The sequence below is a fragment of the Sphingobium wenxiniae genome, assembly GCF_007830065.1.
GTDB classification, from domain to species: Bacteria; Pseudomonadota; Alphaproteobacteria; order Sphingomonadales; family Sphingomonadaceae; genus Sphingobium; species Sphingobium wenxiniae.
Genome location: NZ_VLKK01000008.1, coordinates 56229 through 110392 on the forward strand (window position 1 = coordinate 56229; position 54164 = coordinate 110392).

The 54164-nt window shown below is 64.8% G+C and carries 60 protein-coding genes and 1 tRNA gene (2 of these 61 cut by a window edge); 25 read left to right on the top strand and 36 right to left on the bottom strand.

Features of this window, described 5'->3' with window-relative positions; genetic code table 11:
• A protein-coding gene (glpX, locus tag IQ35_RS11980) for a class II fructose-bisphosphatase (RefSeq protein WP_145073780.1) crosses the window boundary here: on the bottom strand, positions 1 to 938 show its 5' portion. It extends 46 nt beyond the left edge of the window; 938 of the gene's 984 nt are visible here — the first part of the coding sequence; it begins with the start codon at positions 936 to 938; its stop codon lies beyond the left edge, outside the window.
• A gap of 155 nt (positions 939 to 1093) precedes the next feature.
• Between glpX and IQ35_RS11985 the strand changes: the two genes are divergently transcribed.
• Positions 1094 to 1405 carry a hypothetical protein gene (locus tag IQ35_RS11985; protein ID WP_021244877.1) on the top strand — a complete coding sequence of 104 codons (312 nt, stop codon included), beginning with the start codon at positions 1094 to 1096 and terminating at the stop codon, positions 1403 to 1405.
• 12 nt (positions 1406 to 1417) lie between these two features.
• Here IQ35_RS11985 and IQ35_RS11990 read toward each other — a convergent pair whose 3' ends face one another.
• Together IQ35_RS11990 and IQ35_RS11995 are read right to left on the bottom strand one after the other, a co-directional pair.
• Complete coding sequence (locus IQ35_RS11990) at positions 1418 to 2722, bottom strand: homoserine dehydrogenase (RefSeq protein ID WP_145073784.1); 1305 nt, start codon at positions 2720 to 2722, stop codon at positions 1418 to 1420.
• Positions 2723 to 2807: 85 nt separating this feature from the next.
• Positions 2808 to 3695 (bottom strand): hypothetical protein, encoded by an 888-nt coding sequence (locus tag IQ35_RS11995; RefSeq protein ID WP_021244879.1) that lies wholly within the window; start codon positions 3693 to 3695, stop codon positions 2808 to 2810.
• Between the two features lie 252 nt (positions 3696 to 3947).
• Between IQ35_RS11995 and IQ35_RS12000 the strand changes: the two genes are divergently transcribed.
• The 5 genes from IQ35_RS12000 to IQ35_RS12020 all read left to right on the top strand — a co-directional run bounded on the left by IQ35_RS12000 (position 3948) and on the right by IQ35_RS12020 (position 7311).
• Positions 3948 to 4601, top strand: coding sequence for an energy transducer TonB (locus IQ35_RS12000; protein WP_021244880.1), 654 nt, complete (start codon positions 3948 to 3950; stop codon positions 4599 to 4601).
• A 74-nt stretch (positions 4602 to 4675) separates the two neighbouring features.
• Positions 4676 to 5434: a MotA/TolQ/ExbB proton channel family protein gene (locus IQ35_RS12005; RefSeq protein ID WP_021244881.1), complete on the top strand. Its 759-nt coding sequence runs from the start codon at positions 4676 to 4678 to the stop codon at positions 5432 to 5434.
• 110 nt (positions 5435 to 5544) lie between these two features.
• The gene (locus IQ35_RS12010) at positions 5545 to 6033 is read left to right on the top strand and encodes an ExbD/TolR family protein (protein WP_031291040.1); all 489 of its coding nucleotides are present in this window, start codon (positions 5545 to 5547) and stop codon (positions 6031 to 6033) included.
• 19 nt (positions 6034 to 6052) lie between these two features.
• The gene (locus IQ35_RS12015) at positions 6053 to 6475 is read left to right on the top strand and encodes an ExbD/TolR family protein (RefSeq protein WP_031291042.1); all 423 of its coding nucleotides are present in this window, start codon (positions 6053 to 6055) and stop codon (positions 6473 to 6475) included.
• A gap of 488 nt (positions 6476 to 6963) precedes the next feature.
• Positions 6964 to 7311 carry a PilZ domain-containing protein gene (locus tag IQ35_RS12020; protein ID WP_021244884.1) on the top strand — a complete coding sequence of 116 codons (348 nt, stop codon included), beginning with the start codon at positions 6964 to 6966 and terminating at the stop codon, positions 7309 to 7311.
• Between the two features lie 43 nt (positions 7312 to 7354).
• Here IQ35_RS12020 and IQ35_RS12025 read toward each other — a convergent pair whose 3' ends face one another.
• Positions 7355 to 9142: an ABC transporter transmembrane domain-containing protein gene (locus IQ35_RS12025; RefSeq protein WP_021244885.1), complete on the bottom strand. Its 1788-nt coding sequence runs from the start codon at positions 9140 to 9142 to the stop codon at positions 7355 to 7357.
• 154 nt (positions 9143 to 9296) lie between these two features.
• On the opposite strand from IQ35_RS12025, the gene dgcA reads away from it, so the two are divergent.
• Positions 9297 to 10274: an N-acetyl-D-Glu racemase DgcA gene (gene dgcA, locus IQ35_RS12030; protein WP_145073787.1), complete on the top strand. Its 978-nt coding sequence runs from the start codon at positions 9297 to 9299 to the stop codon at positions 10272 to 10274.
• Here the strand turns inward: dgcA and IQ35_RS12035 are convergent.
• The 3 genes from IQ35_RS12035 to IQ35_RS12045 all read right to left on the bottom strand — a co-directional run bounded on the left by IQ35_RS12035 (position 10268) and on the right by IQ35_RS12045 (position 12981).
• Entirely contained in the window at positions 10268 to 10666 is a 399-nt protein-coding gene (locus IQ35_RS12035; RefSeq protein WP_021244887.1) for a hypothetical protein, read from the bottom strand. The genes dgcA and IQ35_RS12035 overlap by 7 nt on opposite strands.
• A gap of 113 nt (positions 10667 to 10779) precedes the next feature.
• Positions 10780 to 11943: a mechanosensitive ion channel family protein gene (locus IQ35_RS12040; RefSeq protein ID WP_145073790.1), complete on the bottom strand. Its 1164-nt coding sequence runs from the start codon at positions 11941 to 11943 to the stop codon at positions 10780 to 10782.
• Positions 11944 to 11973: 30 nt separating this feature from the next.
• Entirely contained in the window at positions 11974 to 12981 is a 1008-nt protein-coding gene (locus tag IQ35_RS12045) for a DNA topoisomerase IB (RefSeq protein ID WP_021244889.1), read from the bottom strand.
• 122 nt (positions 12982 to 13103) lie between these two features.
• On the opposite strand from IQ35_RS12045, the gene IQ35_RS12050 reads away from it, so the two are divergent.
• Positions 13104 to 13658: a type 1 glutamine amidotransferase domain-containing protein gene (locus tag IQ35_RS12050; RefSeq protein ID WP_021244890.1), complete on the top strand. Its 555-nt coding sequence runs from the start codon at positions 13104 to 13106 to the stop codon at positions 13656 to 13658.
• Here IQ35_RS12050 and IQ35_RS12055 read toward each other — a convergent pair.
• The 3 genes from IQ35_RS12055 to IQ35_RS21750 are packed head-to-tail and all read right to left on the bottom strand — an operon-like array spanning position 13618 to position 15813.
• Positions 13618 to 14337: a hypothetical protein gene (locus tag IQ35_RS12055; protein WP_021244891.1), complete on the bottom strand. Its 720-nt coding sequence runs from the start codon at positions 14335 to 14337 to the stop codon at positions 13618 to 13620. The genes IQ35_RS12050 and IQ35_RS12055 overlap by 41 nt on opposite strands.
• Complete coding sequence (locus IQ35_RS12060; protein ID WP_145073794.1) at positions 14334 to 15698, bottom strand: putative O-glycosylation ligase, exosortase A system-associated; 1365 nt, start codon at positions 15696 to 15698, stop codon at positions 14334 to 14336. Before IQ35_RS12060 ends, IQ35_RS12055 begins: the two co-directional genes overlap by 4 nt.
• Positions 15691 to 15813 carry a hypothetical protein gene (locus IQ35_RS21750; protein WP_021244893.1) on the bottom strand — a complete coding sequence of 41 codons (123 nt, stop codon included), beginning with the start codon at positions 15811 to 15813 and terminating at the stop codon, positions 15691 to 15693. The genes IQ35_RS12060 and IQ35_RS21750 overlap by 8 nt, the downstream gene beginning before the upstream one ends.
• 89 nt (positions 15814 to 15902) lie before the next feature.
• Between IQ35_RS21750 and IQ35_RS12065 the strand changes: the two genes are divergently transcribed.
• Together IQ35_RS12065 and IQ35_RS12070 are read left to right on the top strand one after the other, a co-directional pair.
• Entirely contained in the window at positions 15903 to 17138 is a 1236-nt protein-coding gene (locus IQ35_RS12065; protein ID WP_145073798.1) for a TIGR04063 family PEP-CTERM/XrtA system glycosyltransferase, read from the top strand.
• A gap of 47 nt (positions 17139 to 17185) precedes the next feature.
• On the top strand, positions 17186 to 18097 hold the full coding sequence (locus IQ35_RS12070; protein ID WP_311768310.1) for a hypothetical protein: 912 nt from the start codon (positions 17186 to 17188) through the stop codon (positions 18095 to 18097).
• A gap of 20 nt (positions 18098 to 18117) precedes the next feature.
• On the opposite strand, the gene IQ35_RS12075 is transcribed toward IQ35_RS12070, so the two are convergent.
• Positions 18118 to 18411 (bottom strand): hypothetical protein, encoded by a 294-nt coding sequence (locus IQ35_RS12075; protein ID WP_236614754.1) that lies wholly within the window; start codon positions 18409 to 18411, stop codon positions 18118 to 18120.
• A 74-nt stretch (positions 18412 to 18485) separates the two neighbouring features.
• The gene (locus IQ35_RS21495; RefSeq protein ID WP_021244897.1) at positions 18486 to 18671 is read right to left on the bottom strand and encodes a hypothetical protein; all 186 of its coding nucleotides are present in this window, start codon (positions 18669 to 18671) and stop codon (positions 18486 to 18488) included.
• A gap of 116 nt (positions 18672 to 18787) precedes the next feature.
• Between IQ35_RS21495 and IQ35_RS12085 the strand changes: the two genes are divergently transcribed.
• Both IQ35_RS12085 and IQ35_RS12090 read left to right on the top strand, forming a co-directional pair.
• Positions 18788 to 19462, top strand: a complete 675-nt coding sequence (locus tag IQ35_RS12085; RefSeq protein ID WP_145073801.1) for a S24 family peptidase — start codon at positions 18788 to 18790, stop codon at positions 19460 to 19462.
• 43 nt (positions 19463 to 19505) lie between these two features.
• Complete coding sequence (locus IQ35_RS12090; protein WP_145073804.1) at positions 19506 to 20423, top strand: XdhC family protein; 918 nt, start codon at positions 19506 to 19508, stop codon at positions 20421 to 20423.
• Here the strand turns inward: IQ35_RS12090 and IQ35_RS12095 are convergent, their stop codons facing one another.
• Entirely contained in the window at positions 20424 to 20609 is a 186-nt protein-coding gene (locus tag IQ35_RS12095; protein ID WP_021244900.1) for a YbdD/YjiX family protein, read from the bottom strand.
• Positions 20606 to 22654 (bottom strand): carbon starvation CstA family protein, encoded by a 2049-nt coding sequence (locus IQ35_RS12100; RefSeq protein ID WP_145073807.1) that lies wholly within the window; start codon positions 22652 to 22654, stop codon positions 20606 to 20608. Before IQ35_RS12100 ends, IQ35_RS12095 begins: the two co-directional genes overlap by 4 nt.
• Positions 22655 to 22808: 154 nt before the next feature.
• Between IQ35_RS12100 and IQ35_RS12105 the strand changes: the two genes are divergently transcribed.
• Positions 22809 to 23096 carry a DUF3175 domain-containing protein gene (locus IQ35_RS12105; RefSeq protein WP_031291044.1) on the top strand — a complete coding sequence of 96 codons (288 nt, stop codon included), beginning with the start codon at positions 22809 to 22811 and terminating at the stop codon, positions 23094 to 23096.
• 83 nt (positions 23097 to 23179) lie between these two features.
• Here IQ35_RS12105 and IQ35_RS12110 read toward each other — a convergent pair whose 3' ends face one another.
• The 9 genes from IQ35_RS12110 to IQ35_RS12150 form a co-directional block, all read right to left on the bottom strand.
• Positions 23180 to 23482 carry an alkylphosphonate utilization protein gene (locus IQ35_RS12110; protein WP_021244903.1) on the bottom strand — a complete coding sequence of 101 codons (303 nt, stop codon included), beginning with the start codon at positions 23480 to 23482 and terminating at the stop codon, positions 23180 to 23182.
• 12 nt (positions 23483 to 23494) lie between these two features.
• Complete coding sequence (gene yihA, locus IQ35_RS12115; RefSeq protein ID WP_021244904.1) at positions 23495 to 24142, bottom strand: ribosome biogenesis GTP-binding protein YihA/YsxC; 648 nt, start codon at positions 24140 to 24142, stop codon at positions 23495 to 23497.
• Between the two features lie 10 nt (positions 24143 to 24152).
• Positions 24153 to 25856 carry a membrane protein insertase YidC gene (gene yidC / locus IQ35_RS12120; protein WP_145073810.1) on the bottom strand — a complete coding sequence of 568 codons (1704 nt, stop codon included), beginning with the start codon at positions 25854 to 25856 and terminating at the stop codon, positions 24153 to 24155.
• A gap of 34 nt (positions 25857 to 25890) precedes the next feature.
• Entirely contained in the window at positions 25891 to 26103 is a 213-nt protein-coding gene (yidD, locus tag IQ35_RS12125; protein WP_081659713.1) for a membrane protein insertion efficiency factor YidD, read from the bottom strand.
• The gene (rnpA, locus tag IQ35_RS12130) at positions 26100 to 26507 is read right to left on the bottom strand and encodes a ribonuclease P protein component (protein ID WP_145073953.1); all 408 of its coding nucleotides are present in this window, start codon (positions 26505 to 26507) and stop codon (positions 26100 to 26102) included. The genes yidD and rnpA overlap by 4 nt, the downstream gene beginning before the upstream one ends.
• Positions 26508 to 26551: 44 nt before the next feature.
• The gene (gene rpmH, locus IQ35_RS12135) at positions 26552 to 26686 is read right to left on the bottom strand and encodes a 50S ribosomal protein L34 (RefSeq protein ID WP_021317369.1); all 135 of its coding nucleotides are present in this window, start codon (positions 26684 to 26686) and stop codon (positions 26552 to 26554) included.
• Positions 26687 to 26980: 294 nt separating this feature from the next.
• Positions 26981 to 27742: a DsbA family protein gene (locus IQ35_RS12140; RefSeq protein ID WP_021244907.1), complete on the bottom strand. Its 762-nt coding sequence runs from the start codon at positions 27740 to 27742 to the stop codon at positions 26981 to 26983.
• On the bottom strand, positions 27739 to 29091 hold the full coding sequence (locus tag IQ35_RS12145) for a M48 family metalloprotease (protein WP_031291049.1): 1353 nt from the start codon (positions 29089 to 29091) through the stop codon (positions 27739 to 27741). Before IQ35_RS12145 ends, IQ35_RS12140 begins: the two co-directional genes overlap by 4 nt.
• 152 nt (positions 29092 to 29243) lie before the next feature.
• Complete coding sequence (locus tag IQ35_RS12150; RefSeq protein ID WP_221442054.1) at positions 29244 to 31952, bottom strand: Rne/Rng family ribonuclease; 2709 nt, start codon at positions 31950 to 31952, stop codon at positions 29244 to 29246.
• Between the two features lie 94 nt (positions 31953 to 32046).
• Between IQ35_RS12150 and IQ35_RS12155 the strand changes: the two genes are divergently transcribed.
• From IQ35_RS12155 to IQ35_RS12175, 5 genes are all read left to right on the top strand, one after another.
• Positions 32047 to 32343 (top strand): hypothetical protein, encoded by a 297-nt coding sequence (locus tag IQ35_RS12155; protein ID WP_145073813.1) that lies wholly within the window; start codon positions 32047 to 32049, stop codon positions 32341 to 32343.
• 133 nt (positions 32344 to 32476) lie between these two features.
• Complete coding sequence (locus IQ35_RS12160) at positions 32477 to 33757, top strand: N-acetylmuramoyl-L-alanine amidase (protein WP_145073816.1); 1281 nt, start codon at positions 32477 to 32479, stop codon at positions 33755 to 33757.
• 67 nt (positions 33758 to 33824) lie between these two features.
• Positions 33825 to 36365, top strand: a complete 2541-nt coding sequence (locus IQ35_RS12165; RefSeq protein ID WP_021244911.1) for a penicillin-binding protein 1A — start codon at positions 33825 to 33827, stop codon at positions 36363 to 36365.
• A 67-nt stretch (positions 36366 to 36432) separates the two neighbouring features.
• Positions 36433 to 37560 carry a peptide chain release factor 2 gene (gene prfB / locus IQ35_RS12170; protein WP_021244912.1) on the top strand — a complete coding sequence of 376 codons (1128 nt, stop codon included), beginning with the start codon at positions 36433 to 36435 and terminating at the stop codon, positions 37558 to 37560.
• Positions 37560 to 38285, top strand: a complete 726-nt coding sequence (locus IQ35_RS12175; RefSeq protein WP_145073819.1) for a class I SAM-dependent methyltransferase — start codon at positions 37560 to 37562, stop codon at positions 38283 to 38285. Before prfB ends, IQ35_RS12175 begins: the two co-directional genes overlap by 1 nt.
• A 131-nt stretch (positions 38286 to 38416) precedes the next feature.
• Here IQ35_RS12175 and IQ35_RS21225 read toward each other — a convergent pair whose 3' ends face one another.
• Genes IQ35_RS21225 through IQ35_RS12185 form a run of 3 tightly spaced genes read right to left on the bottom strand, consistent with a single transcriptional unit; the run spans position 38417 to position 40564 of the window.
• Positions 38417 to 38572 carry a hypothetical protein gene (locus IQ35_RS21225; RefSeq protein WP_021244914.1) on the bottom strand — a complete coding sequence of 52 codons (156 nt, stop codon included), beginning with the start codon at positions 38570 to 38572 and terminating at the stop codon, positions 38417 to 38419.
• A 20-nt stretch (positions 38573 to 38592) separates the two neighbouring features.
• Positions 38593 to 39303, bottom strand: a complete 711-nt coding sequence (locus IQ35_RS12180; RefSeq protein WP_145073822.1) for a hypothetical protein — start codon at positions 39301 to 39303, stop codon at positions 38593 to 38595.
• 49 nt (positions 39304 to 39352) lie between these two features.
• Positions 39353 to 40564, bottom strand: a complete 1212-nt coding sequence (locus IQ35_RS12185) for a toxic anion resistance protein (RefSeq protein WP_145073825.1) — start codon at positions 40562 to 40564, stop codon at positions 39353 to 39355.
• Between the two features lie 197 nt (positions 40565 to 40761).
• Between IQ35_RS12185 and typA the strand changes: the two genes are divergently transcribed.
• Positions 40762 to 42579, top strand: a complete 1818-nt coding sequence (typA, locus tag IQ35_RS12190) for a translational GTPase TypA (RefSeq protein WP_021244917.1) — start codon at positions 40762 to 40764, stop codon at positions 42577 to 42579.
• Between the two features lie 432 nt (positions 42580 to 43011).
• Positions 43012 to 44067: a DUF1176 domain-containing protein gene (locus tag IQ35_RS12195; RefSeq protein ID WP_059140314.1), complete on the top strand. Its 1056-nt coding sequence runs from the start codon at positions 43012 to 43014 to the stop codon at positions 44065 to 44067.
• A 141-nt stretch (positions 44068 to 44208) separates the two neighbouring features.
• Here the strand turns inward: IQ35_RS12195 and IQ35_RS12200 are convergent, their stop codons facing one another.
• Genes IQ35_RS12200 through gluQRS form a run of 3 tightly spaced genes read right to left on the bottom strand, consistent with a single transcriptional unit; the run spans position 44209 to position 45940 of the window.
• A complete protein-coding gene (locus IQ35_RS12200) occupies positions 44209 to 44778 on the bottom strand; it encodes a cob(I)yrinic acid a,c-diamide adenosyltransferase (protein ID WP_021244114.1) in 570 nt (189 codons plus the stop codon).
• 4 nt (positions 44779 to 44782) lie between these two features.
• Entirely contained in the window at positions 44783 to 45016 is a 234-nt protein-coding gene (locus tag IQ35_RS12205) for a twin transmembrane helix small protein (protein ID WP_021244115.1), read from the bottom strand.
• 9 nt (positions 45017 to 45025) lie between these two features.
• The gene (gluQRS, locus tag IQ35_RS12210; protein WP_145073828.1) at positions 45026 to 45940 is read right to left on the bottom strand and encodes a tRNA glutamyl-Q(34) synthetase GluQRS; all 915 of its coding nucleotides are present in this window, start codon (positions 45938 to 45940) and stop codon (positions 45026 to 45028) included.
• Positions 45941 to 46048: 108 nt separating this feature from the next.
• Between gluQRS and IQ35_RS12215 the strand changes: the two genes are divergently transcribed.
• Positions 46049 to 46615, top strand: a complete 567-nt coding sequence (locus IQ35_RS12215; RefSeq protein ID WP_021244117.1) for an HNH endonuclease — start codon at positions 46049 to 46051, stop codon at positions 46613 to 46615.
• Between the two features lie 5 nt (positions 46616 to 46620).
• Here IQ35_RS12215 and IQ35_RS12220 read toward each other — a convergent pair whose 3' ends face one another.
• Positions 46621 to 47358, bottom strand: coding sequence for a Crp/Fnr family transcriptional regulator (locus IQ35_RS12220; protein ID WP_021244118.1), 738 nt, complete (start codon positions 47356 to 47358; stop codon positions 46621 to 46623).
• A gap of 208 nt (positions 47359 to 47566) precedes the next feature.
• On the opposite strand from IQ35_RS12220, the gene murA reads away from it, so the two are divergent.
• Both murA and IQ35_RS12230 read left to right on the top strand, forming a co-directional pair.
• On the top strand, positions 47567 to 48850 hold the full coding sequence (gene murA, locus IQ35_RS12225) for a UDP-N-acetylglucosamine 1-carboxyvinyltransferase (protein ID WP_021244119.1): 1284 nt from the start codon (positions 47567 to 47569) through the stop codon (positions 48848 to 48850).
• Positions 48843 to 50366, top strand: a complete 1524-nt coding sequence (locus IQ35_RS12230) for a PAS domain-containing protein (RefSeq protein WP_145073830.1) — start codon at positions 48843 to 48845, stop codon at positions 50364 to 50366. Before murA ends, IQ35_RS12230 begins: the two co-directional genes overlap by 8 nt.
• Here IQ35_RS12230 and IQ35_RS12235 read toward each other — a convergent pair.
• The 3 genes from IQ35_RS12235 to IQ35_RS12245 all read right to left on the bottom strand — a co-directional run bounded on the left by IQ35_RS12235 (position 50311) and on the right by IQ35_RS12245 (position 51665).
• On the bottom strand, positions 50311 to 50748 hold the full coding sequence (locus tag IQ35_RS12235) for a response regulator (protein ID WP_145073833.1): 438 nt from the start codon (positions 50746 to 50748) through the stop codon (positions 50311 to 50313). The genes IQ35_RS12230 and IQ35_RS12235 overlap by 56 nt on opposite strands.
• Before the next feature lie 68 nt (positions 50749 to 50816).
• The gene (locus tag IQ35_RS12240; RefSeq protein WP_021244122.1) at positions 50817 to 51044 is read right to left on the bottom strand and encodes a DUF2188 domain-containing protein; all 228 of its coding nucleotides are present in this window, start codon (positions 51042 to 51044) and stop codon (positions 50817 to 50819) included.
• A 3-nt stretch (positions 51045 to 51047) separates the two neighbouring features.
• Entirely contained in the window at positions 51048 to 51665 is a 618-nt protein-coding gene (locus IQ35_RS12245) for a DNA-3-methyladenine glycosylase family protein (RefSeq protein WP_145073836.1), read from the bottom strand.
• 77 nt (positions 51666 to 51742) lie between these two features.
• Between IQ35_RS12245 and IQ35_RS12250 the strand changes: the two genes are divergently transcribed.
• Positions 51743 to 52060, top strand: a complete 318-nt coding sequence (locus IQ35_RS12250; protein WP_021244124.1) for a 2Fe-2S iron-sulfur cluster-binding protein — start codon at positions 51743 to 51745, stop codon at positions 52058 to 52060.
• Between the two features lie 132 nt (positions 52061 to 52192).
• Here IQ35_RS12250 and IQ35_RS12255 read toward each other — a convergent pair whose 3' ends face one another.
• Both IQ35_RS12255 and IQ35_RS12260 read right to left on the bottom strand, forming a co-directional pair.
• Positions 52193 to 52951 carry a hypothetical protein gene (locus tag IQ35_RS12255; protein WP_021244125.1) on the bottom strand — a complete coding sequence of 253 codons (759 nt, stop codon included), beginning with the start codon at positions 52949 to 52951 and terminating at the stop codon, positions 52193 to 52195.
• Between the two features lie 27 nt (positions 52952 to 52978).
• The gene (locus tag IQ35_RS12260) at positions 52979 to 53722 is read right to left on the bottom strand and encodes a TrmH family RNA methyltransferase (protein ID WP_145073839.1); all 744 of its coding nucleotides are present in this window, start codon (positions 53720 to 53722) and stop codon (positions 52979 to 52981) included.
• 99 nt (positions 53723 to 53821) lie between these two features.
• Here IQ35_RS12260 and IQ35_RS12265 point away from each other — a divergent pair.
• Positions 53822 to 53908 (top strand) — tRNA-Tyr (locus IQ35_RS12265).
• 185 nt (positions 53909 to 54093) lie between these two features.
• On the opposite strand, the gene IQ35_RS12270 is transcribed toward IQ35_RS12265, so the two are convergent.
• Positions 54094 to 54164, bottom strand: partial view of a pyridoxal phosphate-dependent aminotransferase gene (locus IQ35_RS12270; RefSeq protein WP_021244127.1) — the 3' portion only. The gene runs 1132 nt beyond the window's last position; the window shows 71 of its 1203 coding nt (coding positions 1133-1203); its start codon lies off the right edge, out of view; the stop codon is at positions 54094 to 54096.

Consider the following 54164-nt stretch of genomic DNA (forward strand, 5'->3'; position numbering starts at 1 on the left):
ACGGTGCCCGTGCTGGCGCGCATCACGACGCTTTCCGTGGTGAGATGGCCGCCCGGAAGCCGCTTGACCCCGTCCAGCAGCGATCCGTCCGTCACGCCCGTCGCCGCGAAGATGCAGTCGCCCTTCGCAAGCTCCTTGAGGTCGTAGACCTTGTCGAGATCGGTGATGCCCCATTTGCGCGCGCGTGCGCGCTCGTCATCGTTGCGGAACAACAGCTTGCCCTTGAACTGCCCGCCGACGCAGCGCAGGGCGGCGCAGGCCAGAACGCCTTCGGGCGCGCCGCCCGAACCCATATACATGTCGATGGTCGTTTCCGGATCGGTCGTGGCGATCACGCCCGCCACATCGCCATCGGGGATCAGCATGATGCCGCAGCCGATCGCCCGCAGTTCCGCGATCAGCTTTTCATGGCGCGGACGGTCCAGCACGCACACGATGATGTCGCCCGGCTCCACGCCCTTGGCCTTCGCCACGGCCTCGACATTGTCCTTCACCGGCCTGTTGAGGTCGATGATGCCGTCCGGATAACCCGGCCCTACGGCCAGCTTTTCCATATAGACGTCGGGCGCGTTCAGCAGGCCGCCTTCTTCCGAGATCGCCAGCACCGCCAGCGCATTGGGGCCGGCCTTGGCCGTGATGGTCGTGCCTTCCAGCGGATCGAGCGCGATGTCGATCTTTGGACCCGTGCCGATGGCATTGCCGACCTTTTCACCGATATAGAGCATGGGCGCTTCGTCCCGCTCGCCTTCGCCGATGACGACGGTGCCGTCCATGTAGAGATCGTTGAACGCCATGCGCATGGCTTCGACGGCGGCGGCGTCGGCGGCCTTTTCATCGCCGCGCCCGATCAGCTTTGAGGCCGCGATGGCGGCGGCTTCGGTCACGCGCACCATTTCCAGCACCAGAACGCGATCGAGAATCGAGCTAGCCTGCACCATGTCCATTCCTCTTTTGAGCGGTATTTGGACAGGGCGATAGGGGGTCGGCTTTACCTTGTCGAGCCATGTGTCGAATATGCGCCTCCTTTTGGCGGCATGATGCAACAGATGGCCGTTTCCGTGCGTTGCCATCTCCGAAAAAAAGGGGCCGCTACATGATAGTTGCGTTGATCGTCGCCAGTCTTGCCGCCGGATCTCCCGCATCGGCATCCGTCCATTCCATGGGCCGCGCCAGTCCCTGCCAGGCGGTGCCCGCGCTGTGCCTGAAGTCCGGCCGGGAAGAGTCCTTTCGCATAACGGAGGAAACGGCGCCCGGCGTGGACAACAAGATGCGCGCTTATGGATTCGACGCCCGGCCATGCCGGATCATCGGCAATCTGGATTGCCCCAAACGCGCCAACCGCACGCTGTTCCGGCTGGGGGAGCCGGTCGAGGATACCCTGCTGCGTTCGTTCCGGGCGCGCTGACCGGATCGGCCTTCAATCAAGGATGTGCATGACCATCGGCGTCCCGAGCAGGCTGTCCGATCCGGCAAGGCGATCGAGCGTCTCGCATATGCAGCGCTCTTCACCGGCATGCGTGACGATCGCCATCAGCACGCCGTCCTGCTGGTTGGCGCCGCGCTGGATCATGCTTTCGATGGACACACCCGCGTCGCGCGTCGCGGCGGCGATTTCCGCGAGGACGCCGGGCCGGTCCTGCACCTTGAAGCGCAGATAGCTGCGCCCGATGCGCCGCCCGGCGTCGGCCGGCTTTTGCAGACTGAGCGCGGCCACCGGCATGGCGAAGGCGTCGCCATATTCGTCGCGCGCGACGTCGATCAGGTCGGCAACGACCGCCGAAGCCGTCGGGCCTTCGCCCGCCCCGCGTCCCTGGAAGAACAGGCGGCCGACGAAATTTCCTTCCGCCACCACGGCATTGAGCGATCCGTCGACATGGGCAAGGGGATGATCGGTCGGAACCAGCATGGGATGAACGCGCTGGAACAGCCCGTCAGGCCCGTTTTCGGCCACGCCGACCAGGCGGATGCGATAGCCCAGCGCGGCCGCTTCGGCGATATCGGCGGCGATCACGTCGCGGATGCCTGTGACGGCGACATTGCCGAAATCGAGTTCGGTGCCGAACGCCAAGCTGGCGAGAATGGTGAGCTTGTGGGCCGCGTCCACGCCGTCGATGTCGAAGCCGGGATCGGCCTCTGCATATCCCAGTTCCTGCGCCTCCTTCAGCACATCGTCGAATCCGCGCCCTTCCTTCTCCATGGTCGTGAGGATGTAGTTGCAGGTTCCGTTGAGGATGCCATAGACCCGGCTGATCTCATTGGCCGCGGCGCCTTCGCGCAGACCCTTGATGACGGGGATGCCTCCGGCGACGGCGGCTTCATATTTGAGCGCGATGCCCGTCTTTTCCGCAAGCGCGGCCAGATCGAGGCCATGATGCGCCAGCATCGCCTTGTTCGCCGTGACGAAGGGCTTGCCCGCCGCAAGGCATTGCCGCGCCAGCGTCAGCGCCGGTCCGTCGGCGCCGCCGATCAGTTCGACCACCACGTCGATGTCTTCGCGCGCCGCCAACGTGGTCATGTCGTCCACCCATTCATAGGGGGACAGGTCGACGCCCCGGTCCTTGTTCCGGTCCCGCGCGGAGATCGCGGCCACCTGAATCGTGCGGCCCGCGCGACGGGCGATCAGATTTCCGTTGGTCTGGAGCAACCGGATGACGCCGCCGCCCACGGTCCCCAGGCCAACCAGCGCGACGCGCAGCGGGGCATGGGGGTGCAGATTTGTCATGGCCTATCCTCATCTTCCAGCAGGTCAGGGCCGCGCTGATAGCGGCCCGGGCGTCATAGTCCAAGGAAAAGCGGGAGCGGACAGCTTAGCCGGGGCGCCGCGTCCTTTCGCAACGGCCCAGCGCCTGCACGATCAGCTGATAGTCCGCGCGGGCGGCTTCGGCATCGACGGGCGCCAATGTCCGCACCGACTGGAGCGGGAGCGCGGGCGGGAGGGCGCAGGCCAGCCGATACCACAGCAGGCTGCCCGGCTGCGGCGGGCGGGCCGCTTCATCGACGATTTCGCCGAGTGCCACGGCCCATCGCGGTTCCTGACCGGGCCGCCTTACGATGGAAAGGGACACAGGCTCGCCATTTTCGGTCCGGAGAAAGATCTGCGTTTCTCCTTCCCCCGTGATCGTGCCGGATACATGGAAGGCGTCGCCCAATCCCAGGATGCGTGGCGGCGCATCGGGCGAAACCAAAGCGGAAACGATGCCTTTCACCTGCTCCATTTCAGCGGAAGACGCTGGAATCTGCGCATCTCGTGAGATCAGCTGAAGTTCTCCCGGACGAACGCCCTGCTTTGCGAACAGGAGCATGTGCGCCTTTTTCAGCTTGGCTACTTTCCCGCGAGCGTCGAGCGGGGCGTCATACAGATAGGTTACGGCAGGGCTGATGCCTCCCTCTCCGCGAATCAGCGACGCCACATCGGCCTCGATATAGAGCCGCCGATAGCCCGCCGGCACATTTCCCGCCCGCGCGGCGGGCAAGGCCATGCTGTTGCGGATACGCACATGCACGATGACGGACGCTGCGTCGGCAAGATCGACAAGGTCCGCATAGGAGAGCGCCGGAGACGCAGCGGACGGCGGGGCAGATGAAGCGGCGTGGGCGAGGGGACTTCCCCAAATCAAAGGGTTTGCGACGGAAATGAGGCAGGCCCAGAGGAATTTTTCTAACTTGCCGGTAGATTTCGTTGTCTTGTTCGTCATATGCTGTCAGTCCGTTGCATCAATGTCACACGCAAGCCATTCCAGGGCGACATGCCAGGATTGTTTGTAAACGCAAACGGGTGAAGCGATAAAGCGTTTGCGTGGCGGAAGATGCCGCGATAGGAATTTGAAGGGTAGCAAATGGGACGGATATAGGCCAATGATGACCGGGAGGCCCCGGACATCTTGGGTCGTTTTGACTGATTTGCATAATAACAACCAGTAAGCTGAGTTAAGGAGTGTCGTTGCCGAATGGCCTATGCTGACCACTCGCAAGGATCGAGTCGCACGATCTCGATCATTATCGTCGCCCTGATTCACGCTGTTCTCGGCTATGCCTTCGTCACCGGTCTTGGCATGAAATATGTCAAAAAGGCGGCGGAACAGCTGAATGTGATCGACGTGAAAGAGGAACCGCCGCCACCTGATGAGGAGCCGCCGCCGCCTCCGCCGGAACAACCGGTCGAGCCTCCGCCGGTCGTTGCTCCTCCGCCGATCGTGCAGACGCCGGCCCCCGCGCCGCCGATCCAGACCGTGCGCACGCCTCCGCCGGTGTTCAATCCGGTTCCGGTTGCGGCCCCCCCGCCGCCACCGCCTCCGCCGGCCGTCGCAGCGACCCGTGCTACACCGCGTAGTGCGCCGGGTAGCTGGCTCAGCGACGCCGACTATCCCAGCCGCGCGCAGCGTGAAGAACGTTCGGGCACGGCCGGTTTCAGGCTGGAGATCGGGCCGGACGGCCGCGTGACGAGTTGCACGATCACCTCTTCCACCGGTCATAGCGATCTTGACGAGGCGACTTGCCGTCTTCTGCCGAAGCGCGCCAGGTTCAAGCCCGCCAAGGGTTCGAACGGCGAAGAGATGGCGGATACGTATAATGGCCGCATCACCTGGCGGTTGCCGGAGTAATTCAGTGATGGGAAGGCCGGCACCCCGCGCCGCCTTCCCTTTCTTACGATCTATTTGAGAGGGAAGTCTTGAACATGTTGATGTCTATCGCAGCGGCCGCCGCCCCAAAGGCGGCCAATCCCTACGGTCTGATGGAAGCCCTCGAGCAGGGCGGCGTCATTGCCTGGACCGTCTTCCTCATCCTTTGCGTCATGTCGGTCGGCACCTTCTACATCCTGTTCACCAAGCTGATCGAACAGCAGAAGGTCATCAGCCAGGGCAGGAAGGTCCGCGCGACCTTCTGGCGCGCGGCCAGCCTGAAGGAAGGCGCGGCGAAGCTGGAAAAGAATTCGGCCTACAAGCAGATCGTCGATGACGGTATCAAGGCCCAGGAAGAACACACAAAGCTGACCGATCCGGTTGAAGCGCACGACTGGCTGCACGGCTCGCTCGCGCGTTCGGAAGCCCAGATCAACTCCAGCCTGGGCGGCGGTCTCGCCTTCCTCGCGACCGTCGGGGCGACCTCGCCGTTCATCGGTCTGTTCGGTACGGTCATCGGCATCTACCGCGCTCTGATCAAGATCGGTGCGGCCGGTCAGGCGTCGATCGACGCGGTCGCAGGGCCGGTCGGTGAAGCGCTCATCATGACCGCTCTGGGTCTGGCCGTGGCCGTTCCCGCGGTGCTTGCCTACAACTTCCTGCAGCGCCGCAACAAGTCGATCGCCGAGCAGCTCAACAGCTTCACCGTCGATCTGCTGGCTTACCTGGTTTCGAACGGCGCCGTCCGTCCGTCTCTGGCGGCTGCTCCGGTCGCTCCTGCTGCCAAGCCGGCCGCCGCGCCGACCAAGGCCTGATCGCCTGAAGGGCCGGTCGGGACCGGCGGACGGCTGCGACCGTCCGGTCCCGACCGGCCATGGGCCTCGCGTAACGGGGCACCATCGAGACGCATGTTAGGATATTATCAATGGCAATGAGTGTTGGCTCCGACGGCGGTGATGAAAAGCCGATGTCCGACATCAACACGACGCCGCTTGTCGACGTCATGCTGGTGTTGCTCATCATCTTCCTCATCGCGGTCCCGGTCGTCGTCCAGACGGTTCAGCTACAGCTCCCTAAGGTGGCGTTCGAGCCGACCACGACGAAGCCGGAAAATGTTTCCCTGTCGATCACGTCCGGTTCCGACGGCAGCTGCGCGGTCTATTGGAACCTCACGCGGGTTTCTTCCGACGAACTGCTCAACCGGGCGGTGGCAAAGCTGGAAGCGGATATCAAGAAGGCGGGCGGCGTCGAAAATATGACGCCGGAGGATCTGCCCGAAGTGCATATCCGTGGCGACATCAACGTTCCCTACCGGTGCATCGGCGGCACCATCTATACGATGCAGCGCGCCGGATTCCCGAAAGTCGGCTTCATCTCCGAACCTGAACCGGGTTCGACGACGCAGCGGCTGTAAGTTCTAGGAGTATCGCCCCATGGCAATGAGTGCCGGAAGTGACGATGGCGAACCGATGATGGAAATGAACACGACGCCGCTTATCGACGTCATGCTCGTTCTTCTCATCATGTTCATCATCACCATCCCGATCCAGACCCACGCGGTCAAGATCGACCTGCCGCAGAACGCGCCGCCGACGGACAGCGTGATCGACCCTGTGAAGAACAAGGTCGCGATCGATCCCGGTGGCGTCATCACCTGGAACGGGTCGCCGATCGACCTGCTGACCTTGCGTCAGTATCTGCAGCAATCGCTGCGCCTGCCGGTCGAGCCCGAACTGCAATTCCAGCCCAATGCCCAGACCCGCTATGTCGTGGTCGATGAGGTGCTGGCGGAAATCAAGCGTGCCGGCGTCACGAAGCTGGGCTTCGTGGGCAATGAGCAATATGGCAATTTCTGATCCCGCCGACATGCCGGGAAGAAGATGATCTTGCTTCCCGGCATGTTGGGAGCGAAGTTTCCATCTGCCCAAGGGGCCGCTTCGGCGGCCCTTTTTTTGGCTATTATGTAGGTTGCGAGCCTCTTTGCCGAATATGGCTATGGATGGGGAGCAGGCAAAACTTATCCCTCGCTCCTTTGGGGAGAGGGTTGCGAAGACTTGGCAGCTTGCTGCCTGGTTGTAGCTGGGTGAGGAGATAGCGATCCGCAGGATCGCGGTTCAGTAGCCTCTCCCTCTCATCCAACTGCGCCTAGCCTCTCTTCGTTCGGCGAGGCTGCGTAGCCTTCTTCCCCAAGGGGAAAAGGGAAGAGGGACGTCCGCTTTTGGCCGCAAACAGTCCATGACCGTGGGTTTTGTAAACCGTATAATTCCCATTTTTAATCGCGCATCTGCACCGCCGCCGCTTGTTAACTTTTTTGTTACGATGAAAGCGCATGTAAAGGCGTGGTATGACACGACATCGGACCATCGATGCCGAACGGCGGACGAGGCCGGATCGGAGGGCGCGCGCGGCGGACAGGCAAGCCGTGTCGATCGGTGTCAGGATACGCCGCCCCGGCGAGAACTGGTTCGCCAGCCGGATCACCAATCTGTCCGTGACGGGTTTTCGCCTCCAAAGTTTTGCGAAGCTCAGCCCCGGCAAGGAATTGTGGGTTGCCCTGCCGGGTTTTGAAGGGCGACGGGCCATCGTGCTGTGGACGCGGGCCCATGAGTCGGGGTGCGCCTTCGACAGGCCGTTGCATCCGGCCATTCTGGATCATGTCGTGCGGCTGGCGCGCGCCGATTTCATGAACTGATGAAGAGTTACGGCCGTTCCCGGCCGCAAGCCATCGGGTTCGTTCAGGCAGGCGCGCCTTCCTGGAACTGCAACCGGGCCAATCGGGCGTAGAGCCCGCCTTCGGCTACCAAAGCGGCATGAGTGCCCTGTTCAACCACCCGGCCTTCATCCAGCACCACGATACGGTCGGCCGCGCGCACCGTCGCGAGCCGATGGGCGATCACGATGGTCGTGCGGTTGCGCATCAGCCGTTCAAGCGCATCCTTGACCAGTTCTTCCGATTCGGCGTCCAGGGCCGAAGTGGCTTCATCCAGCAGCAATATGGGGGCATCGCGCAACAAGGCGCGGGCGATCGAAACGCGCTGGCGCTGACCGCCCGACAGGCGCGAGCCGCCTTCGCCCAACTGGCTGTCCAGCCCATCGGGCAGCGCGCGTAGGAAGGCTTCGGCATTGGCCGCGCGCGCCGCCGCCCAGATGTCCTCGTCCGTGGCGTCCCATCGACCATAGCGCAGATTGTCGCGAGCCGACGCCGCGAAGATGATGCTTTCCTGGGGCACCATCGCCATCATGTCGCGCAAGGCCGCCGGATCGGCCTCCCGCAAAGGAACGCCATTCAGGCGGATTTCGCCGGTGTCGGGATCGTAAAAGCGCAAGGCAAGCTGGATCAGGGTCGACTTGCCCGCGCCCGAGGGGCCGACGACGGCGACGGTCTGGCCGGGTGCGATGTCCAGCGAGACGCCGTTGAGCGCGGCTTGATCGGGGCGTGTCGGATAATGGAAATGGACCTTGTCGAATTCCAGCCGCACCCCCTCGGCAGGGCGCGGCAGAGCCCTGGGCCGGGCCGGGGGAAGGATCTGGGGCCGGGCGGTCATCAATTCATGCAGGCGGCTGGCCGCTCCCGCGCCCCGCAGGAGATCGCCCCATGTTTCCGACAAGGCGCCGAAAGCGCCGGCGACAAGGCCGCCCGTCAGCACGAAAGCGGCGATACTTCCGCCCGAAAGCCTGCCCGCGGCCACATCGACCGCGCCCTGCCACATCACCGCCGTGATCGACCCGAAGACGAGGGCGATCACCACCGCCGTCATGCAAGCGCGCAACAGGATTCGGCGGCGCGCGGTGGCGAAGCCCGCCTCGACCGTGCTGTCGAACCGCGCCGCTTCACGCTTTTCCTGCCCGAAGGCTTGCACGATCTTCATCGCGCCCAGCACTTCGGAGGTCACGCTGCCGACATCGGCCAGCCTGTCCTGACTGACGCGGGACAGCTTGCGCACGCGGCGGCCGAGGCTGACCATGGCGAGCACGATCGCCGGGATGCCCAGCAGCAGCAAGGCCGCAAGCTTGGGCGCCAGCGCGAACAGATAGACCAGCCCGCCAACGCCCGTGACGATATTGCGGAGCGCCACCGACACCGTCGACCCCACGACCTGATCGATGACCGCGGTGTCCGACGTCATGCGGGATGCGATTTCGGAGGGCCGGTTTTCCTCGAAAAAGCGGGGCGCCTGCCGCAGCAGATTAGCCTGGGTGGCGGATCGTATGTCGGCGACGACCCTTTCGCCCAGCCAGGCCACGAAATAGAAGCGCACGGCGGTGGCGAGCGCCAGGACCGTGACGATCAGGAAAAGATATTCGAACCAGCGGCCGATATCGCCGCCGCCCATGAAACCCTTGTCGATGACCAGCCGGAAACCGGCCGGAATGGCGAGCGTCGCGGCGGACGAAACCAGCAGGGCCAGCGCCGCGCCCGCGATGCGCGCGGGATATCGCCGGGCGAAACGCCACACCATCCCGAGGCTGCCGAGCGGCGGGCGATCGGCGGCACGGGGCGGCGGCTGTGTCCTATCATCCATGACGGCCGCGCTTAGCAGGGCACGCCACAAGCCTCAATGGCCCTAAGAACTGCGTGAGGGGGGATCAAGCCGGCCTCGATGTGATTGGACAAGGGCGGACACGGCATTATGAGAAGCGGGCATCCCACCTCCCCTCGCGCCGCAGGAACACCGCATGATCCGCATCCTTTCCGCAACCGTCGAACGCTGGCCGGTGGCGGGTGCCTTCATCATCAGCCGGGGGGCGAAGACGGTCGTGGATGTCGTGGTCTGCACCGTGGAGGAGGACGGCCTGGTCGGACGCGGCGAAGGCACCGCGATCTATTATGAGGGCGAGAGCGCAGAGGGCTGCGCTGCCGCTATCAACGCCTATGACGGTCCGCTCGACCGGCAGGCGCTGTTGGAGGACATGCCGCGCGGGGCCGCCCGCAACGCGCTGGACTGCGCGCTCTGGGATCTGGAGGCGAAGCAGGCGGCCATGCCCGTGTGGAAACTGGCCGGGCTGGCGGAACCCGTTCCGCTTCCCACTGCCTTTACCATCAGCCTCAACGATCCGGACCGCATGGAAGCCGATGCCCGCAGCGCGGCGGCGAGGGGTTTCTCCCTGCTCAAATGCAAGCTGACGGGCGAGGGCGACCGTGCTCGCATCGCCGCCGTGCGCGCGGGCGCCCCCGACGTCCGCCTGATCGTGGACGCCAATGAAAGCTGGCACGCGCTCGACATAGCGGCCGAGGCGCAGGCCCTTGCCGAACTGGGAGTCGAGATGGTCGAGCAGCCCGTGCTGCATGGCCGGGAGGAGAACTTGTCCGGCGTCCGTGCGCCCCTGCCCTTATGCGCCGACGAAAGCTGTCATACGCGGGCCGATCTCGATCGGCTGGGCGATTTCGATGCGGTCAACGTGAAGCTCGACAAGGCGGGGGGGCTGACCGAAGCGCTCGCACTGGTGCGGGAAGCGCGCGCGCGGGGCTTCCGGGTCATGGTCGGCTGTATGCTCGGGACGTCGCTTGGCATCGCGCCCGCCGCGCTGGCGGCGCAGGGGGCGGACTGGATCGATCTGGACGGCGCGCTGCTGCTGGCGAAGGACCGGGAGGGCGGCCTCACCGTTCAGGGCGGCCTGCTGCATCCCGGCACCCTCTGGGGCCTTGGTCAGTAACCCAGCGTCAGGCCGACCGCATAATATTTGGGACCGACATTGCCCTTGATCCTGAGCTTGGGGATCAGCGGCATGGCGAGCGTCGCATAGGGACGGGTATTGTCGCTGCTGAACCGCGCGCCGATCCCGATCGTGGCGGAAGCGGGCAGCGTATAGGCCGCCTCCACCCGGCCATAAAGCCGCGTACCGCCGTCGCGGAGATAAACGCCCGCGCCCGGCGTCAGGCTGAAGCCGCCAACGCCCATGGCATAGCCTGCCCCCACTTCCGCGCCCCAATGGCCGTCCGCGCGCCCATAATTCGCTTCCGCGCCCAGCCCCTCGGCATGGGCGGAAGGGGCCAGGCCGACCGTCGCCAGGACGGCAGCGCCCATCAGGATTTTTGCGAAGTTCATGCCCTGCCTCCCACTTTCATGCTTCCAGGGGAGCAGCCTTAGGTTCGACCGCCGTTTCCGCGCAACGCCCCGGGGACGAGGCGAGTCCGGTTCACGGTAGACCGAATCCCGGCTTATGGATGATCGTCGACGCGGATTACCGGCTGAACATCGGGGTAGGGCATGATCGCCTTGCCGTCCGGCGCGGCGGTGAAGCTGGTCTGGGTGGGATAAGCGAACTCGATCCCTTCCGCGTTGAACCGTTTCCAGATCGCCAGCCCGACATTGTGCCGCGACATGAAATAATCGTGCCTGTCCGGGTCGGGCACATCGAAATTCAGCTCGAAGTCCAGCGAACTCGCGCCAAAGCTGACCAGCCCCGCATTGACGAAGACATGCCCTTCCTTCTCCACGATTTCCCGCAACATGGCGGGAACCGCGTCGGCCTTTTCCTCCGGCGTCTGGTAAATGAGGCCGATCAGGAATTGGACCCGCCGCTGCGCCAGCGTTTGCAGGCTGGTGATTTCCTTTTGCAGCAGGTTGGTGTTGGAAATGACCTTCCTCTCGCCGGTCGTCGCCCGCAGCCGCGTGCTTTTGAGGCCGATGCGCTCCACGCGGGCGGTGGTCTGGTCATAGGTGATGATCTCTCCCCGGCGGAACGGCTTGTCGAAGATGATCGAAAGGGCCGCGAACAGGTCCGAGAAGATGCCCTGCGCGGCCAGGCCGATGGCGATGCCGCCGATGCCGAGGCCCGCGACCAGGCCGGTCACGTTGACGCCCAGATTGTCGAGCACCACCACCGTCGCGATGGCGAACAGGGCGACTGTCACCAGCACACGGATCAGCGCCATGGCGTTGCTCAGCGTGTCGGCGTTGCCGTCCTCCGACGCCTTGCGCTCGATGAGGCCCAGGATGATCTCGCGCAGCCAGACCGCGGCCTGAAAAACGGCGGCGATGGTGAAGAGGAAAGCGATGGTCTTGTAGAGCGCGGCGGGCGGATCGGCATAGCCCGCCACCAGCCGCGCCGACACCATCACCATGAAGAATTGCGTGGTCCGCGCGAATGTGCGGCCAAGGACATTGGAGAGACCCAGATGATCGCCCGGCTTTCCCTTGATCCGTGTCCCGAAGGAACGGAGCGCCGTCAGCAACAGGTAGATGACGATGGCCGCCCCGGCCGCGGCCATGATCTGGACAGCGTGATCCGAAACCCAGTCCGTCATCAGGTTCCAGTCGTTCCGCAGGTTCAGCGGCTTGCCGTCGATCCCGGTTATCGTCGCATCCTTCTGGTTCGCCATGCTTGTCCTTTTGCTCGCGCTGGAACGGAATCAGGCCGCCGTGGGCAGCGGCTCTTCATCCGCCAGCATGTCCAGCAGCGCAATCAATCCGCGCTCATGCCGCGACAGATAGCGTGTCCGGCGCGGCAGGCGAAGCCCCCTGCGCCATTCTTCCTGTCCATTTCTGCACAAGTCGATAAGGGCGGGGTGGATATAGCTCTTGCGGCTGATGGCCGGCGTGTTGCCGAGCGCTTCGGCGACCGGCGCGATCATGTCCTTGAGCGACACCGGACCTTCGCTCAGCGCGGCAAAGGCGATGACGGACGCCCCCCATGTGCGGAAATGTTTGGCGGTGAACGGGCCGCCCATCGTTTCGGCGATATAGGCGTTGACGTCGCCAGAGGTGATCGGCCGCGCTTCACCTGCTTCATCCATATATTGAAACAGATGCTGCCCCGGCAGGTCGTGCAGCTTCCGCACGAAACGCGTCAGCCTCCGGTCGGTGACCGTCATCTCCCGCAGCAGGCCCGACTTGGCACGATAGCGCAGCTTGAGCGAATGGCCGGCCATATCCACATGGCGGCGGCGCAGGGTGGTCGCGCCGAAGCTCTTGTTGGTGGTCGCATAATGCTCGTTCCCGACCCGCAGCTTGGCAAGGTCCAGCAGGCGCACCACCGCCGCCATGGTCCTTTCCTTGCGAAGCCCGCGCCCGGAAAGATCGGTGTCCAGCCGCGCGCGCAACCGGGGAAGGGCGCGCCCGAAGGCCAGGCAGCCCGCATATTTCCCGGCCTCCCGCTCGTCGCGGAAATCGGGATGGTAGCGATATTGCTTGCGCCCCCGCGCGTCCCGCCCCGTCGCCTGGATATGACCATGGGCGTGCGGGCAGAACCAGCAGCCTTCATAAGCAGGCGGCATGGCGATGGCGTTCAGGCGGTCGATTTCGTCCCTGTCGGTGATCCGCTTTCCGTCCGCATCGAAATAGGCCCAGCCGCGCTTCAGCGCGCGCCGGGTGATGCCGGGTTCGCTGTCGTTCGAATGGATGAGGGCGGCGGGGGGCATGGGTCGGGACGGACTTTCCTTCTCATCCCTTCAAACCCGCCGTTCATCGCTTCGTTCCGCAACGGATGGCCGCCGGCATTGTTGTCATTTCATTCCCTCAATCGCAAAAAAAGGATCGTCCCATGCCCACCATAGACCAGACACGCATCCTCATCATTGCAACGGACGGATTCGAGCAATCGGAATTGTTCGAACCGCGCGACCAACTCATCGGCGCGCGCGCCGCCGTGGAACTCGCCTCGCCCGAAAAGAAGCCCATCCAGGGCATGAAGCATGATGAAAAGGGCGCCACCATCACACCCGACCTGACGCTGGATGACGTGCGGATCGAGGATTATGACGGCCTGATCCTTCCGGGCGGAGTCGCCAATCCCGATACGCTGCGCACCAACGGGAAAGCGGTCGATCTGGTGCGCGCCTTTGTCCGTTCGGGAAAGCCCGTCGCTGCCATTTGTCACGGTCCCTGGCTGCTGGTGGAGGCGGATGTGGTGTCCGGGCGGACAGTGACTTCCTGGCCTTCGATCCGCACCGATCTGTCCAATGCGGGGGCAAAGGTGGTCGATCAGGAAGTCGTGATCGACGGCAATCTCATCACCAGCCGCAAGCCTGCCGACATCCCCGCCTTCGTCTCCGCATTCAGAAAGGCCGTGACAGAAGGCGCAACCGCCGCAGCCTGATGCCTGCCGCGTCGCCGCCCAGCCGCCAATGATGCGGGCGGCGGCGCATTACCGACATATGCGCCAGGGCGGTCATGACCGCGACGGTCGCGGCTGGAACGCAGACCGGCGCTGCTACAGGCCAGAGAATCGCGGCGAGCGCCGATATTCCTCCGGCGCCCAGCGCGGCGGCGAGGGCGTGAACATCGCCATCCGGTCCCCGCAGCCAGAACAGGCAAACGCCGATTCCCGTGATGAACAGGATCGGCAGCCGAAGCATGTCCCTGTCGGTCATCGCACAGGATAGAAGCATCATGGCGAGGAGCCACCCCAGATATCTGCGGGAAAGCCGCGGGAGCAGCCAGACACAGGCCGGATAGAGCAGCAATTCGCCCATCAGCGCGGCCATCAGGATTATGGCCGGCATACCCGTCCGGTCAGGAAGCGCGATCAGCACCGCTATGGCGAGCGCCGCCCATGTCGCCAGTCTTTGCGGTGCCATGCGAACATGGCTGATCCAGCCGCGCCAGCCCGGCCGCAAGGCAAAGCGCCGATCCGCCAGGCGAAGCTGGAACGCGCTCATGATGAAGAGCGCTTCCACGCCCCAGCGCATGACATATGCGCCCATCCATGGCGTCGCCAGCACCATGCCCAGCAACAAGCCATGGATGACGCCCAGAGCGCGCAATTCGCCGTTCATGCGGCAAGTCCGGCCGGACGTGGAGACGGCGCGATCATCGGGCGGCGGGCTTCGTCGCGCCGCTTGCGGGTCAGATAGGTGTCGAGGCCGATCTGCAAGGCCAGCATCATGAAGATGAATGGCTGATAGGCGATGCCCACGAACAGCGATCCGATCATATAGACGACATGCCCTTGTTGCAGCGCGATGGCGAGCGGCGCGATCCATGCCCCATCCGGTCCGTCCCGTCCGCGATATGTGCGCCGGATCATTTCGGTGCGCAGGAAGGTGACGATGTGGATCAGCGCCCAGATGAAGAAGCCGAAATAGCCCTGCTCGCCCAGTAATTCGAAATAGGCGCTGTGATAGGCGCGGCCCCGGTCGGTCACGATGCGCGTTTCGATACGGCTTCCGCCGCTATCGGAAACGAAGCTGCGGGAAACGTAGGTGAAGCTGTTCTGAAGGTAATTGTCGAAGCCGCCGCCGCCGGGATGCTCCTTCACATAGTCGAGGGTCCATTTCCACACGGCGATCCGGGTCGCGGCGCTTTCATCGCCCTGATGGTTCTCGATGGTCGACATGCGCTGGGTGAAGCTGGCGGGCAGGAAGGGGATGGACGCCAGCGCCGCCGCCAGCATCAACGGCCCATAGATGAACTTCCGCTTCGAGCGCATCAGCATCATTCCCGCCAGCACGACGATGCAGATCAGGCCCGTTCGCGCCTCCGTGCCGATCGGCATCAGCAGGCAGGCGAAACAGAGCGCCCAGGCAAAGCCCTTTACCCGCCAATCGGGCGGAAACACCGTGCCATGGCGCGAAAGCCAGAGAATGATGGGGATCAGCGATATGGCGACGCAGGATATGATGCTGCCTTCATACAGGCCGCTATTATTGTCGACCATCAGGTTGAGCACGCCATAGCCGCCGCCCGACAGCGCCGTTTTCATGCCGCCGTTGATGATGATCGTGCTGGCGCAAAGCACCATGAACAGCGCCAGCGCCTCGATTCGCAGCTTGGTGCGCAGCGTCACCGGCAGGAAGATCGCGAAGATCAGGGCTTTCCAGACCCAGGACCATTTTTGTTGCGCTTCGACCGGGAAGTCCGCCGTCGCGGTCGTATAGGCGCACCAGCCCAGCAGGATCAGCAGCAGCACCTGCCGGAAGGAGAATCGGCAATCCTTCTTGTCGTCCACCAGCAGCCACGCCCCCGCCGCAAGCAGGAAGGCAATGGCCGAAATGGGGATGCTGTTCAGCAGGAAATAGGAAAGGCGCTGCGGCGAAACGATATCGATATAGGCATAGATGGCGATCAGCAGGAACGGCCGCCGGAAGCCCAGCAGGAAAAAAAGTCCAAGAAAAGCAACGAAGAACAGGTCACGCATCGCTTGATGGACCTTCCGCTTCGGGGTCGCGGTCCAGATCCGGACGCGACAGCAGCCGGAAAGCGGCCAGCAGGATCGCGCCATGGCTGATGAGCAGGGTCAGGGTATCGATCATCTTGGATTGAAGGCTCCGCTACGCACCGCATCTTCCTAGCGCGGCAGAGTTGACGGGCCGTTAAACAATTTCTGGCAGAGAAACGGGTCATGACGACACGCATTCTTCATGTGCTCGACCACAGCCTGCCGTTGCAGAGCGGCTATACCTTCCGCACGCGCGCGATTTTGCGGGCGCAGATGGGCAAGGGCTGGGACGTGCGCGGGATCACCGGCCACCGCCACGGCGCGCCGGGGCCGTTGGAGCAGGTCGTGGACGGACTGCGCTTTCATCGGACGCCCGGCGAGGCCGCGACCGGCAATGCCTTGCTGCGCGAATGGCGGGACATCGCGGCCCATGCCGATGCCATCGAGGCGCTGGTGCAGCGCTGGCGTCCGGACATCATCCACGCCCATTCGCCCGTGCTCAACGCCATCGCGGCCCAGCGAGTCGCGCGGCGGCACGGCATCCCCCTCGTCTATGAGATCCGCGCCTTCTGGGAGGATGCGGCGGTCGGCAACGGCACCGGCGCGCAAGGCAGTCCCCGCTACTGGCTGACGCGCCAGCTGGAAACCCATGCCGTGCGAAGCGCCGACGCGGTCGCCGTGATCTGCGAAGGGTTGCGGTCGGACCTGATCGCGCGGGGGATCGATGCGCGAAAGATTATCGTTTCGCCCAACGGCGTCGACATGGACCAGTTCGGCGCGCCCGTTGCCCGCGATCCCGCTTTGACGACGAAGCTCGGCCTCGAAGGCGCGGACGTCGTCGGCTTCATCGGCAGCTTCTACGATTATGAAGGGCTGGACGACCTGATCGCCGCCATGCCCCGCCTCGTGCGGGCGCGGCCCAGGGCGAAGCTGCTGCTTGTCGGCGGCGGCCCTTGCGAACAGGCGCTGCGCGACCGGGCCACGGCGTCGCCCTTTGCCGATCACATCCTGTTCGTGGGCCGTGTGCCGCATGAGCGGGTGGAGGATTATTATGCGCAGGTCGATGTCCTGGCCTATCCGCGCAAGGCGATGCGCCTCACCGATCTGGTGACGCCGCTCAAACCGCTCGAAGCCATGGCGCAAGGCAGACTCGTCGCGGCCTCCAGCGTCGGCGGCCATCGCGAATTGATCGAGGACGGCGTCACCGGAACCCTGTTCGCGCCCGATGATCCGGCGGCTATCGCCGCCGCGCTGGCGGACATGTTCGCCGACCGGCATTTCTGGGAAGAACGGCGGGCGGCCGCGCGCGCCTTTGTGGAGCGGGAACGCAACTGGGCATCGAACATCCTGCGCTACGAGCCGGTCTATCAACGCCTGCTGGCATCCGCCGCGCCCGACGCGCGGGCGGCGGCGGCATGATCGGGAGGCCCCGGAAAATGGGCCGGCGCACGAGTCGGAATAAAGCCATGGGAATGGCGTTGCTGGGCGCGGCGGGCGCGGCGCTCGCCATGCTGTCCATGCCGGTCGGGCTGGTGGAAACGCTGATCGCGTCCACCGGTGTTTCGGAAATTCTGCCCGCCGCCGGGCCGCCCCTGGGCATCAAGGCGCGGCTGGCGCTGGCGCTGTTCGCGGCGCTGATGGCAACGGGAATCATGGGAGCCATGCGCCGCCAGGAGCGGCTTTTGGCCCTGGAGCATGGAGGACGTCCCGATGACGTCCGGGGAGCAGGTAAAATGGGTTTTGCATTGTCCAGGCTGACAGCTTTCGCGCGCGGACGGATTCATCCTCCGGCCATGTCCGGCGAACCGGTGTTGCGCCGCGCGGATTCCCATCCCGATGCGCCCGCGCGCGCGCCGATCTTCGCCAGCCGCGACTTTGAAGGTCTCGACATTTTCGGGCGGACCGGACCGGCCGGGCGGGCCGGGATGGAGGATGACAGCCAGGCAGTTGCCGGGGATGCGGTTCCTCCCGGCGGCCTGACGCTGCCGAACGCGCCGGAACCGCTGTCGGATGAGGAGCTGCTCCAGTCTGCTGTCGGACTGCCGCTTCCTGGCGCGGCCGCGGCGGGCGGAGCTGATTTTTCCGAAGGGCAAACCCCAGCCGCCACTCCTGAAACGCAGCCAGTATCGATCATGCCGGCTGCTCCCGCGTCGCCTTCCATGGAACGGCTGTCGATTGCCGAACTGACGGCGCGGCTGGAGCGGGGCCTGGCGGAGCGGGCGCGCATCAAGGAAGCGAAGGCCGGATCGCATCGGGTCATCGCGGACATGCCCGTCGCCGCTGCGGTGCCCGTGCGCGATGCGGTGGTGGAAGATGTCGACATGGCTCTGCGCGATGCATTGGGCGCGCTGCGGACGATGGCCGGGCGGGCGCGCTGAGCGGCCCGCCATTTCGCGCTCTACCAATCCTCGATGGTAAGGACCGAAAGTTCTATTTCCGTGCCGCCGTCAATCGGCCGTTGATCATCGACGGCGATGTCGGCCACGAAATGCCGGTGCAGGCTCCATTGCGCTTCCTCGATCCCTTGCGCGAACCGGGCGGCGCGGACGGCGGCATCCGCGCCCCTGAGCGCGAGAATGATGACGTGCCGTCTCCCCTGAAACAGGGCGCTGGCCCAGGGGCGGCTGCTTGCCCGCCCGACAATAGTGTCCGGCCCGGCCCGCTCCAGCAATTGCAGCAGCAGACGGGGCAAGGGATCGTCTGAGCGTTTTCCTATTGCTTTATTCTGGACCAAATTCCGGGTCGAAAAGACATGATCCATGCTTGTCATAGGCCCGCGCTCCTGCGATATGTGTTCATGAAATGTTCTATTCTTCGCGTTATCCGCTGGCCCGGTTCGCGGCCCCTGCGCAGGTCGAAGACCAAGCGCGGGTCGCGCGCGCATTCGCGTCCGAAACGGGTCGGCGGAATATCATTTTCACGCAGGAATTTTTCGATGGCACGCAGGATCATCCTCTTCGTTCTCCTCCTCCGGACCGACTCGCCTTTTGCAGGTCGGTAGGTATATTCCTATCTCATGCTGGATTTCCTACTTGTCTAGGAAAATTCACATCATTATGGACCAAAATATGATCGGTAATGGAGAAGATCCCCGGCTCGTGCTGGATCGGCTGATTGCCGAGCGGGGGGAAAATTATGCCGATCTTTCCCGCCTGCTCAATCGCAATCCGGCCTATATCCAGCAGTTCATAAAGCGGGGAACGCCGCGCAAGCTGGATGAGGAGGACAGGCGCGTTCTGGCCCGCTATTTCGGCGTTTCGGAGGAAATGCTGGGCGGCCGTGTCCAGCCTTCGCCAGGCGCGCCGGCGCGGTCGCGCTCCCTTCCCGCCATCGTCGCGGTGCCGCGTCTGGCGCTGAGAGCATCGGCGGGAGCGGGCACTCTGGACGACGATGAAAGAGCGGCCGGCGTCATGGCGTTCGACGCGAACTGGCTGCGCCATATCGGCGTCCGGCCGCAGCGCGTATCGATCATCCGCGTCGACGGCGAATCCATGGCCCCCACGCTCAGCGACGGCGACGAGATCATGGTCGATCATGACGACGGTGCCGAACGGCTGCGCGACGGCGTCTATGTCCTGCGGCTCGACGGCGTGTTGATGGTGAAGCGGGTGGCGCTCGGTCCGCGCCGGGGCGCGATCAGCGTCTTGAGCGACAATGCCCATTATCCCGACTGGACCGACATAGATCCCGCGCTGGTCGATATTGTCGGCCGCGTCGTTTGGACCGGGCGGCGGCTGGTCTGATCGCCCGGCCTTCCCTATCTGTGCCGTGGAAGGGAATCGGAAGATGATCGACAATGAAGGGGTGATCCGCAAGGCAATGGAATGGCGCGGCGCACCCCTTGCGCTGGCGACCGTCGTGTCCACCTGGGGTTCGGCCCCGCGTCCGCGCGGCAGCCATATGATCGTGCATCGGGACGGCCGCTTCGAAGGCAGCATTTCGGGCGGCTGTGTCGAGACCGATGTGCTTCAGCGCGCCGCCGATGTCATTGCCGGGCGTCCGGGGCATCTCCAAAGCTATGGCGTCACGGACGGCGACGCCTGGTCGGCGGGCCTTCCCTGCGGCGGGGAGATCAGCGTGCTGGTGCAGCCCGTCTCGCCGGAGGGGTTTCCGCCCGGCCTGTTCGACCGTATCGCCGCCGCCAGTGCGCAGGGACGCTCGCTTGCCCTGTCGACCGATCTGGAAACGGCCTTGACGGTGGAGGGCGCCGTTGAAGGGCGGTTCGTCAACCGCTATCGTCCGCCCCGCCGCCTGCTGATCGTCGGCGCGGTGCAGATCGCCCAGTCGCTCAGCGTGCTCGCCTGTGCGATAGGCGTGACGCCGATCGTCATCGATCCGCGCGGCCGTTTCCTGACGAAGGAGCGCTTTCCCGGTGTTGTGCTGGACGACCGCTGGCCCGATGATGCCGTTGCCGATTATAGGCCCGGCGAATCCACCGCCGTCGTAACGCTCAGCCACGATATCAAGATCGACGATCCGGCGTTGATCGCGGCCCTGCGTGCGCCGACCGGCTATATCGCGGCGCTGGGATCGCGCAAAAGCCACGCCGCGCGGCTGGAGCGGCTCTCCGCCCTCGGTTTCACGCCTCAGGAACTGGCGCGCATAGACGGCCCGGCGGGGCTCGACATCGGCGCGACCGGCGCGGCGGAAATCGCGCTTTCCGTCGCGGCGGGCATGATAGCGGGCTTCAACGCCGACCGCTGATCAGCAACATTTCCCGCCATTTTTGCCGCCATAGCGCGCTTCCTGCCGATCGCGGAACAATTGCACCTCGCTCAGCACCGGCTGGTCCGGATGATGTGCCCGCATATGGCGCAGATAGGCGTCATAATCCGGTGCGCCCACCATCGCCCGCGCGATCTGCCGCAAGCGGAGAAGGACGCCGCTCATTCCGCTGCCGCCAGCGCTGCCGGTATTTCCCGCGCGGTCGGCTGGTCCGCCCGCCGCGCAGCGAGGCAGGCGCGGATGGTGAAGAAGATCAGCGACAGCACCACCGCCAGGAAGATCCCGCACAATGCGGCGTCAATCCGGTCGTTGAAGATGATCTTTTCCATCTCAGCCATAGACCTGGCGGGGGCCAGCACCGCGCCCCGTCCGGCGGCTTCACTGAAATTCGCGGCGTGGGCGAGGAAGCCGACCTTGGGATCGGCGGAAAACAGCTTCAGCCACCCCGCGCTCAGCGTGCAGATGAGCAGCCAGGCCGTCGGAACCGTCGTCACCCAGGCATAGCGGTCCCGTTTCATGCGGAACAGCACCGCCGTCGCCAGCATCAGCGCGATGGCCGCGAGCATCTGGTTGGAAATGCCGAACACCGGCCAGAGTGTATTCACCCCGCCCAGCGGATCGGTGACGCCTTGATGCAGGAAAAAGCCCCACGCCGCCACGCACAGCCCCGTCGCGACGAAGCCGGGGAGGGGACTGGTCGTATCCTTGAACCCCGGCACCGCCAGCGCGATCAGGTCCTGCAACATGAAGCGTCCCGCGCGCGTCCCCGCATCCACCGCCGTCAGAATGAACAGCGCTTCGAACAGGATCGCGAAATGATACCAGAAGGCTTTCATCGCCGGTCCGCCGACGACATGGGAAAAGATTTCCGCCATCGCCACCGCCAGCGTCGGCGCGCCGCCCGCGCGGGAGATGATGCTGTGTTCGCCTACGTCCTTCGCCGTCTGGAGGATAAGGTCCGGCGCAATCGGGAAGCCCATCGCCGTCACCGCCGCCGCCGCGCTCGCCGCATCCGTGCCGATGACGGCGGCGGGGCTGTTCATCGTGAAATAGATGCCCGGATCGAGGATCGATGCGCCGACCAGCGCCATGATCGCCACGAACGCCTCCATCAGCATCGCGCCATAGCCGATGATCGGCGCATCCGCTTCGCTCGCGATCAGCTTGGGCGTGGTGCCGCTGGCGATCAGCGCGTGGAAGCCGGACACCGCGCCGCAGGCGATGGTGATGAAGAGGAAGGGGAAGAGGCTCCCCGACCAGGCCGGCCCGCCGCCGTGCACGAACTGCGTGACGGCGTGCATCCTGAGCGGCGGGGCCATGATGACGATGCCGATGGCGAGCGCGCCGATGGCCCCGATCTTGAGGAAGGTCGACAGATAATCGCGCGGCGCGAGCAGCAGCCAAACCGGCAGCACCGAAGCCACCGCGCCATAGCCGATCAAGATCCAGCACAATTGCACCGGCGTGAAGGTGAAGGCTGGACCCCAGAGCGGTGATTGGGCGATGCTTTGCCCATAGACGATGGCCGCGAGCAGCCCGGCCAGACCCAGCACGGACACTTCGCCGATCCGCCCCGGCCTGATCCAGCGCGTATAGACGCCCATGAAGATCGCGAGCGGCACCGTCGCCGCGACGGTGAACATGCCCCACGGGCTTTCCGCCAGCGCCTTGACGACGATCAGCGCCAGCACGGCCAGGATGATGACCATGATCATGAACGCGCCGAACAGCGCGATGGTCCCGGCGACCTGTCCCATCTCCATGCGGATCAGCTCGCCCAGCGACTTGCCGTCCCGCCGCATGGAGATGAAGAGAACCATGAAGTCCTGCACCGCGCCGGCCAGCACCACGCCCGCGATGATCCACAAGGTGCCGGGCAGATAGCCCATCTGCGCCGCCAGCACCGGCCCCACCAGCGGCCCCGCGCCCGCGATCGCCGCGAAGTGATGGCCGAACAGGACAGTCCGGTCGGTCGCCACATAGTCCATCCCGTCCGCACGCCGGATGGCAGGCGTCGCCCGCGCGGGATCGAGCCGCATCACGTTCCGCGCGATATAGAGCGCATAATAGCGATAGGCGACGAGGAAGCTGCTGACCGCCGCCACCACGATCCATAGCGCATTCACCGCCTCGCCGCGCGACACCGCCACCACGCTCAAGGCCACGGCGCCCACTATCGCGATCAATATCCAGGGAATGTGCCGCGCCATCGCTCTCTCGCTTATCCGTTATTCAGGTCGGCCGCACAGTAAGGGCGCGTGATCGAAAGACAATCTTCTCTTGTCCCATGCGGGCGAACCTTTTGCCCGGAAGCCCGTTGTCTTTCTGATCCTCATTCCACCATTCAGACTGGAGGACGGAAAGATGACGAAAAACGGCAAATGGTCGCGGAAAGCGACGGAGGAGAGCGATGCGCTCGACCTGGAGCGCGACATATTCACATTGCATGATCCCCGGAAGATCGCGGCGTCCCTCAAACGCTCGGCCGAAGCCAGCCGCCGTCGCAAGAGCGGCCCCTTCCGCTCGGCCATGTCGATGCTGACCTTCTACATCAACCGGGCGGGGGAGGGGCTGGATGCGCGCCAGCGGCAGATATTGGAGCAGGCGAAGGACGAACTTCGCATCGCTTTCGGAAAGCCGCGCAAGGCCTGAACGCTCTTTGGAACCGGGCGTTCACCCGTCATTTCGACTCCTGCCTCGCTTTAGCGACGATCAGCCTTTTCTGACGGCGGAGATCACCGCTTGCGCACGAACTCCGCGCGCAGCACCAGCCCCTTGATGCCATCATAGCGGCAGTCGATTTCCTGCGGATCGCCGGTCAGCCGGATCGACTTGATGAGCGTTCCGCGCTTCAATGTCTGGCCCGCGCCCTTCACGGTCAGGTCCTTGATGAGCGTCACCTGATCGCCGTCTGCTAGCAGATTGCCGACCGCGTCGCGCACTTCCACGGTGTCGCCGTCGCTCTGCTGCGCCGCCGCGTCCGCCGCGCTGATCCATTCGCCGCTGGCTTCGTCATAGACATAGTTATCGTCGCTCATGCGCTCGGCTCCTTATCCCTCACTGACGCTTTCCAGAACCGCCGCGCGCAGGTCCGCGATCCCCGTGCCCTTGTCGCTCGACGTGGCGATGATGGCGGGATGAGCGGCGGGGCGTTTGCGGATGGCCTGAGCGGTCTTTTCCATCACCTCGGCCAGATGGCTGGCCTTCACCTTGTCCGCCTTGGTCAGCACGATGCGATAGCTGACCGCCGCCGCGTCCAGCATGTCCAGAATGTCCGTATCGACATCCTTGATCCCGTGGCGGCTGTCGATCAGCACCAGCGTGCGCTTGAGCTTTGCCCGCCCGCGCAGATAGTCGTTCACCAGGAACCGCCATTTGCGCACCATGTCCTTGGGCGCGCGCGCATAGCCATAGCCCGGCATATCGACGAGCCGGAAGCGCAGCGGCTCCCCCACGTCGAAGAAATTGAGTTCCTGCGTGCGCCCCGGCGTATTGGATGTGCGGGCGAGGCTGTTGCGCCCGGTCAGCGCATTGAGCAGCGACGACTTGCCGACATTGGACCGCCCTGCGAACGCCACCTCGTTCACCGCCATGTCGGGCAGGAATTTGAGGTCCGGCGCGGATTTAAGGAAGGCGATCGGCCCGGCAAAGACCTTGCGCGCTTCCTCGACCAGTTCGCTTTGTTCCTGTTCGTTCACGGGTTGCGGCCTATTTCGCCGGAGCCGCGCTCAGCTGCGGATGGCGTTTGTAGAGCCACCATTGCTGCGCCATCGACAGGCAGTTGTTGGTGATCCAGTAGACCAGCAGCCCCGCCGCGAAGGGCGCCATGATGAACATCATCACCCATGGCATGATCGCGAAGACCTGCTGCTGCATAGGGTCCATCTGTGCCGGGTTCAGCTTGAACTGGAAATACATGCTGATTCCCAGCAGCAGCGCCAGCACGCCGATCCCCAGGAAAGCCGGAGGCGTGAAGGGCAGCAGGCCGAACAGGTTCAGGATATGCAGCGGATCGGGCGCGGACAGATCCTTGATCCACAGCACGAAAGGCTGGTGCCGCATTTCGATGGTGAGCTGCAACACCTTGTAGAGCGCGAAGAAGATCGGAATCTGGAGGAAGATCGGCAGACAACCGGCAAGGGGGTTCACCTTCTCCCGCTTGTAAAGCGCCATCATCTCCTGCTGGAGCTTGGGCTTGTCGTCCTTGTAGCGTTCCTGCAACGCCTTCATCTTGGGCTGCACGGCGCGCATCGCGGCCATGCTGGCGAACTGGCGCTGGGCGACGGGGAACATCAGCGCCCGGACCACGAAGGTCAGGCAGATGATCGCCACGCCGAAATTGCCGATATGCTCGAACAGCCAGTGGAGCAGGGCGAAGATCGGCTTTTCGAACCAGTAGAACCAGCCCCAGTCGATCGCCCGGTCGAACAGCGGAATGCCCGCGTCCTGATAGGCTTCCAGCGTCTTCACTTCCTTTGCGCCGACGAACAGCCGCGCGGTCTGCGTCACCGCCTTGCCGGGGGCGAGCATGACGGGCGGCAGGCTGTAGTCGGCCTGATATTGCGTGCCCGCGCCCTTGCGGAACTGGCCCGCAAAGGCTTCCTTCTGGTCGGGCACCAGCGCGGAGAGCCAATATTTGTCGGTGAAGCCCAGCCAGCCGCCGGTGGACTGGAAGCTCTGGGTCGAAGGGCCCTTGTCCAGATCCTTGTAGTTCACATCATAATTGGCCGCGCCGTTGAACACGCCCATCGGCCCGATATGGATGGTCCAGGTGTCGGGATCATGGGGAATGCCGGTACGGCTGACATAGCCATAGCTCTTGACGCCAATGGCGCCCGCGCCGTTGTTCGATACCTTCTGCTGCGCGGAGATCATGTAATTCTGATCGACCGTGTAGCGGATTTCGAAGGTCTGGCCCGCGCCATTGTCCCAGCGCAGCGTGACCGGGCTGGTCGGCGTCAGTTCCGTGCCTTCCGCGGTCCAGACCGTGTTGTTGTCGGGCGTCTTCAGCCCTTCGCCCTGCCAGCCGAAGCCCGCGAAGAAGGCGTCCTGCGTGCCGCTGGGCGAAAACAGACGGATGGCGGGCGAATCCTTGGCGATGGTTTCGCTGTAGGTCGGCAGCACGATATCGTCGATGCGCGCGCCTTTGAGGTTGATGGAACCGGTGAGCTTGGGCGTGCGGATGGGCACGCGCGGGCCTTCTTTCAGCACCAGCGCGCGGTCGCGGATCGCGCCCGGCGAATCCGCCGCCGGATCGGCGCCCGGTTGCGGCGCGGGGGTCTCCTTGCCGCCTTCCACCTTGGTCGCGGGCGGATTGGCCGCCGGGAAGAAATGATTGGCGATATAGGGCCAGCCGAACAGGATCAGCGCGGTCAGGATGACCGCCAGCACGATGTTCTTCTTGTCGTCCACTTATTCGGCTCCGCCGTAATCGTTATCTTGTTGGTCAGGGGACCGGGTCGTAGCCCGATCCGCCCCATGGGTGGCACCGCATTAGCCGCTTCGCCGTCAGCCAGCTACCCTTGATCGGGCCATATTTGCTGATCGCCTGAATCGCATATTCGGAACAGGACGGGGCGTATCGGCAGGAAGGCGGCAAAACCCGCGAAGGGCCAAGTTGCCATCCGCGCGCGATCAGGATGAGGATGCGGGAGATCACTGGCCCGCCTCACGCCGATCAGAGGCAGGGGATTTGGCCTTCCTGTCGCGCCGATGCCGAAAAGGCGGCGCACCTGCCTGCGAATCCGCGCGGCGGACCTTCTGCAACGCCTTCTCCAGTTCCTGCCGCAACTTCGTGAAATCGCGTTCCACGCCGTCCGCGCGGCCGATCAGCACATGATCCGCGCCCGCCACGCCATGAATAGGCAGAAGCGCCCGCGCCAGAACGCGAAAACGGCGCTTCATCCGGTTCCGGACGACAGCGCCGCCAATCTTCTTCGTGACCGTGATGCCGTAGCGCATCGCCGGATCGCCATCGGCCCGTTCCCGCACCAGCAGGACGAAGCCGGGCATGGGCGCGCGCTTGCCGCGATTCGCCGCCAGAAAATCCGCGCGCCTGCCCATCACGGCAGGCACGGGGTCCGGCGCCGATTCGCGCGTGGCTTCGATCAGGCGCTCAGGCTCTTGCGGCCGCGCGAACGGCGTGCGCGGATCACGTTGCGGCCACCCGGCGTCGCCATGCGTGCGCGGAAACCGTGACGGCGCTTCCGAACCAGATTGCTCGGCTGAAAGGTGCGCTTCATCGTTCATTCCTCAAAAAAACAGATAGAGAATCGGGCGTGACAAAAAAGGGCCGCCGGTGGGGCGACCGCATGTCAGGGGGGTGCCGATAGGCAAAAGGGTCAGGGAAGTCAATGGAGGAAGGCGCTTGCCTGCGTTGGTTTCGCGCGCCCTCCCCTATTCCTTGCCGAATTGGCCGCGATGGAAATTATCAGGATTTCAGCTTCATCAAAAGAAAGACGGTCATGGTGGATTCCCGCCACTCGGAGGTTGAATGTCCCCTTCGGCCGCAACCGGCCGGAAAGCAGGAGTCCCGCTTATTTCCCCCGCGCCGCGTTCACCGCTGCCTTCAACGCCTCATGCCCGACCGCGCCGTTCAGCACCTGGTTGCCGATGACGAAGGTCGGCGTGCCGCTCGCCTGCAATTTCTGAGCGAGCGCGATATTGGAGGCGATTTCCGTATCATATTTCTTCGACGCGATGGCCGCTTCGGCGTCGGCCTTGCCGATCCCCACCTTCGCGGCGGAGGCCAGGATCGTTTCCCGCGTCACCCGGCCCGCATCGTAGAGCGCGCGGTGGAAAGGCATATAGTGCCCGCGCTCGGCCGCCAGCAAGGACACCTTGGCGGCGTCGCTGCTTTCGTCCGACAGGATCGGCAATTCGCGATAGACGACCTTCAGATTCCTGTCCTGGCTCACCAGCTTGGCAAGATCGGGCAGCGAAGCTCGGCAATAGCCGCAGGCATAATCGAAAAATTCGACAATGGTGACATCGCCCCTGGCTGCGCCTTCCCACGCCCCCGCATAGGGCGTTTCCAGCGCGCTGCGGCTTGCCTCGATGGTGCTTTCCATCCGCTTCGACTGCAATTTCTCGATAGCCTGGGGGATGATTTCGGGATGTTCGAGGATATAGTCGCGCACGATCTGCTCGATCGCGGCCTTGTCGGTCACGCTCCCGCCCGATTGCATGGCGAAGGCGGTGCCGGCGGCGGCGGCAATGAAGGCGAAGGCGCCAAGGGTCATTTGCATGGTCCTGTTGGAAAGGGCCGCGCGAAAATCCGGCCGGTTGGAGTCCGTCATCTTTTCTTCCGTTGCTGCTCCACCGCGGCGCGCGATACCATCGCGATATCCTGCGCGCGCAGATAGTCAACAGTGCCCGGTTTCAATCCCTGCATCGCCGCGTCCGCGCTTCGCATCGCCATCGCGTCCTGCCCCATCATCGAATAGCGTTCCGCCGTCGCCAGCGCCGCGCGCGCGGTATCCCCGTGCCGCTCATAGACGACCCCCAGTTGATACCAGGCGAAGGGGTTTTCGCGGTCCCGCGCCACGGCGTTGCGCAGCACCTGCTCGGCCTCGGCGAAATTGGCATCGTCCTCGGTCGCGATCAGCGCGTGGCCCAGCAAAGTGGCGATCAGCGGCTGGTTGGTCAGCTTCACGGCTTCGCGCAAGGGGGCGATGGCGTCGGCGGGCTTGCCGCTTTCGAGCAGGATCTGGCCTTTCAGCTCCAGGAAATAGGGATCGTGCGGCACAGCGGCGAGCAGCGCATCCGCCTCCGCCAGCGCCTTTTGCGGATAGGCGCTTTTGTGCCAGGCATAGGCCCGCGCATAATGGGCCGGGATGGTCTGGTCGCTTTCGGGATATTTGCGGAGCGTCTGATTGGGTTCGGACACGAAGCCGATCAGCTTCGCCTTGATCCGTTCGAACCGCGCTTCCAGTTGCGGATCGACCGGCTTGTCCCAGGCCGGATCGACCGTATAGACTTCGCGCAGCACGTTGATGCGCTCGCCCGATAGCGGGTGGGTGCGGCCATAGCTGTCGTCCTGCGGGATGGCGAGGCGGTATTCCAGATTTTGCAGCTTCTTGAAGAATTCCAGGCTGCCCTTGCCCGAAATGCCCGCCTTGCTCAGGTAACGCGCGCCCGCAAGGTCGGCGGAGCTTTCCTGCGCGCGGGAGAAGGCGAGGAACTTGCCCATTGCCGCCTGCTGCCCCGCGCCCATGATGCCCATGCCCGCTTCCGCGCCGCCCGCCGCCATGGCCGCCGCGCCCAGCACGAGGCTGAGGAGCGTGATCCCCGTCGCTTCCTTGATCCCTTCGGCGGAACGGATGATGTGCCCGCCCTCGATATGGCCCAGTTCGTGCGCGACGACGCCTTGCACCTGGTTCACATTGTCGGCCTGCGCGATGAGGCCGCTATGCACCCACACATATTGCCCGCCCGCGACGAAGGCGTTGATTTCCGGGTCGTTGATGACCAGCACCTGCACATTGCGCGGCTCCATGCCGGCCGCCTTGACCAGCGGCCCGGACATGTCGGCCATGAAGGCTTCGGTTTCCGCGTCGCGCAATATCTGCTGCGCAAGTGTCGGTCGCGCGAGCAGCGCGAGGGAAGCCAGCAGGATGGCCAATAAGCGAAGGACGCGGCCCGTCATGATGCTCGACCGGGCGGGGGCAGGGGAACAGGCATCGCGGCGCACTCTGCCACGGCGCCCCTGAATACACAATGAAGTCGCGCCGCGCACAAGCGGAAACGCCACCCCGTCCCGGCGGAGGCCGGGCGCGAGGCGGCGTTTCCCGATCCCGCTTATTGACCGAAAGTGCGCTGCCACCAGCCGCGACGGGGCTGGCCGTTTTCGTCCTCCCCTTCGGTGGTGTCCGCGCTTTCGACGGGTGCGGTCAGGGTTTGGGGAGCAGTCTCCATGGCAGGCTGATCGACCGGTTCCGTCACCGCTGCGGGCGCAACATCGGCGGGCGCTTCCTCGACGGCCGCGGTCACTCCTTCGGCCTCGCCCGGCACAGGTTTCTTGCGGCGGGTGCGCTTTGGCTTGGGCTTCTCCTCGGCCTCCACAGCTTCCGCTGCCGCCACAGGCGCGTCCTGCGCGACGGCCACCTCTTCGGCGTCGCTCGGGGCCGCTTTCTTGCGGCGGGTGCGCTTGGGCTTGGCGGGGGCCTCTTCGGCAGCCGGCTCCTCGGCGGGCGCTTGTGCGACCGGCTCGGCGGTTTCGGCGGCGGCCGGTTCAGCCACGGCGTCCTTCGCCTTGCGCGCGCGGGGACGGCGGCGGGTCTTGGGCGCTTCTTCCGCGACAGGCTCCGCCGCGGCTTCCGCTTCGGGCGCTTGCGCGATCGGCTCGGCTTCCTCGACCGGCTCGACGGCCTCGGCGGTTTCGTTCACGCCCTCCTCGGATGCTTCCCCAGCCTCGCGCCGGCGACGGCCCCCCCGGCGACCGCGACGGCCACGCTTGCGGCCCGCTTCGCCTTCATCGGTCGCTTCTTCACCGTCGGCCGTTTCGGCGGTTTCCTCACCGGCTTCGATCTCGGCCTCGCTTTCGCCTTCCTCGTCAGCTTCGGAGGGAGACTGCGCCGTGCCATCCTCGCGCTGGCCGCCACGGCGGCGGCGACGGCGGCGACGGCGACGGCCACCTTCGCGTTCCTCGCGTTCGGACGAAGCCTCTTCTTCTTCCTCGGTCTCTTCTTCCTCTTCCTCCTCGATCATGTCGAGGTCGTCTTCCTCTTCGGCGAGCGGGGCATAGCTCACGACGCGCTCAGGGCGCGGGCCGCTGGCCTCCACCGACATGCGCGCGCCTTCCACCTCGCCATCGGGCAGGATGACGATGGTGACGCCGTAACGCTGTTCGATCTCGTCCAGCTCGCGCCGCTTGTTGTTGAGGACGTAGAAGGCCGCTTCCTGGCTCGCGCGCAGCGTGACGATGCTGCCGCGCCCGCGCGCCGCTTCCTCTTCCAGCATACGCAGCGCCGACAGGCCCGCCGACGAAGCGGTCCGCACCAGCCCGGTGCCTTCGCAATGCGGGCATTGCCGGGTCGATGCTTCCAGCACGCCCGTCCGCAGCCGCTGGCGGCTCATCTCCATCAAACCGAAGCCCGAGATGCGGCCGACCTGGATGCGGGCGCGATCGTCCTTCAGCGCCTCCTTCATCGCCTTCTCGACCTTGCGGATGTTGGAGTTCATCTCCATGTCGATGAAGTCGATGACGACCAGGCCCGCCATATCGCGCAGCCGCAACTGACGCGCAATCTCCCGCGCGGCTTCTAGGTTCGTCGCGACGGCGGTCTGCTCGATGCCATGCTCGCGGGTCGAGCGGCCGGAGTTGATGTCGATCGACACCAGCGCTTCGGTCGGGTTGATGACCAGATAGCCGCCGGACTTGAGCTGCACGACCGGGTTGTACATGGCCGCGAGTTGATCCTCGACGCTCGCGCGCTGGAACAGCGACACCGCGTCGGCATATTGCTTCACCCGCCGCGCGTGGCTGGGCATCAGCAGCTTCATGAAGTCCTTGGCGGCGCGATATCCTTCCTCGCCCTCGACAATGACCTCGTCGATATCCTTGTTGTAGATGTCGCGGATCGCGCGCTTGATAAGGTCGCTGTCATTGTGGATCAGTGCGGGAGCGGCGGATTTCAGCGTATTTTCGCGAATCTCGTCCCACAGGCGGGCGAGATAGTCGAAGTCGCGCTTGATTTCCGTCTTGGTGCGCTGCAAGCCCGCCGTGCGGACGATGCAGCCCATGGTGGAGGGCAACGCCATGTCCGCGATGATTGACTTCAACCGCTTGCGGTCGGCCGCGTTGCTGATCTTGCGCGAAATGCCGCCGCCATGCGACGTGTTGGGCATCAGCACGCAGTAACGGCCCGCGAGCGACAGGTAAGTGGTCAGCGCCGCGCCCTTGTTGCCGCGCTCTTCCTTGACGACCTGCACCAGCAGCACCTGGCGGCGCTTGATGACGTCCTGGATCTTGTAGCGGCGGCGCAGCGCCATGCGCTTGCGGCGCAGTTCGTCGGCGGCTTCGTCGCCGCCACGCCCACGGCCGCGGCCACGGCGTCCGGTCCTCTCGCCGCTTTCGCCGCCGCCCTCTCCAATATCCGCATCCTCGCCGCCTTCCTCATCGTCATGATGGGTGGCGACGACGACTTCCACGCCGCCCTCGCCGGGGACGCCTTCCTCGTCATCTTCGACCTCGGCGCGCAGCGCGGCCTCTTCCTCGGCATGGGCGCGTTCCTCGCGCAGCAAGGCTTCGCGGTCTTCGCGCGGAATCTGGTAATAGTCGGGATGGATTTCCGAAAAGGCGAGGAAGCCGTGGCGGTTGCCGCCATAATCGACGAACGCCGCCTGGAGCGACGGTTCTACACGGGTGACCTTGGCGAGGTAGATATTGCCCTTGAGCTGCTTGTGCTCGGCGGATTCGAAATCAAACTCCTCGATCCGGTTTCCCTTGACGACCGCGACACGGGTTTCTTCCCGGTGGCGCGCATCGATCAGCATACGCATTGTCATTTATGAGTCTCCGGCGTCGGCGGCCTGCGGCTTGGGGCCGGGCCGCCACGCGATAGTGAAGGGACGGCAGGGCGCGCGCCGACAAGGGCGCGGGTTGCTGCATCGTCCGGTTTTGAAGGAAATCATGTGCGTCTGCTGCATCGGCATGGCCGGGCACTATGCCGGACCGGAGGACCATCCACGCCGCATCGCCCGTGGCCGGGTTCAGCGGGGAATGGAAAACATGCCTCATGCAGCGTCAACCTGTTCGACCATCGGTTCGCGCGGCAAAGCGCGCCGATGGATACAAAAAATTTCCCAAAAAGGTTGGCCCGATATGGCGTCCCTTTCAGGAAAGCGAATGGGTAGCAGCCAATGTGCGATGGGGCAACGGCTGCCGGAAATATTCTGACCTTCCGGGATTCCCGGCAACCGCCACTGGCATTATTATGCTGAAAGCTTCGTTAACCGTCCTATTTTACAGCGCGGCAAGGCGCGATGCTTAATGCCCGATTCAGCGTGGGGACGCTGGACGGGTTTACGTCATGATATTTGGCTGGACGGCCAACGGCACTGCGTTGCACAAGCGGCGCATGTTGCACAGCCTTGCCCTGGCAAGCATATTCGCCGCAACGCCCGGTCATGCGGGCGACATCGCCGCCGTCGATGTGCGGGGCGACCGCGTGGTCGTGCGCTTCGACGGCAGCGTGGAGGGCGCGTCGGCCTTCCTGTTGGACGGGCCGCGCCGCCTTGCGCTCGATATCAACGGGGCGCAGGCCGCGCGCCCGCTGGACTGGGCGGGCGATCACGCCGCCATTTCCGCCGTGCGCCAGGGACAGCTTAGCGAAGGCACGGCGCGCGTGGTGCTGGACCTCGCGACGCCCGCAACGCTCGGCGATGCGCGGATCGCGCCGGACGGCAAGTCGCTCAGCTTCTCGCTCCAGGGCATTTCGGACAGCGCCTTCCGCACGGCGCTGGGCCGGGGGCGCACGCAGTTCGACGCGCCCGCCCATATGAGCGCGCGGCCCCGCCAGCGCATCCACAGCATCACCGTGCCGATTCCGGCGGCGGCGAAGGGCGTGGCGCTGCCGCCGATCGAAGGCTCGCGCGACGGTTCCCGTCCGCTGGTGGTGATCGACGCCGGCCATGGCGGCCATGATCCGGGCGCGATCAATCCGCAGAACGGCAAGCGCGAGAAGGACGTGACGCTCGCCATTGCGCGCGCGATCCGCGACGAACTGGTGAAGGCGGGCCGCGTCCGGGTGGCGCTGACCCGCGACGACGACCGCTTCCTCGTCTTGCAGGAGCGCTATGGCATCGCGCGCAAGCTGAACGCCGACCTCTTCATTTCCGTCCATGCCGATTCGGCGGAGAACGACACGGCGCGCGGCGCGACCGTCTACACCCTGTCCGAAACCGCATCCGACCGCGAAGCCGCGCGTCTGGCGGCGCGAGAGAACAAGGCGGACATCATCAACGGCGTCAATCTGGGCGGGCAAAGCAGCGACGTGTCCTCCATCCTCATCGACCTCACCCAGCGCGAATCCATGAACATTTCTTCCGGTTTCGCGCGCCTGTTGCAGCGGGAGGCGTCGCCCGATGTGCCCTTCCGCAGCGCCTATCACCGCTTTGCCTCGCTGATGGTGCTGAAGGCGCCCGACACGCCGTCGGTGCTGTTCGAAACCGGCTATATCAGCAATCTGGAGGATGCCGCATTCCTGTCATCGAAGGACGGGCAAAGCCGCATCGCCAGGGGGGTCGCGCGCGCCATCGAAGTGCATTTCGCCCGCAAGCTCGCCCTGCGCGGCGGCGGGCCGGGGGGATAGGTCCTGCGCGAAATCCGCCGATCGGTGCTGGCATTGGCCGCATTTTGACCGTAGAGCCTGCTCCATCATGGAAGAGGCTCGCCCCGAAACCGCCGCATCACCGTCCGTCGCCTATCGCCTGCGCCGTGAGGCCGGGGGCATCATGGACCGGCTTCGCCCGCTCTGGGGACGCCGCCTGTTCCGCTGGGCCGCGATCCTGCTGGGCGGCTTGCTGCTGGCCTGGCTCCTCTTCTGGCTGATCTTCGCGCGGGGCCTGCCCGACGCCGCGACGCTGCTGGAATATGAGCCGCCGCTGCCGACCATCGTGCGCGACATCAACGGCCAGCCTGTGCACAGCTATGCCCGCGAGCGGCGCGTGCAGCTCCAATATAGCGACTATCCCCCGCTCCTCATCCGCGCCTATCTGGCGGCGGAGGACAAAACCTTTTTCGAGCATCATGGCGTCGACATTCCCGGCTTTGCCGGCGCGGTGTTCGACTATGCCAGCAAGATCGGGTCGGGCCAGCGTGCCCGCGGCGGTTCCACCATCACGCAGCAGGTGGCGAAGAATCTTCTCATCGGCGACGAATATTCGCCCACGCGCAAGGTGAAGGAGATGATCCTCGCCTATCGCATGGAGGGCGTGCTGTCGAAGCAGCAGATCCTTGAACTCTACCTCAACCAGATATTCCTCGGTCGCAACGCCTATGGCGTGCAGGCGGCGTCCCGCGCCTATTTCGACAAGGATGTGGCCGACCTCACCTTGCCGGAAATGGCCTATCTCGCCATCCTGCCCAAGGGACCGGCCAATTATCGCCCGGAAAGCCCGACCGGCCATGAGCGCGCGCTGGAACGACGCAACTGGGCCTTGGGCGCGATGCAGGCGAATGGCTGGATCACGGCGGCGCAGCGGGATGCTGCCCGTGCCGCGCCGCTTGGCACCGTCGCATCGCGCGGATCGAGCTTCGAGGATCGGCCGGGCGGCTATTATATGGAGGAAATCCGCCGCCGCCTGATCCAGCAATTCGGCGAAAAGGCGAAGGACGGTCCCAACAGCGTCTATGCGGGCGGTCTCTGGGTCCGCAGCCCCTATGACCCCGTGGTCCAGCAAAGCACGGCCACGGCGCTCCGCAACGGCCTGCTCCGCTTCGACGTGGGGCGCGGCTGGTCCGGCCCGGTGGGGGAGATCAAGGTCGACAACGGCTGGGAACGGGAACTGGCCGCCAGCTATGTCGGCGTCGATTATGAAGGCTGGCGCGTCGCCGCCGTCATCAGCCGCACATCGTCCAGCGCGCAGATCGGCTTTGCCGACGGCTCCACCGGCACGCTGCCCGCAGGATCGGCGCAGTTGCCCTATCGCAAGACGGGCGGCCCCGCCTTTTCCGCGATGAAGCCCGGCGACCTGATCGTGGTCGCGCGCAACGGGTCCGACTGGGCGCTCCGCAACATTCCCGAAGTGTCGGGCGGCATGGTGGTGGAGGAAACCCATTCGGGCCGTATCCGCGCCATGCAGGGCGGCTTCGATTCCCGCCTGTCCTCCTATAACCGCGCGACGCAGGCGATGCGCCAGCCGGGATCGACCATCAAGCCCTTCGTTTATGCATCCGCACTCGACAACGGCATGACGCCCGCATCGATCATTGTCGATGGACCCTTGTGCGTCTATCAGGGCGCGGGCCTCGGCCAGAAATGCTTCCGCAACTTCTCGGGCGGCAGCGCCGGGCCGCAGACGATGCGCTGGGGCGTCGAGCAATCGCGCAACCTGATGACCGTGCGCGCCGCCAGCCAGACCGGCATGGACCGCGTCGTCCGCACGATCAAGACGATGGGCATCGGCGATTACCAGCCCTATCTCTCCTTCGCGCTGGGCGCGGGCGAAACCACCGTCGAGCGGATGGTGAACGCCTATGCCATGCTGGCCAATCACGGGCGGCAACTGACGCCAAAGGTCATGGACTATGTGCAGGACCGGCGCGGCAAGGTGATCTGGCCGGAACGCTGGCGGCCCTGCGACGGCTGCAACCTGCCCAATTGGGACGGCAAGTCCATGCCCCGCTTCGGCTTTGAGGGGAAGCAGGTCATGAACCCCATGACCGCCTATCAGGTCGTCCACATCGCTGAGGGCGTGATCCAGCGCGGCACGGCCACGGTCCTGCGCGACCTCAATCGACCGCTGTTCGGCAAGACCGGCACGACCAACGGCCCCACCAACGTCTGGTTCGTCGGTGGATCGCCCGATCTCGTCGCGGGCGTTTATCTCGGCTACGACCAGCCGCGCAGCCTGGGCGGCTGGGCGCAGGGCGGCCGTATCGCCGCGCCGATCTGGAAAGCGGCGATGGCGCCGGTGCTGGAGAATATGCCCAAGACGCCCTTCATCGCCCCGGCGGGCGTCCGCATGGTCACGATCGACCGCCGGTCGGGCAAGCGCGTCTATGGCGCATGGCCGACCGACGATCCCAAGGCATCGGTGATCTGGGAAGCCTTCAAGCCCGAATCCGAACCGCGCCGCTCCATCCGCAAGGAGGAAGTAGAGGCGCAGGACAAGGCCGCCGCAGCGGGAGCGGCCTCTGGCGCCCGGCGTCAGCGCACCGACGCGGACTTCCTCCAGGATCAGGGCGGCATATATTGATATGCGGCTGGTTCGCGCTCTTTTCGGGTGCTAGGGGCCGCCGCAAGGGAACTTTGGAGAACAGACCATGCGCGCCGAAGCGCAGCAATATATCGACCGTATCGACGCCGCGCTGGACCTGCTGCGCCGTTTCCTCGACTGGGACCGCGCGCTGCGGCGGCTGGATGAGCTGAACGCCCGCGTCGAAGACCCGACGTTGTGGGACAATCAGAAGATGGCGCAGGAAGTGATGCGCGAGCGCACCCGCCTCGACGCCGCCATCGGCGCGACCCGCGCCATCGAGCAGGACAAGACCGACACCGCCGAACTCATCGAAATGGCCGAGGCCGAGGGTGATGAGGATATGGTCAGCGAAGCCATAGCTTCCCTGAAAACGCTCGCCGACCGCGCGGACGAGGACAAGATCAAGGCGTTGCTGGCGGGCGAAGCAGACGCCAGCGACACCTATCTGGAAATCCATGCGGGCGCGGGCGGCACCGAAAGCCAGGATTGGGCGGAGATGCTCAGCCGCATGTATCGCCGCTGGGCGGAACGGCGCGGCTACAAGGTGGAACTGGTCGATTATCAGGCGGGCGATCAGGCGGGGATCAAGTCCGCGACCTTCCTCATCAAGGGCGAAAACGCCTATGGCTATGCCAAGACCGAGAGCGGCGTGCATCGGCTGGTCCGCATCAGCCCCTATGACAGCTCGGCGCGGCGGCACACCAGTTTCTCGTCCGTCTGGGTCTATCCGGTGATCGACGACGACATCGACATCGAGGTCAAGGAAAGCGACCTCAAGATCGACACCTACCGCGCATCGGGCGCGGGCGGGCAGCACGTCAACACGACCGACTCCGCCGTCCGCATCACCCACGTCCCATCCGGCATCATCGTCGCTTCGCAGAACGACCGATCCCAGCACAAGAACCGCGCCACCGCGATGAACATGCTGAAGGCGCGGCTTTACGAGGCCGAACTGCGCCGCCGCGAGGAAGCCGCATCGACCGATTATCAGGCGAAGACGGAGATCGGATGGGGCCACCAGATCCGCTCCTATGTCCTCCAGCCCTATCAGCTGGTGAAGGATCTTCGCACCGGCGTCACCTCGACCGCGCCCGACGATGTGCTGGATGGCGCGCTCGATCCCTTCATGGCCGCCGCCCTGTCGCAGAAGGTGACGGGCGAGAAGGTCGATGTGGAGGATGTCGACTGATGAAGCGGGCGGCGCTTGGAGGGGCATTGCTGTTCCTGCTGGCCGCCTGCGACATGCTTTCGCCGGGCAAGGATGATCGATCCCCCGCCGCCCGGCCGTTCCCGCGCGCCGACCGGCCGGTCGCTCCCATCGTGTCGACCCGCTGGTCCAGCGAGGAAGCCCGCGACCGGGTGCGCGAGGCCGATGACATCATGAACCGCGCGGGGATCGAGCCGGGCATGACCATTGCCGATATCGGCGCGGGCGAGGGCTATTACACCGTCCGCCTCGCCAAGCGGGTCGGCGCCAGGGGCCGGGTGCTGGCCGAAGACATCATGCCCGAAGTGATCGAGGCGCTGTCCCGCCGCATCACGCGGGAGGACTGGAGGAATGTCAGCGTGAAGCTGGGCGCGCCGGAAGACCCGCGACTGCCTGAAAACAGTTTCGACCGCATCTTCATGATCCACATGTATCATGAGATCGCCGAGCCTTATGCGTTCCTCTGGCACATCAGCCCCGCGTTGAAACCCGATGGCGAGATCATCGTGGTCGACGCCAACCGCCCGACCGAGCAGCACGGCACGCCGCCGCGCCTCCTCTCCTGCGAGTTCGCGGCCATGGGGTTCCGGCTGGAGGAATTGATCCCCAAGCCCACGGCGGGCGGCTATCTCGCCCGCTTCAAACGCATCGCCGCGCGGCCCGATCCAGCCAGCATCGTGCCCTGCACCTATCAGGTTCAGGGATGAAAGGGGTTTGCACGGAGTTGGACCGACAAGACAGTTTGCTGCCTTTTCCGCCATTCAACATCCGTCATCCCAGCGAGGAATGACTGCAATCCACCCTGATCCGCCTTTCGATCAACGGAGAAACGCTCGTGCTACTGTCGCCTTCGCCATTTCCTGAAAAGCGAAAAGCCGACAAATCCGCTCCCCACCAGCGCCGCGATGGCGCCGCCGGCCGATGCGAGGGCCCATGCGCCCGCCGCAAGCAAACCCGTCAGGAAATCGACGATGATGAGGGTGAGATGGATCATCAGACAAGGAAAAGCGGGGACTACTCCCCCAGTTCCTTTGCTTCCTGATATTTGAGTTCCAGAAAGCGGTTCTGCGTCGCCAGCTTGTCGAGATCGCCGCTCGCCAGTGTTTCGCTCATCCGCGCGATTTCGGCGTCGATGACGGACAGCCCCTCGATCAACTGTTTCTCCGGCACGCGGCCGTTTCGTTCCTCGCGCCGCAGCGATTCGGGAATGGACTGGTAGCCCGTCACCAGTTCAGGCAGATGATCGGCCAGCAGCTTGCGGACTTCCTGCGCCGCCGGTTCCTGCGGGTTCAGCCGTTCGAGTTGCGGTCCCAGTGCCTCCAGCTTCACCCCGATGCTGTCCATCAGCGTCACCGCGGGCGCGGGCAGCGCCTTGCGCTGGTTCTCCAGCCAGATTTCGGTCTTGAGGGGGAGGGCGGTGAGTTCCGTCTCGGCCAGCGCCTCCGTCCGCACCCGCGTCTCGGTCGGCATCAGCGCGATCAGCAGCACGGCGGCGACCATGACGCCCAGCGCCACCATCACGCCGGTTGTGCCCAGAGGCGTCACGAAACCGGCAACCGTGCCCGCGACCAGCACGGCGACGATGGCCCAGAAGGCATATTTGACCTTCCGCATCAGCCCCGCATTGCGCCTCTGCCGCGCACGAGTGGAGAGGCTCTGCCCGCGCTCGCTATGGCGGCGCAGCACGGCCTCCGCATCGGCCAGCACGCGGTCGGAGCGGGTCATATGTTCTCACCCTTCGCGCGAACCGAACGGGAAAGGGCGGCCTGCATCCTCACCCCTCGATCGCGCTCAGCAGCGGGTTCTCGCTCCGCGCTTCCTGCGCCGCCTGCGCCTGTCCTTCGGCCCGTGCGATATAGCCCTTCGACTTTTCGACCTCGTTCGACAGGGTGTTCACCGTCGTCTTCATATTCTCCAGCGCCTTGAGCTTGAAGGTGTCGATGCTGTCCATCGTATCGTAGATATTCTGGAAGGCGCGTTGCAGCGTTTCGATGGGAATGGTGCTGGACGCCGCCTGCTCATGGATCTGCGCGGTCTGGCTTTTGAGCAATTCGCCGGTCGAATCGATCATATTCGCGGTCGTCGTGTTGAGCGCCGTGATCTGCTCCAGCACAAGGCGCTGCCCGACCAGCGCCTGCGCTACCGTCACCGCCGTCCGCAGCGCCGCGACGGTTGTGGTGCTGGCGCGGTCCACGCCCTTCACCAACTCGACATTGTTCTTCTTCACAAGGTCCAGCGCCAGATAGCCCTGCACCGTCACCGCCATCTGCGTGAGGAGATCCTGCGTGCGCTGGCGGATGTAGAAGAGCGCGCTTTCCCGCACCGCCTTCGCCTTGGCCGGATCGGTCGAATCCAGTTCCAGCGCCTTGGCTTCCAGCCGCGCGTCCAGGGTTTTGGAGATGTGGATCATCTGCTCTAGACGGCCCATGGCGGCCCACATATTCTGCCGCTCGACATCGATGGCGGCATTGTCCTTGATGAGCACGTCCTTGCCGCTGGCGAGGCTGCCCAGGATCGAATTGATATGGCTCTGCGCGCTTTTATAGCCGTCGAAATAGTCGCGCATCCGGTTGCCGAAGGGGATGATCCCGAACAGCTTCTTGCGCGTCATCAAATTGCCGCGCTTGCCCGGATCGAGGTCTTCCACCGTGCGGCGCAGTTCGGCGAGGTCCGCGCCCACCTTATTGTCGCTGTCCATCGCCCGCACGGGCCGATCGAGGAAGCGGTTGCTGTGCCCGGCGGCTTCGGCGATTTCCTTGCGCCCCATATTGGTGAGCTGATCGACCCGCTTGCCGAATTCCGGCGAGGCGGCGTCCTGCGCCACCAGATCGTCGATGAAGGCATCCACCTTCTCGTCCAGCTTCGATTTCTGTCCCTCGTCCAGCGGCACCAGCCCTGCTGCCTTTTCGAGCGAGACGGGCGGCACCGGATCGGGCGGCGTCAGGTTCAGCGGTTCGGCAGTCGTGGCGGTCGCGGTCGTGGCCATAGTATCTCCTGTCGGTGTCATATGGATATATAACACCGATGCTGCAAGGTCGACAGGAAAGCAGGATAGGGGCTTCCCTTCTCCACGACAACCGCGCGGCGTCTTGCCGCACCGCATCATTTCCTGTAAGGGCGCGCGCAAATCACTGGTCAGGCGCTGTGCCGGCCGGGCACCAGACCCCGAAGGCATCCGAACCCATGTCCCTGCGTAACATTGCGATCATCGCGCACGTCGACCACGGCAAAACCACGCTGGTCGACCAGCTTTTCCGCCAGTCCGGCACCTTCCGCGACAATCAGCGGGTCGAGGAACGGGCGATGGATTCGAACGACCTCGAAAAGGAACGCGGCATCACCATCCTGGCGAAGCCGACCTCCATCGAATGGAACGGCACGCGCATCAACATCGTCGACACGCCCGGCCACGCCGATTTCGGCGGCGAGGTGGAGCGCATCCTCTCCATGGTCGACGGCGTGATCCTGCTGGTCGATTCGTCCGAAGGCGCGATGCCGCAGACCAAGTTCGTGACCGGCAAGGCGCTGGCGCTGGGCCTGAAGCCCATCGTCGTCGTCAACAAGGTCGACCGCCCGGACGAGCGCATCCAGGAAGTGCTGGACGAGGTGTTCGACCTGTTCGTGACGCTTGAAGCGACCGACGAGCAGCTTGATTTCCCGGTGCTCTATGCGTCGGGCCGCAACGGCTATGCCAGCGAAGACCCGACTCGCCGCGAAGGCACGCTGGAACCGATGTTCCAGAAGATCGTCGATCATGTGCCGCCGCCGTCGCTGGATCAGGACGCGCCCTTCAGCTTCCTCGTCACGCTGCTCGACCGCGACAATTTCCTCGGCCGCATCCTGACCGGCCGCGTCCAGTCCGGCACGCTGAAGGTCAACCAGCCGATCCACGCGCTCGACAGCGAGGGCAAGGTGATCGAAACCGGCCGCGCGTCGAAGATCCTGTCCTTCCGCGGCCTTGATCGCGTGCCGGTGGAGGAAGCGAAGGCGGGCGACATCATCAGCCTCGCGGGCCTGACCGTCGCGACCGTGGCGAACACCATCGCCGACACCTCGGTCAGCGAACCGATCCAGGCCCAGCCGATCGATCCGCCGACGCTGTCGATGCGTTTCGCGGTGAACGATTCGCCGATGGCGGGCCGCGAAGGCAGCAAGGTGACGAGCCGCATGATCCGCGACCGCCTGATGCGCGAAGCGGAATCCAACGTGGCGATCAAGGTGACTGAAGCTGCCGACAAGGACAGCTTCGAAGTCGCCGGCCGCGGCGAATTGCAGCTTGGCGTGCTCATTGAAACGATGCGCCGCGAAGGCTTCGAACTGGGCATCAGCCGGCCGCGCGTGCTGTTCGGCACGGACGAGGCGGGCGACCGCACTGAGCCGTATGAAACCGTCGTCATCGACGTGGACGACGAATTCACCGGCACGGTCGTCGAGAAGATGAACCAGCGCAAGGCGGAAATGACCGACATGCGCCCATCGGGCGGCGGCAAGACCCGCATCACCTTCTCCGCGCCTTCGCGGGGCCTGATCGGCTATCATGGCGAATTCCTGTCCGACACGCGCGGCACCGGCATCATGAACCGCCTGTTCGAGAAATACGGCCCCCACAAGGGCACCATCGAAGGCCGCAAGAACGGCGTGCTGATCTCCAACGGCGCGGGCGAGGCGGTGGCCTATGCGCTCGGTCCGCTCGAAGAGCGCGGCGTGCTGATGGTGGGCGTGGGCGAGGCGCTCTATGAAGGCATGATCATCGGCGAGAACGCCAAGCCGGAAGACCTGGAAGTCAATCCGATGAAGTCGAAGGCGCTCACCAACTTCCGCGCAAGCGGCAAGGATGACAGCATCCGCCTGACCCCGCCGTGGAAGATGACCCTGGAACAGGCCATCGCCTATATCGACGACGATGAAATGGTCGAAGTGACGCCGCAGAACATCCGCCTGCGCAAGCGCTATCTCGATCCCAACGAACGCAAGCGCATGTCCCGCGCCAAGGCGGCCTGATCTTTCGGGGGAGCGGCGTTGGTCGCTCCCCTTTATCTTTGGCGGTCAAATACCCGGCGGTTATGGATAAGGAGCGAGCGTTGCGCTGGCCCACCCCGCTGCGACTGAACCCCGCCTGCGCCTCGGCCAGTCTCGCTCCCCTCCCGCTTGCAGGGTTTGGAGCGGGCCGGCGCGACGTCTGTTATTAGCCGTCTTCCGTCATGCCAGCGAAAGCCGGGATCTCTCTTCTTCGCAGGTGCAACCCAGCCTAAAGGAGATCCCAGCTTCGCCGGCATGACGGATGTTGGGAAATGTTCGCGAATGGCCGAATTGGTCTTCATTACCTAATTGAAATCACAAAAAATATTATTTCCTCACAGCACTGTTGCCGCTCATTCCCCCTCTGTAACGAAAGCTCTTTCGCCTAAGATGCGGATAAGTTATGGCTAACTTATGGGGGCGAAATATGTAATCCTGGCTGCGATGGCCTGTGCCGTTTCGGTGTCTGCGGGGGCGCAGGCGCCGAAGCCGGGGACGCTGGAAACCTATAAGGACTGGACCATCGGCTGCGACAATCGCGGCCGGTGCGAGGCCGTGTCCCTGCTGGCCGAAGGCGCGGACTGGCCGGACAATCCGGTCATGATCGGCATCAGCCGCGACGCCGGACCGGATGCGGCGCCGGAGGTCTGGGCCAGCCGCGATGCGAAGGGACCGGCGGAATTTGCCTTCCTCGTCGACGGCCGCAGGATCGCGAGCACGACAGGCATGGATGGCGAAGCGAAGATCAACGGGCCGCAGGCGTCCGCGCTCGCCGTCGCCATGGCGCGCGGCTATGCGCTGGAAATCCGTTCCGGCGGCAAGCTGCTTGGCCGTCCCTCGCTCGCCGGGTCGGGCGCCGCGCTGCGCTATATGGACGCGCAGCAGGGGCGGGCGGGCACCGCCACCGCGCTGATCGCCACCGGCCCGCTGCGCGCGAACGCCGTGCGCCCAGCGCCCGCCGTGCCGAGCGTCGTCCGCCTTGCTATTCCGTCCCATCCTGCGCCCGTCGCCTTCTGGCGCGAGGAACTGACCGCGCTGGGCCGCTTCACCGGCTGCGCGGACGAAATGCGGAATGCACAGCCGCCCGAACAGCACCGCCTTTCGAAGAGCGACGAACTGGTGCTCGTTCCGTGCGGGGCGGGGGCCTATAATTTTTCCTCCGTCCCCGTGATCGCCACAGGCGTCGCGGGCCGCCGCACTTTCCGCTTCGCCACGTTCGATTATCAGCCGGGCTGGAGCGAGGGGGAAAAGCATCCGATGCTGGTCAACGCAAGCTGGTTGCCGGAGCGTTCGCGCCTCGAAAGCCATGCCAAGGGGCGCGGCCTTGGCGATTGCGGCAGCAGCGAGACCTATGTCTGGGATGGAACGCGCTTCCGGCTGGTCGAAGCCGCCGCCATGGGCGAATGCCGGGGCGGGTGGCACTGGATCACCACATGGTCGGCGCGCGTCACTGACAAGTCGGGCCAATAGGAATTAAGGTCGGAAGCCTCCGCGCGTCGGCGAAGGCGGGAGCGAGGATGGATATCAAGCCGCTGAGAAAAAGAGGGGCCGCCTGCAACCCTCATTCGGGCAGATGTCCGCATATTATATGATCGCCATTTCAAAGGCCGCTCAGCGTGATGCGCCCGGCACCCATTTGATGTCGTTCACGCCATTGCCGTTCAAGCGCCGCGCCATCACGAACAACAGGTCGGACAGCCGGTTGAGATAGGCCAGCGCCTGCGGGTTGAGCGCGACCTCCGCCGCCGCCGCCGTGGCGCTGCGTTCGGCCCGGCGCGTCACGGCGCGGGCGAGATGGACGGCAGCGGCGGCAGGCGATCCGCCCGGTAGGATGAAGCTGTCCAGCGGCTTCAGCTCCGCGTTCATCAGGTCGATCTCCGCCTCCAGCCGCTTGACCTGGCTTTCGACGATCCGCAGCGCCCAGGGTTCGTCCGCTCCCTCCGGCACGGGCGTCGCGAGGTCCGCGCCCAGATCGAACAGGTCGTTCTGGATCACCGTCAGCCACCGCGCTTCCTGCGCGACGCCGATGGCGAGGATGGCGAGGCCGATGGCGCTGTTCGCTTCATCCACGTCGCCCACCGCCTGCATCCGCGGCGCGTGTTTGGGCAAGCGCGATCCGTCGACAAGACCGGTCGTGCCCGCATCGCCGGTGCGGGTGTATATCTTGTTGAGCTTCACCATGGCGTCAGCCGGTGCCCTTCATCAGCAGCAGGATCGCGACGATGATGATCGCCGCTGCCTGGAACAGGATGCGGTTCATCATCATCCGGTTCTGCTTGAGGCTGGACGGGCTGGGGCCGCCTTCGGGGGAGTTAAGCTCCTCCTTGGTGGCCTGGAGAAAAGCGACGATGCCCCGGATCAGCGCGAACAGCGTCGCGGCCATGGCAAGGATCAGGGCGATGACAAGCACGGTATTCATGGAGAGAGTCTAGGCTCGCTCCAGCGAAATGCCAACCGGAAAGCGCCCCGCCCGCAGATCGCCCGCCAGTTGCGCGGGATCGGCTCCCTCCGCCCGCAAATCGGCTAGTCCGATCGACCCGCTCCGCTTCGCAAGCCGCTTGCCGTCCGTCCCCGCCAGCAGCGGATGGTGGACATAGGCCGGCGCGGGCAGGCCCAGCAGCGCTTGTATAACCCGATGAACATGCGTCGCCGCGAACAGGTCATCGCCGCGCAGCACATGGGTCACGCCCATAGCCGCATCGTCCAGAGTGCAGGACAGGTGATAGCTTGCGGGCGCATCCTTGCGCGCCAGCACCACATCGCCCGCCGCCAGCGGTTCTGCCGGGATGTCCTGTCCCGGCCCGTCGCCCGGCGGGAAGGGCAGGGCGGTCCACCGCAACGGCCCCGCCTTCGCGGCCGCCATCGCCATGTCGATCCGCCAGGCATGAGGCTCCCCCGCCGCGATCCGCCGCGCCCGCTCGCTTTCGGTCAAGGCGCGGCACATCCCCGGATAGACCGCCCCCTCCGGCCCATGCGGCGCGCTGGCGCTCGCGGTCCATTGCGCCTGAATGTCGGCGCGAGTGCAGAAACAGGGATAGAGCAACCCCATCTGCCGCAGCCGCTCCAGCGCCGCGTCATACTGCCCAAGCCGTTCCGACTGGAAGACGATCTCCCCATCCCATGCCACGCCGAGCCATTGCAGATCCTCGACGATGCCCGCGACATGCTCCGGGCGGCTGCGCGCGGCGTCTATATCCTCGATCCGCAATCGGAACGCGCCGCCCGCCGCGCGGGCCATGTCCATGGCCATCAGCGCCGACCAGCCATGCCCTATATGCAGCCGTCCGGTGGGGCTGGGCGCGAAGCGTGTCACCATATGCTGTGGTGCGAAAGATTGAGTCATACCGGCTCTTGACGAGGACAAGTGGTTAATGCTGTCATGCCCCCGTCACGTTTCCGGTCAATCAGCGGGTTGGCGAAAAAGGAACGAAAAGGGGGTAGAAGGGTCCTTATGTACCATCCCGACCTGATACGGCATCCGGAAAATTGCCCGGCGCTGGTTCTGAATGCGGACTATACGCCGCTGAGCTATTATCCGTTGAGCTTGTGGCCCTGGCAGACCGCCATCAAGGCGGTTTTTCTGGATCGGGTGGACATCGTCGCCAGCTATGAGCGGGAGGTCCACAGCCCCAGCCTGGACATGAAAATCCCCTCGGTCATCGCGCTCAAGCAATATGTGCGCCCTTCGGAACATCCCGCCTTCACGCGTTTCAACCTGTTCTTGCGCGACCGCTTCGCCTGCCAATATTGCGGATCGCCCCACGACCTGACCTTCGACCATGTGGTCCCGCGCCGGGCGGGCGGGCGCACGACCTGGGAGAATGTCGCGACGGCCTGCTCCCCTTGCAACCTGCGCAAGGGCGGCCGCACGCCCAAGGAAGCGGGGATGCGCCTGCACGTTCCGCCGATCCGCCCGACAAGCTGGCAGCTACAGGAACATGGCCGGGCCTTTCCGCCGGGCTATCTGCATGAAAGCTGGCGTGACTGGCTCTATTGGGATGTCGAGCTTCTTGCCTGATCCCGTCACGGCATGGCGGGCAGCCAGTCCAGATCCATGTCCTTTTGCCGGTTGGTATAGTGGCCGATCTCCTCCAACTGAGCCATGTCGATCAGCGTGATGCGGCCATTGGCGCGGCTGATGAGACCTTCCTGCTCCATCTGCCGGATCATCCGGTTCACATGGACGGAGGTGAGGCCGATCGCATCGCCGATTTCCTCCTGCGTCAGCTTGAGGTCGAAGCTGTCGGTGATGCCGTCATCGGTCAGCCGCAGCCGGTCGAACATGTCGAGCAGGAACGCCGCGACCCGCGCCTTGGCCGAAGTCCGCCCCAGCGAGGCGAGCCGGTCGGTCATCGCCACCCGTTCCGCATTGGACAGCAGGAACAGGAGCGCCGCGACGCGTGGATATTCCTCCAGCAAACGGCGCAGCGCATGTTTATCGAACGGGCAGACGATCGTGTCCGACAGCGCCACTAGCGATTCGGGCGCCTTGTTGTAGATGGTGCTGGCCGATCCGATGAAGTCGCCGGGAAAATAGACGCGCAATATCTGCCGGCTTCCATCGGGCAGGATCACGAAGCTCATCACGCGGCCTTCGCGCAGGACGAACAGTTCCGTGACCGTTTCGTTGACACGCTGGATCATGCCGCCGCGCCTGATCTTGCGCGGATTTTCCTCCAGCCGGGCGAGCGCCGCCCTTTCCGCGTCGGACAGCGGCACATGCTTTCCCAGCCTGTCTGCGAAGCAGCTTGTCGCCACCAATAATACCTTCTTGTCTGAATTGTCGTTACGATGGCAGAACGCCCCGGCTTCCCTTTTGGCTGCATTTTCAGTCCTTGCACTAAACTCGATCAAGGTTCCTCCCGTCGGTGCGCGATTATGGACGCGGCGTCGCTTTCCGCCTTCGTCGCGATGATTCGAGGGCGGGCCGCCTTGCGCGCGGCGCATTTGGCGCTATGAACCAAAGGCAATGGACCGCATTCACATCCGCGGCGGCAAGACGCTCAATGGCCGCCTTCCCATTTCTGGCGCGAAGAATGCGGCGTTGACGCTGCTGCCCTGCGCGCTGCTGACCGACGAGCCGGTGACGCTCCGCAATCTGCCGCGTCTTGCCGATGTCGACAGCTTCGGCCATCTGCTCAACCAGCTTGGCGTGTCGACCATGATCGAAGGCGCGCGGCCGGAGGATTTCGGCCGCGTCATGACCATGCGCGCGGGCCGCGTCACCTCGACCGAAGCGCCCTATGACATCGTGCGCAAGATGCGCGCGTCGATCCTGGTGCTGGGTCCGCTGCTGGCCCGCGCGGGCGAGGCGCGGGTGTCGCTGCCGGGTGGCTGCGCCATCGGCAACCGCCCGATCGATTTGCATTTGAAGGCGCTGGAAGCCTTCGGCGCGGCGATCGAAGTGACGGCGGGCTATGTCCGCGCCAGCGCGCCGGACGGCGGCCTGCCGGGCGGCATCTACACCTTCCCGGTCGTGTCGGTCGGCGCGACGGAAAATGCGCTGATGGCCGCCGTGCTCGCCAAAGGCACGTGCACGCTGGAAAATGCCGCGCGCGAACCGGAAATCGTCGACCTGTGCAACCTCCTCATCGCCATGGGGGCGCAGATCGAGGGCGTGGGCAGCGACAAGCTCACCGTGCATGGCCGCGACCGCCTGCACGGCGCGACCTACCGCGTGATGCCGGACCGGATCGAGGCAGGCAGCTATGCCTGCGCGGTCGCCATTACCGGCGGCACGCTTGACCTGATCGGCGCCGATGCCGACGACATGCACGCCATCCTGGCCGCCCTGCGCGACGCGGGCGTGCAGGTGGACGCGACGAAGGACGGCATCCGCGTCGCTTCCGACGGCAAGCTGAGGCCGCTCAACATCTCCACAGCGCCTTTCCCGGCCTTTCCCACCGACATGCAGGCGCAGTTCATGGCGATGCTGACGCTGGCGGATGGGGCTTCGGTGCTGACCGAGACGATCTTCGAGAACCGCTACATGCATGTCCCCGAACTGGCGCGCATGGGGGCGGACATCGCCGTCAACGGCCGCACCGCCGTGGTGCGCGGCGTCGAGCGGCTGGTCGGCGCGCCGGTGATGGCGACCGACCTGCGTGCGTCGATGAGCCTGATCCTCGCCGGTCTGGCGGCGGAAGGGGAAACGCAGGTCAACCGCGTCTATCATCTCGATCGCGGCTATGAGCGGCTGGAGGAAAAGCTGTCCGCCGTGGGAGCGGATATAGAGCGGGTCAGCGATGGCTGACTGGCGCGGCCTTGAGACGGACCGCGCGACTATTCTCGCGCAGTACGATCTCGATGCCGGCGGCTTTGACGCGCTCGACGGGATTACCGATTTCGCAGCCGCCTTGTGTGGCGCACCGATTTCGCTGGTCAGCATCGTGGAGGATGTGCGCCAGCGCTTTATCGCGCGGACCGGCCTGGAGGCCGAAGGAACGCCGCGCGACCTGTCCTTTTGCGCCCATGCGATGCTGGAGGACGCCATCTTCATCGTGCCCGACGCGCGGATCGATCCCCGCTTCGCCGACAATGCGCTGGTGACTGGTGCGCCGCATATATGCTTTTATGCGGGCGCGCCGCTGATCGACGGGGATGGCGTGCCGCTGGGCGCGCTATGCGTCATCGACAGCACACCGCGCGCCGATCTCACGCTGCTTCAGCGTCAGGGGCTGTCGATTCTGGCGCGGCAGGTGACGGCGCAATTGCACAGCCGCCGGCGGGATCGGGAAATGACATCCCGGCAATTGCGCGATGCCGAGGCGCTGGCGGAAAGCAACCGCATGTTCCGCACCCTCGCGGACACCATGCCCCAGCTTGTCTGGGCTGCCCGGCCCGATGGCTATAATGATTATTTCAACGGGGGCTGGTATGACTATATCGGCATTCCGCCCGGCACGAGCGAAGGCGAGCGATGGGTCGATGCCATCCATCCGGACGACAAGGAGCGCGCCTTCGACCGCTGGAACCGTTCGCTCAGGACCGGCGAGCCTTATGAGATCGAATATCGGCTGCGCCATCATGCGGGCGGCCATCGCTGGACATTGGGCCGCGCCCGGCCGATCCGCGATGACGAGGGGCAGATCATCCGCTGGATCGGCACCTGCACCGACATGCATGAACAGAAGATGATGATGGAGGAGCGCGAGATGATCGCGCATGAATTGTCCCATCGCATCAAGAACATCTTTTCTGTGATCGGCGGCCTTGTCGGCTTGTCCGCGCGGGAGCATCCCGAGATGGCGGCGGCGGCGGACGATCTGCGCGAGCGTATCCTGTCGCTGGGTCGCGCGCATGATTTCGTGCGCCCGCACAGCGGCGATTCCGGAGCATCGTCCGGCCATGCGACGCTGTGCGGCGTGCTGGACCAGCTTTTCGCGCCTTATCGGGGCAAGGGCCGGTCCCGATTCGTCTTTTCCGGCGAAGATATCGAAGTGGACGACCGTTCCGCCACGCCCCTGGCCTTGCTGTTCCATGAGCTTGCGACCAACGCCGCCAAATATGGCGCGCTGTCGGCGGCGGATGGCGTGGTGCGCCTGCACGTCGCGCAGGATGGCGGCGACGTCCGCATAGACTGGCGGGAGGAGGGCGGCCCGCCCGTTTCTCCGGCCGATACGGAGGGGTTCGGCACAAGGCTGATGGCGCTGAGCGTCGAGCGGCAACTGGGGGGCAGGATGGCGCGGAAATGGCGGCCCGACGGGCTGGAAATCAGCGTCTGGATTCCCCGGCGGGCCATGCATCGCGCGCGGCCAGGAAAGGCGTGAAGCCGCCGATGGGGGCATGGGCCGGATCGGGTGTGTCCGCGACCGCCAGCTTCAGGGCGGCGGCGATGCAGCGGGCGTCGAACGGTTTGGTGATGCAGCCGAAAGCCGCGCTCGATGCGGCGCCGATCTGGGCCGGATTGGCGGTGACATAGATTACGCGCACGTCGTGGCGATTGGCCAACTCCATCCCGATGCCAGGCCCGGTCGGCCCATCACGCAGATTGAGGTCCACAAGCGCGATGTCGCACAGCGACGCCGCCGCGAGCGCTTCCGCCCGATCGGCGGCGATGGCGATCACGTCCAGACCGGCGGCCTGCACGATCTGTTCGATTTCCAGCGCCACGAAAATCTCATCTTCGACAATTAGAACCCGCTTGTTCATTCCTGCAACACAGCCCTCCGATGGCCAACAATGCAGGTTATCCCATTCGGTTCCATAATGGATATATTTTATTCCGGATGGCCGGGCACGCTGCTCCACAATGTCTCGAACGCCGTGCCGTTCATCAACAGGACGGTGGCGGGATAACCAGCCGAACCTGCTTTCTTCGCGGTGTCGGTGGCCATGTCGACGGCGGCCCGCTGCGTGGCGAAGGGGCCGTAATAGCGGTTGTCCAGATTGATCTTCCACTCGCCGTCATGGTTGAGGACGATGTAGCGCGCATGGGGCAGGGGCATCGGTTACAGAACCTCCGTATTATAATGGTGCCAGGCCATGATGGCCGCCGCGCCGCGATGCGGGCGCCAGCGTTCGGCCATATCGCGCATCATCTTCTCGCTCGGCCGGGTGGGCAGGTCCAATATGCGGCCGATCGCGATTTGCACGGCCAGATCGCCCGCCGGCCAGATGTCGGGCCGTCCTTCGGCAAAGAGCAGGTAGATTTCCGCCGACCAGCGCCCGATGCCCTTGATCCGCACCAGTTGCGCTATGGCTTCCTCATCGTCGGCGGGCAGGGCGTGAAGGTCCAGCGCGCCGCTCGTCACCAGTTCGGCGAGGCTGCGGGCATAGCCCTGTTTTTGCCGTGATAGGCCGCAGGCCCGCAGCGCGTCGAAATCACGGGCGAGCAGGGCGGCGGGATCGCATCCTTCTCCTAGTTCCGTCTCCAGCCTGCGCCATACCGCCGCCGCTGATGCGACGCTCACCTGCTGACCCACGATGGTACGGAGCAGCGTTTCGTAACCAGCCGCGCGCATACGCGTCGCCGGATAGCCTATGTCCCTCAGCACCGTGGCGAAACCGGGTTCCAGTGCGGCTATCGCATCGATGCTTTCGCGCAACTGTTCGGTCGTCGCCACCATTGTTTTGTTATCCCGCCCTTGATTTCCTGCCGGTCTTTCGTCAGAGCGGCGGTAAATTTCACTAGGGGACTGGGTATATGCCGAAGCTGATTGTGGTCAACCGGGAGGGCAAGGAGCAGGCCGTCGATGGCGCCGCCGGCCTGTCGGTCATGGAAATCATCCGGGACAATGGCTTCGACGAACTTCTGGCGCTGTGCGGCGGCTGCTGCTCCTGCGCGACCTGCCATGTCTATGTCGACCCGGCCTTCGCGGACAAGCTGCCGGACATGAGCGAGGATGAGAACGACCTGCTCGACAGCTCCGACGAACGCAATGAACAGAGCCGTTTGTCCTGCCAGATCCAATTCTCCGACGATCTCGACGGAATGCGCGTCACCATCGCGCCGGAGGATTGATAACGAAGCAGGGCGGACGCTGCATAAGCCCGCCCTGCTGCGACCGGAACATTCAAGCCGGCCGTTCACGGTCAACGACTCGGAGCCGCTCCGCTCGATGGGAAACGCTCTGAGTCTCGCTTCCCGACTCTATTATGGCCTCACCCGTAATGTCGCGCTCGGCGCGTCGGCGGTCATCGGTGTCACTTTCCACACGATCCGCTTGCCCTGCGGCGTGTCCTGCGCGCCGTCCTCCTGATTCTGCGCCACGATCTCGGCGTCCGTCGTCAGCGTGAAGGTGCCGTCCAGCGCCTTGGCCGCGTCGTCGCCTGAGCCGCCCATGGACGGCCCCTGGCTCTTGTCGTAGCTGGTGGAAAAGCCCGGCGCCTTCACCCGCACCCGGTCCGCCCCGCGCAGTTCCACTGCGACGAAGGGCAACACGATCTGCGCGTCCGTGTTGAAGGGAAAGAGGAAGGCATGGTCCAGCCTGCCGCTGATCGCATAGTCGATCTCGAACTTGTGATCGCCCAGATAGCGGGCTGCGCGAAATCCCTTCTCCTTCGCCAGCGCGGTGGCAATCGCCTGCATCTTCGCATCGTCGCCAGCATCCTTGCGGTTGGCGAAGGATTGTTCCGCCGCTCCGTCCTTGATCCGCCAGACCCGCGCCGTCCGGTAGACGCTGTCCTGCGTCGTGGGGGCCACGCCATCGTCGTCCGATTCGTCGCCCAGCCCGTCCGGTCCCGGCAAATCCTTGCCAAGGTCCGACGCGATGATCTCCCCCTTGTAGGTGAAGGTGAAGCTGCGATCGGCGTGGATGTCGAGCGTGGAATCGAACTTGCCCGGCGTCACCAGGCAAGCGGACAGCAGCAGCGCGGCGGAAAGCGCCGTCACGGCGCGCAACAGAACGGACATGGTCAAATCCCTGTTATTCCTCTGCCGCTACCGGCTGGCGGCGGCATAGAGGGCAATGGCCGCGGCATTGGAGACATTGAGGCTCTCCATGCGCGGACTGATCGGCAGTTTAGCCAGAATATCGCAATGCGCCATGCTGTTATGCCGCAGCCCTTCGCCTTCGGCCCCCAGCACCAAGGCCACCCGCGATTCGCCGATCGCTTCGCCCAGCGCGGTATCGGCCTCGCCATCCAGGCCGATGCGCCAATAGCCCGCCTCGGCGATCTCATCCAGCGCGCGGGCGAGATTCACGACGCGCACCCACGGCACGATCTCCAGCGCTCCCGAAGCCGCCCGCGCCAGGACGCCCGATTCGGGCGGCGCATGCCGGTCCTGGGTCACGATGCAGAGCGCGTCGAACGCTGCCGCCGAACGCAATATCGCGCCCACATTATGCGGGTCCGTCACCTGATCCAGCACCAGCACGGGCCGCCTGTCGTCCTGCCCGGCCTCCAGCGCGTCGCCCAGCCACACATCGTCGAGCGGCTCGACTTCGGCGACCACGCCCTGATGCGGCGCATCGGCGGGCACCATCCGCCCCAGATCCGCCACGTCGGCATAGACGATGGGCAGCACCGGCGGCAGCTCCAGCGCATTGAGCATCTCGCGCGTGCCCCATATCTTGCGCACCACGCGATCCGGATTGGCCAGCGCTGCGATCACGGCGTGACGCCCGTAAAAGCGCGGATAGTTGCCCTTGTGCCCCGTCGGGCGATGACCTCTTTTCTTCATGTCGCGCTCTTTTCACGGGAAGCATTGACAGGCAAGCCTCCTTTCGTCATTGAGCGCCCTCCAACCGGATTGGGGCACCCCCGAAACGGTCAGGCGACTGGACAGGTGGCCGAGTGGTTAAAGGCAGCAGACTGTAAATCTGCCCGGGTTTCCCGTACGCTGGTTCGAATCCAGCCCTGTCCACCATTTTCTGCCAGCCACTGATGCACGGCGTCAGAGCCGTTGTCCGAATGGATGGCGCTCCGCGCTCCGCAGGCGGCGCACAGCCCGGCGCGCGCCGCAAGAATATCCGCGTCGCAATCCAAAACAGGCCATGAGCCGGTAGAAGGGGGCAGACGCCAACCGGCTGCCCCCGACCGACGGTTTCGCTCTTATCTAAGCGCGGCGCAGGCTTCCTGAATCCGGGTGCATGCCTTTTTCAGCGTTTCTTCCGAGGTCGCAT

Coding starts and splice junctions, on each gene's coding strand:
- IQ35_RS11985 (WP_021244877.1), top strand. CDS start 1,094: ATGATAGTTGCGTTGATCGTCGCCAGTCTTGCCGCCGGATCTCCCGCA.
- IQ35_RS11990 (WP_145073784.1), bottom strand. CDS start 2,722: ATGACAAATCTGCACCCCCATGCCCCGCTGCGCGTCGCGCTGGTTGGC.
- IQ35_RS11995 (WP_021244879.1), bottom strand. CDS start 3,695: ATGACGAACAAGACAACGAAATCTACCGGCAAGTTAGAAAAATTCCTC.
- IQ35_RS12000 (WP_021244880.1), top strand. CDS start 3,948: ATGGCCTATGCTGACCACTCGCAAGGATCGAGTCGCACGATCTCGATC.
- IQ35_RS12005 (WP_021244881.1), top strand. CDS start 4,676: ATGTTGATGTCTATCGCAGCGGCCGCCGCCCCAAAGGCGGCCAATCCC.
- IQ35_RS12010 (WP_031291040.1), top strand. CDS start 5,545: ATGGCAATGAGTGTTGGCTCCGACGGCGGTGATGAAAAGCCGATGTCC.
- IQ35_RS12015 (WP_031291042.1), top strand. CDS start 6,053: ATGGCAATGAGTGCCGGAAGTGACGATGGCGAACCGATGATGGAAATG.
- IQ35_RS12020 (WP_021244884.1), top strand. CDS start 6,964: ATGACACGACATCGGACCATCGATGCCGAACGGCGGACGAGGCCGGAT.
- IQ35_RS12025 (WP_021244885.1), bottom strand. CDS start 9,142: ATGGATGATAGGACACAGCCGCCGCCCCGTGCCGCCGATCGCCCGCCG.
- dgcA (WP_145073787.1), top strand. CDS start 9,297: ATGATCCGCATCCTTTCCGCAACCGTCGAACGCTGGCCGGTGGCGGGT.
- IQ35_RS12035 (WP_021244887.1), bottom strand. CDS start 10,666: ATGAACTTCGCAAAAATCCTGATGGGCGCTGCCGTCCTGGCGACGGTC.
- IQ35_RS12040 (WP_145073790.1), bottom strand. CDS start 11,943: ATGGCGAACCAGAAGGATGCGACGATAACCGGGATCGACGGCAAGCCG.
- IQ35_RS12045 (WP_021244889.1), bottom strand. CDS start 12,981: ATGCCCCCCGCCGCCCTCATCCATTCGAACGACAGCGAACCCGGCATC.
- IQ35_RS12050 (WP_021244890.1), top strand. CDS start 13,104: ATGCCCACCATAGACCAGACACGCATCCTCATCATTGCAACGGACGGA.
- IQ35_RS12055 (WP_021244891.1), bottom strand. CDS start 14,337: ATGAACGGCGAATTGCGCGCTCTGGGCGTCATCCATGGCTTGTTGCTG.
- IQ35_RS12060 (WP_145073794.1), bottom strand. CDS start 15,698: ATGCGTGACCTGTTCTTCGTTGCTTTTCTTGGACTTTTTTTCCTGCTG.
- IQ35_RS21750 (WP_021244893.1), bottom strand. CDS start 15,813: ATGATCGATACCCTGACCCTGCTCATCAGCCATGGCGCGATCCTGCTG.
- IQ35_RS12065 (WP_145073798.1), top strand. CDS start 15,903: ATGACGACACGCATTCTTCATGTGCTCGACCACAGCCTGCCGTTGCAG.
- IQ35_RS12070 (WP_311768310.1), top strand. CDS start 17,186: ATGGGAATGGCGTTGCTGGGCGCGGCGGGCGCGGCGCTCGCCATGCTG.
- IQ35_RS21495 (WP_021244897.1), bottom strand. CDS start 18,671: ATGATCCTGCGTGCCATCGAAAAATTCCTGCGTGAAAATGATATTCCG.
- IQ35_RS12085 (WP_145073801.1), top strand. CDS start 18,788: ATGATCGGTAATGGAGAAGATCCCCGGCTCGTGCTGGATCGGCTGATT.
- IQ35_RS12090 (WP_145073804.1), top strand. CDS start 19,506: ATGATCGACAATGAAGGGGTGATCCGCAAGGCAATGGAATGGCGCGGC.
- IQ35_RS12095 (WP_021244900.1), bottom strand. CDS start 20,609: ATGAGCGGCGTCCTTCTCCGCTTGCGGCAGATCGCGCGGGCGATGGTG.
- IQ35_RS12100 (WP_145073807.1), bottom strand. CDS start 22,654: ATGGCGCGGCACATTCCCTGGATATTGATCGCGATAGTGGGCGCCGTG.
- IQ35_RS12105 (WP_031291044.1), top strand. CDS start 22,809: ATGACGAAAAACGGCAAATGGTCGCGGAAAGCGACGGAGGAGAGCGAT.
- IQ35_RS12110 (WP_021244903.1), bottom strand. CDS start 23,482: ATGAGCGACGATAACTATGTCTATGACGAAGCCAGCGGCGAATGGATC.
- rnpA (WP_145073953.1), bottom strand. CDS start 26,507: ATGGGCAGGCGCGCGGATTTTCTGGCGGCGAATCGCGGCAAGCGCGCG.
- rpmH (WP_021317369.1), bottom strand. CDS start 26,686: ATGAAGCGCACCTTTCAGCCGAGCAATCTGGTTCGGAAGCGCCGTCAC.
- IQ35_RS12140 (WP_021244907.1), bottom strand. CDS start 27,742: ATGACGGACTCCAACCGGCCGGATTTTCGCGCGGCCCTTTCCAACAGG.
- IQ35_RS12145 (WP_031291049.1), bottom strand. CDS start 29,091: ATGACGGGCCGCGTCCTTCGCTTATTGGCCATCCTGCTGGCTTCCCTC.
- IQ35_RS12150 (WP_221442054.1), bottom strand. CDS start 31,952: ATGACAATGCGTATGCTGATCGATGCGCGCCACCGGGAAGAAACCCGT.
- IQ35_RS12160 (WP_145073816.1), top strand. CDS start 32,477: ATGATATTTGGCTGGACGGCCAACGGCACTGCGTTGCACAAGCGGCGC.
- IQ35_RS12165 (WP_021244911.1), top strand. CDS start 33,825: ATGGAAGAGGCTCGCCCCGAAACCGCCGCATCACCGTCCGTCGCCTAT.
- prfB (WP_021244912.1), top strand. CDS start 36,433: ATGCGCGCCGAAGCGCAGCAATATATCGACCGTATCGACGCCGCGCTG.
- IQ35_RS12175 (WP_145073819.1), top strand. CDS start 37,560: ATGAAGCGGGCGGCGCTTGGAGGGGCATTGCTGTTCCTGCTGGCCGCC.
- IQ35_RS21225 (WP_021244914.1), bottom strand. CDS start 38,572: ATGATCCATCTCACCCTCATCATCGTCGATTTCCTGACGGGTTTGCTT.
- IQ35_RS12180 (WP_145073822.1), bottom strand. CDS start 39,303: ATGACCCGCTCCGACCGCGTGCTGGCCGATGCGGAGGCCGTGCTGCGC.
- IQ35_RS12185 (WP_145073825.1), bottom strand. CDS start 40,564: ATGGCCACGACCGCGACCGCCACGACTGCCGAACCGCTGAACCTGACG.
- typA (WP_021244917.1), top strand. CDS start 40,762: ATGTCCCTGCGTAACATTGCGATCATCGCGCACGTCGACCACGGCAAA.
- IQ35_RS12195 (WP_059140314.1), top strand. CDS start 43,012: ATGGGGGCGAAATATGTAATCCTGGCTGCGATGGCCTGTGCCGTTTCG.
- IQ35_RS12200 (WP_021244114.1), bottom strand. CDS start 44,778: ATGGTGAAGCTCAACAAGATATACACCCGCACCGGCGATGCGGGCACG.
- IQ35_RS12205 (WP_021244115.1), bottom strand. CDS start 45,016: ATGAATACCGTGCTTGTCATCGCCCTGATCCTTGCCATGGCCGCGACG.
- gluQRS (WP_145073828.1), bottom strand. CDS start 45,940: ATGACTCAATCTTTCGCACCACAGCATATGGTGACACGCTTCGCGCCC.
- IQ35_RS12215 (WP_021244117.1), top strand. CDS start 46,049: ATGTACCATCCCGACCTGATACGGCATCCGGAAAATTGCCCGGCGCTG.
- murA (WP_021244119.1), top strand. CDS start 47,567: ATGGACCGCATTCACATCCGCGGCGGCAAGACGCTCAATGGCCGCCTT.
- IQ35_RS12230 (WP_145073830.1), top strand. CDS start 48,843: ATGGCTGACTGGCGCGGCCTTGAGACGGACCGCGCGACTATTCTCGCG.
- IQ35_RS12235 (WP_145073833.1), bottom strand. CDS start 50,748: ATGAACAAGCGGGTTCTAATTGTCGAAGATGAGATTTTCGTGGCGCTG.
- IQ35_RS12240 (WP_021244122.1), bottom strand. CDS start 51,044: ATGCCCCTGCCCCATGCGCGCTACATCGTCCTCAACCATGACGGCGAG.
- IQ35_RS12245 (WP_145073836.1), bottom strand. CDS start 51,665: ATGGTGGCGACGACCGAACAGTTGCGCGAAAGCATCGATGCGATAGCC.
- IQ35_RS12250 (WP_021244124.1), top strand. CDS start 51,743: ATGCCGAAGCTGATTGTGGTCAACCGGGAGGGCAAGGAGCAGGCCGTC.
- IQ35_RS12255 (WP_021244125.1), bottom strand. CDS start 52,951: ATGTCCGTTCTGTTGCGCGCCGTGACGGCGCTTTCCGCCGCGCTGCTG.
- IQ35_RS12260 (WP_145073839.1), bottom strand. CDS start 53,722: ATGAAGAAAAGAGGTCATCGCCCGACGGGGCACAAGGGCAACTATCCG.